The organism is Methylovulum sp. (assembly GCF_028687615.1).
Classification (GTDB): Bacteria; Pseudomonadota; Gammaproteobacteria; order Methylococcales; family Methylomonadaceae; genus Methylovulum.
This window is the reverse complement of record NZ_JAQTZU010000006.1, coordinates 115,343-166,763: the sequence shown is the minus strand read 5'-3', so window position 1 is coordinate 166,763 and position 51,421 is coordinate 115,343. Positions and strand designations below refer to the sequence as shown.

Sequence of the window (51,421 nt, the reverse complement as noted above, 5' to 3'; positions counted from 1 at the left end):
TCGGAGCTAACGGCATCCCAGAGCATTTGCGCGTTATCGGGCATTTCACCTTCGCCATAAGTGCTGGTGATGATAAGCAAATATTCCATTGTCGCCAGCGCTCCGGCTTCAATTTCATCCATGCTTTTTACAATGGGTTTCAAGCCATGTGTTTTGGCAAGATTTGCAGCGTCAGTGGCGACAGATTCAGCATTGCCGGTTTGGCTGCCGTAAAGGATGTTGACGATACGGACATCGGTTTGATTAACGGCACTGGCACTTTGTACCATCTGGGTGTGCATGCCGGCAAAAAAACCGTTTAACCAGGCACGTTGGTTTGAGCTGTAAGGCGCGTCTAATGGAATGTGGGGTGTTTTCATCATGTCACTGCAAAAATCAGTTGAATCAGCCTCCCCATGTCAAACATGGGGAGGCATGGGGTAAATGGTGGGGGGAAGCGATAGGTCAAGCGACTTGTTCACTTAACATATTTTGAACAATACCCAGGCCGACCAATCCAGCCAAGTATTCTTCGATGGAAGGGATGTCGGTTAGTGCCTGGGCATTAATCCTTTGTTGTCCAATAATCCAGGCCGTTGAACCCATCGAATAAATGCTTTGTACCGAACGGTTCACCAGCGCCGTTTTGTAATCATTAAGACGTTTTGCTGCGAGCAGCCACGATAATTGATCGTCGCTGTAATTGCTATACGCTTCACGGGTACTTTTCACCAAGGCTTCCTGTAACTTACGCGGGCGTTCCAAAATAATTTTTCGGGCGGCTTGTTCGATCAAATTTTGGCTGCGCTGGTTTTCGGGTAAGTGTTTCAAGCTGTCCAGTGCAACTTGTTGGGCTTTATCGAGCACGGCAAAACTATTGATCAGCTTGAACGTCAGGTCGCTATCGGCAGTGCCGTAATCAGGAATAACGCCACCAAATAACGGTTGGGTATTTTGGTAAGCGTGTTTGACTTGTTCAATTTGCTGTTGTGCCAATTCCAGCGCCAGTTCTTCAAGCATTTCTTTACGGTCTAGTGCTTGCCGCAAGAACGGCGCGGATTGGGTTTTGTACAACCATAAAGGTAGCGCAAATTTAAAGTGTACGCGCTCCGCCTGCCAATTATTGAGCAAGTTTCTGGCTTTGCTGGAATTGGCGTTTTCGGCGTGTTGCTCCAGCATGTCGATGATGAACTGCTCATGGGCACGGGCGGTGTCGGTGTCTTCGGTCAAATTGTGCAGTTCCACCGAGGATTTGTCGTAAAGTTTTTCCAGACGGTTGTCGGGATCATATTGGTAAGCATTGCCGCCGGACATGCCGTTGCAGAAACCCTTGCCAAAACCGCCGATGTTCAGCACCGCACCATTGGTCATGTATTCACAGCCAAAATCGCCCACACCTTCAACGACCGCCATTGCACCGGAATTGCGGACCGCAAAACGGTCGCCCGCTTCACCGTTGATGAAAGCCTTGCCGCCGGTTGCGCCGAATAGCGCGAAGTTGCCGATCAAGACATTATTGCCGGGGGTTTTGATGCCGCCACCCGGGGATTCGATGACGATGATGCCACCGCAAGCCGATTTGCCGACGCCGTCGTTACAAGTGCCGAGATGTTCCATGCGCATCCCGTCATTGAGGAAAGCCGCATAGCTTTGCCCGGCAGAACCGTGGGTGCGGATGATGACGCTATCGGGAGCCAAATAACGGCGGCCACGGTCGGTTTGGTAAATAGCTTTTGAACCCGCCACTTCGTCAGCCGACAATTCATAGGCCAGCCATCTTTCAATGTCAATCGCCGCTTGGCCACCAACCGATTTATTGCAGTTATTGAGCTTGAAACTGTCGCCTTCGATGATGACTTGTTCTTGTTTGTCATGAATCAAGGCCGTTTTGACGTGCTCGATAATACGGTTGTCAACACTGAAATTGGCTTCCAGATAAATCGGTTTGGCGATTTTGACTTCTTCGACTTGCACCAGCATTTTGCGCAAATCGATTTGCCCGACCATAGATGGATGGTCGATTAAATGCAGCAAGTCAGTTTTACCGCGTATTTCCCGCAAGTTTGCATAGCCCAGTATGGCTAGGATTTCGCGGACTTCGTGTGCCAAGTTCATGAAATATTGCGCCAGCACCCTGGGGTCGCCTTTAAACTCTTCATGGGCGGTCGTCAGTCCTGCCGGGCATTTGATATTGCAGTTTTTCGCCATCACGCAACGCAGCATCATCAGCGCGGTGGTGCCAAATTCAAATGAATCTGCACCCAGGATAGCTGATTTGACGACATCCACGCCGCTTTGGTGCGCGCCGCTGCAACGCAGGATAACTTTGTCACGCAAACCGTTGACTGCCAGTGCCTGATGCACTTCGGCGATACCGATTTCTGGCGAACGCCCGCTGTTTTTCAGGCTGGTGACGGCTGCCGCGCCCGTACCGCCGGTGTTGCCGGCAACGTTGATGACATCGGCCCCGGCTTTGGCGACACCGACCGCAATCGTGCCTATGCCTTCTGATGAAACCAATTTAACGCCGACTTTGACGCGGGCGGCTTTGGCATCGTGGATCAACTGGCCCAGGTCTTCAATCGAGTAAGTGTCATGGTGCGGCGGTGGGCTGACCAATTCAACCCTCGGTGTGCCGCCGCGTAACGCGGCAATTTCGACCGAGACTTTCGCGGCGGGCAATTGTCCGCCTTCGCCTGGTTTCGCGCCTTGGGCGATTTTGATTTCAATTTCTTCGATGGTCGGATCAGCCAAATAACCTGCCCAGACCCCAAACCGACCGGAGGCGAACTGTTTTATTTTGCAAGAGCGCAAGGTGTTGAAACGGCTGAAATGCTCGCCGCCTTCACCAGAATTGCTCATACCTCCGACAATGTTCGTGCCTAATGCCACCGACTCATGGGCTTCCGCCAATAAGGCGCCGTGGCTCATGGCGCCAGAGGCCAAGGTGGTGGTGATTTCATGCGCGGGTTGCACAGCACTCAAGGCCAATGGGTCGCGTGCCGGTTTGATGGCGGACAGATAGGCGGCCATAAGGCTAGTTGCATCTGCCACATGCACAAGCAATGTGTCCGTTTGGATCGCCACGGTAAAGGACGTATCGGCAAAACGGGTTTGCAGATGCGCCATCAAGGCTTGCAAACGTTCGGCACCGGGGTTTTCAGCCAAGCGGATGGTAAAGGTTTGCGCGTCCGTCGCCGTGACTTGCAAACCACGGATCAGGAAATTGACGTTGCCGTGCAAGTTTTGCCGACCAAGGATGCGGTCAAAATCGGCACTGGTCACCGCTGTCGTCACGTCCACCGGAAAGTCCATGATGTCGCGCAAGGCGGCAGGTCTGGCTTCGCGCTCAAGATAGAGGTTTTTGGTGAAGCTGCGGTAGGCGGGGGTGATGCCGAAATTGTCCAACTGTTCGTCGGTGCGTTTTTCATAACCGAAATCAACATAAGCCATGTCACTGGCCGCTGGTGATTTTTGTTCGGGAATGTACAGGATCGACTCGTCGGTCATGTTGATGTATTCACGCACGGCGGTGTTGCCATAGGAATGTCCGGCACCGTCTTGGCGTTCTTTGAACAGCCCCAAAAAGGGAATATCTTTTTCTTCATGCACATTCAAGGCTTTGTGATGCCATTCGGTGGCACTGGCGGCAATATCGGCATAACGGACACCGCCTACGGAGGCGTGGATGTTCGGGAAATAGGGGCTGAGTTTGGGTTCGTCGGTATCCAGGTAATTGGACTCAAAAAACTCGCCGCCGATATAACTTTCAACGGTGCACAAACCGAATTTGCCCATTGTTTTCATCAAAGATTTTTCTGTGCCTTTGACGAATTTATTGAGGATTTTTTGTTGCTCTTCGGGTGCATCATGGCTGATGACGCGGTTGTAAACGCTGAGCGGGCAAATCGCCGACGCGCCGAAGCCAAGAATAGTGGCGATGTCATGCGGGCTGGCGGCTTGTCCGGTTTCGGCAATCAGTGAAGAATTGAAGCGCAAGCCTTGTTTGACCAAACGCTGGTTGGCGGCGGCGATCATCAGCAAGGCCGGAATTGCGGCTTGGTCCTGGCTGATTTGGCGGTCGCTTAAGATGATGATGCCGGTATTGTTTTGGGCCGCGGTTTCAACCTGATCACAAACCGCCAGCAAGGCTTGTTCGAGATTGTCTTCGTTTTGCCGGGCATTGTGGTAATCCGGCGTGTACAACATCGCCAGCGTGACCGTGCTGACAGCGGTTTGGCGGCGGATTTGTTCCAATTGCGTACGTTGCAATATCGGTGTGTTAATGACCAGTTGCTGGGTATGCGCATCAGAAAAATTCGGTTTTGCGCCTAAGGCCACTCGCAAAGTCATGCCATCGCTTTCGCGTATGGAATCCAGGGGCGGGTTGGTGACTTGGGCAAAACGTTGGCTAAAATAACGCGACATGCCGCCTTCGGCACTGGACAGGGCATTAGGGGCGATACCGTAACCCATTGCCGAGACTTTTTCCATGCCGGTCGCCAGCATCGGATCCAGCAAGAATTTAAAACTTTCTTGGTTCAGCGAGTATGCCGTATGTTGCTGGTCAATGTTGAGGGCATGTTGGTTGTCCAGCTCCTCCAGTCCAACTTTGGGCAATTCGGCAAGGTGGATGCAGCGTTGTGTCAACAAAGCTTGGTAATCTTTTTCTGCCGCCAGACGTTCCATGACTTGGTGGCTGTTGTAGGCTTCGCCTGTGCCGTGGTCAAAATACAGCATGCCGCCCGCTTCGATGCGTCCGCGTTTGATGACTTCTTTGGGCGGGAAGTCAATTTGTCCGGCTTCGGACATGACGCAAAGATATTCGCCCGTTTCAACAGAACGCAAGGGGCGTAGGCCTAAACGGTCCAGACGCGCACCGACACGGATGCCGTCGTAAAAAATCAACGCCGCAGGGCCGTCGTTTTTCTCTTCGTAGAGGCTGAAATATTCCAGCATGGCTCGGACGGGGGGAGACAGGGTAGTGTCGTTTTCCCACGCGGGCGGCATCATCGCCAGTACGGCGGTGACTATGTCCATCTTGTCTTCGTTGATACGGCGTGACAAGGTCTGGTCCAGGCGTCCTGAATCGGACTGCCCACAAGGAAATATGATGTTTTTGTTGTTTTGACGGGCAATCGCGCATTCACTTAGGCGATTTTTTTTGTCCGTGTTCAATTCGCCGTTATGCGCCATATAACGGAAGGGTTGCGCCATTGTTGTGGCGGGGGCGGTATTGGTCGAAAAACGGGTGTGGAAAAATAAGGTGCTGATTTCATGGTCAGCATCGTACAAATCCATAAAATAAGGGATGACTTCAAATGAATTGAGCCGGCCTTTATAAACCTGGGTGCGCGAACTCATGGACAAGGGGTAGAAGCCCGCTAATTCGTCGCGGTTATAGGCTTCAACTTCAATATCCAGTAATGTCGCTTGAATATGGCTTTCAAAGACATCATGTGCGGCGTCTTTGAGTTGTCCAGGGCGGCCAAAAATACATTGTTTGATCGGAAGCTGGGCTTTTAAGGAGGCTTCGTTCAAGACGCTTCTATCGACAGGGACAGTGCGCCATAACATGATCGGCAAGTCGGCAGTTTTAAAATGTCGCTCTACCAGCTCTTGTGCGGCGGAATCGTAATGGTCATGATCTTCAGGGAAGAAGAAATTGGCGACGCCAAATTCGCCTAATTCAAGCGTGGTGTTGCCAGTGATTTTGCGGAAAAACTTGCTTGATAAATCAATATTGACACCGGCACCGTCACCTATGCCTTCTGCACTCATGCCCCCGCGATGGGGGATTGTGCATAAGGCTTCGTGCGATTTAACCAGTAAATCGTGGCTTTGTTTGCTTTGTTTGTGGGTAATAAAACCTACGCCGCAACTATCTTGTGATTGCTCTGGGTTGTAAAGCATGGGTTCTTTATTAATCAGTCGGGAATTTGTATTCATGATCCAGCCCGTTGTCTATTCATGCTGTAAATATGCAGCGTTTAATGTCGTTTTTTCTTGCGAGGCGTGATAGAGTCGGTGTGTACAAAACTCATGCGCGGCAAGACCACAAACCTTTCAGGTAAATTTCATGTAGTGAAACCTGATAATTATAATATAGTCAGGCCTATCTGTACATTACGCCAGTTTTTAATTGTAGAAAATTAGATTACTTGATAGTTGATTAATATGGAAGAAATTTTTGATGTAGTCATTGTAGGCGGCGGCATGGTTGGCTCGGCGGTAGCGTGTGGACTAGGTGGCAGTGCCTTGAAGGTGGCTGTTATAGAGGCTTCGCTGCCCATGCCATTCGAAAATGACCAGCCACATGATTTACGGGTTTCCGCGCTGGGTATCGCGTCAAAAAATATCCTTGAAACAGTGGGGGCATGGGATGGGGTTGTTGGTCGCCGTTTATGCCCTTTTCGGCGTATGCGGGTCTGGGAAACCGCCGGTGACACCGAGTTTTGCAGCGATGACATTAATTATCCAGAGCTAGGCTATATTGTGGAAAACAGGGTCACCCAGTTGTCTTTGCTGGAGCGTTTGCAAGTTTTTGATAATGTTGAGCTCATCTGTCCTGCGCTTATTGATAAGATTGATTATTATCCTGGCAAGCCCAGTGAAATCAAATTGGGCGATGGCCGTATGTTATCGGCTAGGCTGTTGGTTGCTGCAGATGGCGCCCAGTCCAGGGTCAGGCAAGCGGTTGGTTTGGGCGTGACCAGTTGGGACTACGGGCAGCACGCGCTGGTGATCTACATCGAAACCGCCTATGGGCAGCAGGATATTACTTGGCAACGCTTTGTCCCTAGTGGTCCCCAAGCCTTTTTGCCACTGACCGGACATTATGGTTCTATAGTTTGGTATAACTCACCCGATGAAGTAAGCCGATTAAAATCCTTGTCGGATGAGGCTCTTAAGCTTGAATTGGTCGCGGCGTTTCCTGATTGTCTGGGGCAAGTTGTCCGGGTATTGGGAACTGCGAATTTTCCGCTTAAACGCCAGCATGCCCAGCGTTATGTTAAGTCTGGAGTGGTTTTGGTGGGCGATGCGGCCCACACCATCAATCCATTAGCGGGGCAGGGGGTTAATATTGGCTTGTTAGATGCGGCGGCATTGGCGGAAGTGCTGGTGGATGCGGTCAAAAAAGGCCGGGATATAAGCGATCTGGCAATATTAAAGCGTTATGAGCAGTTGCGCCGCACTGAAAATTTAAAAATGATGACGGTTATGGATGCGTTTTATCAAGTGTTTAGCAATAACCTCTTGCCAGTAAAATTATTGCGTAATTTCGGCCTGGGATTGGCTGAACGTATTTTGCCGGCAAAAAATAAACTTATGCGCAACGCCATGGGCCTGGAAGGAAATTTGCCTAAGCTTGCCAGAGGGCAGCCTATCCTTTGATTGGTTAGCTTTTAATTGTAAGGATTTTTGCATACAAAATGTGTTTAACAGTTGCTTAAAGCATTTGTGTTGATATAATAGTCGGCCTTGAAGTTACAACTTCAGGCGCGTAGCTCAGTTGGTTAGAGCACCACCTTGACATGGTGGGGGTCGTTGGTTCGAGTCCAATCGCGCCTACCAGAATTTATAAGCACTGCACGGCAGTGCTTTTTTTATTGTAGAAACCAATTTCTTGACAAATGCCGGTAATTACTCTTCCTGATGGCTCCCAGCGCGAATTTGCACAAGCTGTAACAGTGATGGATGTTGCTAAATCCATCGGTTCCGGTCTGGCGAAAGCGACCTTGGCAGGAAAAGTCAACGGGCAGTTGCTTGATGCCAGTTTCGTGATTGACGAAGATGCGGGTCTGCAAATCATCACATCCAAAGACGAAGACGGGCTTGAAATCATCCGTCATTCAACCGCGCATTTGTTGGCTCATGCCGTTAAAACCTTATTCCCTGAAGCGCAAGTCACCATTGGCCCGGTCATAGAAAACGGTTTTTACTATGATTTTGCCTATCAGCGGGCTTTCACACCTGATGATTTGGAGGCGATTGAAGCTAAAATGCAGCAATTGGTGTCCGAGGACTTTCCTGTTAAGCGTTTTGTGTTGCCTAGAGATGAGGCGGTCAGTTTTTTTCGTGGGCAGGGAGAGCAATACAAAGCTGAAATTATTGAGGCGATTCCGGCGGATCAAGATTTATCCTTGTATGAACAAGCCGGTTTCACCGATTTGTGCCGCGGCCCGCACGTGCCTAGCACCGGTAAATTAGGCGCTTTCAAATTGATGAAAGTTGCCGGTGCGTACTGGCGGGGCGATTCCAATAACGCCATGTTGCAGCGTATTTATGGCACGGCTTGGGCTGATAAAAAAGATTTGCAAGCCTATTTGCATCGTTTGGAAGAAGCGGAAAAACGCGATCACCGTAAAATTGCAAAAACCTTGGATTTGTTCCATAGCCAGGAAGAGGCGCCTGGTATGGTGTTTTGGCATGAAAAAGGTTGGGCGATATACCAGCAGGTTGAGCAGTACATCCGCGCCAAATTGCGTGTGAGTGGTTATGCCGAAGTCAAGACCCCGCAAGTGGTTGACCGTTCCTTATGGGAAAAATCAGGCCACTGGGACAAATTCGGCAGCATGATCTTCACCACCCATTCGGAAAACCGCGACTACGCGATCAAGCCGATGAACTGCCCTTGCCATGTGCAGATTTACAACCAAGGCATAAAAAGCTACCGCGATTTGCCTATCCGACTGGCGGAATTCGGATCTTGCCACCGTAACGAGCCTTCCGGCACTTTGCATGGCTTGATGCGGGTGCGTAATTTCGTCCAGGATGATGCCCATATTTTCTGCACAGAATCGCAAATCCAAGATGAAGTCTCAACCTTTATTGATTTGTTGTTCGATGTCTACCAAGATTTTGGCTTTAACGAAGTCATCATTAAATTATCGACCCGTCCTGAAAACCGCGTTGGTGATGATGCCGTATGGGACAAAGCCGAAAACGCCTTGCAATTGGCACTGGATAACAAAAAGTTGCCTTGGGAATTGCAGCCAGGTGAAGGCGCGTTTTATGGCCCTAAAATTGAGTTTTCTTTAAAAGATTGCATAGGCCGGGTCTGGCAATGCGGCACCATCCAAGTCGATTTTTCCATGCCTAACCGTTTGGATGCGGTTTATATTGCAGAAGATGGTTCCAAACAAGTTCCAGTGATGTTGCACAGGGCGATACTGGGCTCATTGGAGCGGTTTATCGGTATTCTGATCGAACAACACGCCGGCATGTTTCCGGTTTGGCTTGCTCCTGTGCAATTGGTGGTGTTGACTATCGCAGACCGCCATCATGACTACGCGGGACAGGTAATGCAAGGTCTCGAACGGCAGGGCTTTAGAGCCAAAATAGATTTGAGGAATGAAAAAATAGGATTTAAAATCCGCGAACACTCTATGCAACGCATCCCGTATCTTGTCATTATTGGTGATAAAGAATTAGAACAACAAACTATCACGGTGCGGACACAAAAAGGTGATGATCTAGGTAGTCTGTCAGTCAATGATTTTACCGAACGGTTAAAAAACGACATTGCAGATAGAAAATAACAACATTTTGGAGGATTAAGGTATCGCTGCTAAAAAAGATGAAACTCGTCTGAACGACATGATAACCGCTAGACGAGTGCGGGTAACCGGCGCAGATGGGGAGGCACTGGGTATTATCTCTTTGGATGAAGCCAAACAACTTGCCTACGCGGCAGACTTGGATTTAGTGGAAATATCGCCAAATGCGGATCCTCCGGTTTGCAAGATAATGAATTATGGCAAATACCAGTTTGAGCAAAATAAAAAACTCGCTATTGCCAAAAAGAAACAAAAGCAAATACAAATCAAAGAAATAAAATTCAGGCCGGGTACGGATGAAGGCGATTATCAGGTTAAGCTGAAGAGTCTGGTCAAATTCCTGAATGATGGCGATAAGACCAAAATTACCGTCAGGTATCGCGGTCGTGAAATGGCGCATCGTGAGATCGGTATGGATCAGCTCAAGCGTATCGAAAAAGATTTGGAAGAAATCGCCATAGTCGAGCAGTTCCCTAAATTGGAAGGGCGGCAAATGATTATGGTGATGGCTCCCAAAAAGAAAAAGTAAAGGCTCTTGCCTTTATCCAGCAGTGCCGGATGCACTGTTTTAAGCATCATTTTATGGTGTGGTTAATCTTTCAGGGCCATGCATTTTGCCTTGCTGGGTTATTTCTCAGGGACTTTTTTTAATTATTGGAGCAAACAAATGCCAAAAATAAAAACAAACCGTGGTGCCGCCAAGCGTTTAAGACGCACGGGCAATGGTGGTTTTAAGTGTGGGCAATCGCACCGCCGTCATATTTTGACCAAAAAAACCACTAAAAGAAAAAGACAGTTGCGTAAACCAGCGGCAGTCCATCCATCTGATGTGCGTATGGCTATACGCATGATGCCTTACAGTTGAGGAGTGGCTCATGCCTAGAGTAAAACGCGGCGTAACTGCCAGAGCCAGACACAAGAAGATTTTAAAACAAGCGAAAGGTTACTACGGTGCCCGTAGTCGAGTTTTTCGCGTTGCCAAACAAGCCGTTATCAAAGCCGGTCAGTATGCGTACCGTGACCGCAAACAGAAAAAACGCCAATTCCGCGCATTGTGGATCGTCCGTATCAACGCCGCAGCGCGTATGTACGGTATATCCTATAGCCGTTTGATCAATGGCTTGACGAAAGCCAATGTGGCTATAGACCGTAAAGTCTTGGCTGATATTGCTGTGCGTGATATTGAAGCGTTCGGTGAAATAGCAAAAATTGCTATTGCCAACCAAAGCAAGCCTTAATTGATCTCAATTGATTGAAAATATCCGTCCGTGTTATTAACCCGGACGGAATTATTTATAGCCAAACTAAAAATCCCCTCTCCACTCACACAGCGAGCTAATCCGTGTCCGCCACTCCAGACGACATCCTCGCGCAAGGCTTAAAAGAGCTTGTTCGAGTCACCGACCTCAACCAACTCGATCAGGTCCGCGTCCAGTATTTTGGCAAAAAAGGCCTGTTTACTGAACAAATGAAGCAGTTGGGTGCGCTTGATCCTGAACAAAGACGGGCGGTCGGGCAAGTCATCAACCAAGCCAAAGACCAATTGCAAAGCCAGTTGGAGTACAAAAAAGCCGCGTTGGAAAATGCCGCTTTGTCAGCGCGTTTGGCAAGCGAGCGGGTGGATATTACCTTGCCTGGAAGAGGGCAAGCCGTCGCTGGACTGCATCCTGTGACCACGACGCTTAGACGCATCTCCAAGATTTTTACCAGCGTCGGTTTTACCGTCGTTGAAGGGCCGGAAATTGAAGACGATTATCACAACTTCGAAGCCCTGAACATTCCCGCCCATCATCCGGCGCGAGCCATGCACGATACTTTCTATGTTGATGCACACACGGTGTTAAGGACGCACACCTCACCTGTCCAAATCAGGGTGATGGAATCCGAAACGCCGCCGTTGAAAGTCATTGCCCCAGGCCGTGTCTACCGTTGTGATTCCGATATAACCCACACGCCGATGTTCCATCAAGTCGAAGGTTTTCTGGTCGATACCGATGTGAGCTTCGCCGATTTAAAGGGCGTGGTGTACCAATTTTTACGCGCCTTTTTTGAAAAAGACATCCAGGTGCGCTTTCGTCCCTCGTATTTCCCGTTCACCGAACCGTCCGCCGAAGTCGATATTGAATGCGTCATGTGCAACGGCGAAGGTTGCCGTGTCTGTAGCCACACCGGCTGGCTGGAAGTGATGGGTTGCGGCATGATCCATCCCGAAGTGTTCAAATCCGTCAATATCGACAGTGAACGTTACACCGGTTTTGCTTTCGGCATGGGCGTGGAACGCTTGGCGATGTTGCGTTATGGCATTAATGACTTGCGTTTGTTTTTTGAAAATGATCTCAAGTTTTTAGAACAATTCAATTAGGCAAGGGCCGATAAGTCATGCAAATTAGTGAAGCCTGGTTAAGGGAATACGTCAATCCACCCATCAGCACCGACGAACTGGTCGCGCAACTGACGATGGCGGGCTTGGAAGTCGATTCCGTGACGCCTGCCGCCGCCCAATTCAGCGGTGTGGTCATCGGCGAAGTGTTGGCTATGGAACAGCATCCTGACGCTGACCGTCTGCGCGTTTGCCAAGTTGCAGTCGGTGCAGCCGAACCTTTGCAAATCGTCTGTGGCGCGGCAAATGTCCGTGTCGGCCTGAAAATCCCGGCCGCCCTATGCGGCGCGGTGTTGCCCGGCGATTTCAAAATTAAAAAATCCAAACTGCGCGGCGTTGAATCGCTGGGCATGTTGTGTTCCGAAAAAGAACTGGGTTTGGTTGCCGAAGCGCACGGCCTGATGGAATTACCTGCCGATGCACCCGTTGGCACTGACATCCGCGATTATTTGCAGCTAAATGACATGCTGATCGAAGTTGACCTGACACCCAACCGCGCCGATTGTTTAAGCGTCCAAGGCATTGCGCGTGAAGTGGCGGTGCTGAACCAAATCAACTGGCAAGCCGAAGCTGTTTCGCCGCCTACAGTGCGGCATGACCAAACCTTAGCGGTTAATGTCCTAGCACCTGATGCTTGCCCGCGGTATTTAGGCCGTCTGATTACTGGCGTGAATGTCTCCGCTGAAACGCCGTTATGGATGCAAGAACGCTTGCGCCGTAGTGGTGTGCGTAGCTTGGGGCCGGTGGTGGATGTCACCAATTATGTTTTGTTGGAGCTAGGCCAGCCCTTACATGCGTTTGATGCCGACAAACTCCAAGGTGGAATTTCCGTGCGCTGGGCAGTTGCCGATGAAGAACTGGCTTTGTTGAACGGGCAAACCATCAAACTGGATGCTGAAGCCTTGGTGATTGCCGATGACCAACAAGCCTTGGCTTTGGCGGGTGTGATGGGCGGCAGCGGCTCTGCCGTTAGTGATGCCACACAAAATATTTTCTTGGAGTGCGCGTTTTTTGCGCCGTACAGCATCGCTGGCAAAGCCCGCCGTTTTGGTTTGCACACCGATTCTTCACATCGTTTTGAACGGGGCGTGGACGCGACTTTGCAGGAACGCGCCATTGCCCGCGCCACCCGATTGATTATTGATATTGCTGGCGGCAGCGTTGGCGAAATTACCGAAGCGACAGCAAGCCAATTTCTGCCGCAACGTCCGGCGATTTGGGTCAGACGCCAGCGCGTAGCAAAAATCTTAGGGATGGTGCCCGATGATGCCACCGTCAACGGTATTTTCCAACGCTTAGGCATGGTGGTTGAAAATGTACCGGATGGTTGGCAAGTCACGCCGCCAGGATGCCGTTTCGATATTGCCATTGAAGTTGACCTGATTGAAGAAATCGCCCGCATCTACGGCTATAACCAATTGCCTAGCACCAGTTTGCTGATGCGGGCAGAATTGGGCAAAGCCACCGAAAGCGTGTTGGACATCAGCCGCGTTGCCGATTTGTTGGTGGACAGAGGTTATCAGGAAGCCATCACTTACAGTTTTGTCGATGAAGAAATTCAAGCTACCGTCGCACCTGATGATGAAGTCATCCGCCTGAAAAACCCTATTTCGTCGGAATTGGCGATCATGCGCACCAGCTTATGGTGTGGTTTGCTCAAAGCAGCCTTATACAACACCAATCGCCAACAAAACCGCGTCCGCTTCTTTGAAACTGGCTTGCGTTTTGTAAAAAAAGACGGTGTCACTCATCAAGAAAGCCGCTTGGCAGGTTTGGCCTTAGGCAGCGTCTTACCGGAACAATGGGGCGAAAAATCCCGTAAGGCCGATTTTTTCGACATGAAAGCGGATGTTGAGGCGATATTCGCCTTAACGGAGCGGGATGTGCGTTTCACCGTTGCTGAGCACACCGCCCTGCATCCTGGCCAATCCGCCAAGATCGAATCGTTGGCTGGCGAAACCATAGGCTGGCTAGGCATGTTGCACCCAAGCTTAGAAAAACAGCTTGGTTTTGATACGCAAGTTTTTCTGTTCGATCTCGATCAACAATTATTATTGGACAAACGGGTATCTTCATTCAAACCTTTATCCAAATTTCCCTCCATGCGTCGGGATTTGGCCTTAATTGTCAAAGAAGAAATTTCTGCTGATGATGTCGTTGACTGCATCAAAGACAGTGATGAGCCGACTTTACAACATGTCGTGATTTTTGACATATATCGCGGCAAAGGCGTTGACGATGGTAGCAAAAGCATTGCTTTAAGCTTATATTTACAAAACGATTTACAAACGCTGACCGATTCTGAAGTTGACGCGGTAGTGGCCAGGATCTTGGCAAAATTGACCAACCAAACCAATGCAAAATTGAGGGATTAAGAACATGGCATTAACAAAAGCTGACTTTGCGGAAAAATTGTTTGACGAGCTGGGCATGAACAAGCGCGAAGCAAAAGAAATGGTGGAATTGTTTTTTGAAGAAATCAAAAGTTCTTTGGAACAAGGCCAGCAGGTCAAAATTTCCGGTTTCGGTAAATTTGAGCTACGGGATAAAAGCAGCCGTCCGGGCAGAAACCCTAAAACTGGCGAAGAAATACCCATCACCGCCAGAAGGGTTGTTACCTTCCGGTCCGGGCAAAAACTTAAAGCCCGTGTAGAGGTTTATGCAGGAACCGGGCAATAACAATCGATTGCCCAAGATTACCTTAATAAACCGATGATCTTGGGCGAGCAGCCCATTTAGCATGACCAATGGTCATTTGATATAGTATAATGACCGACTTTTAGCCATTTAAAGGTTTTAAATATATTTCGGGGCGTAGCGCAGCTTGGTAGCGTACTTGTCTGGGGGACAAGTGGTCGCAGGTTCAAATCCTGTCGTCCCGACCAATAAATTCAATGAGTTAAAAATAGCAGTTTTTGCTAAAGTTCAAAAATAGCGGTTTCGGGTACTCATACGGGTACACTTTAGCGGGTTATTGCGTTAAAACTGATAAACCGAAAGTCCTTTGATGTTTCGGGTCACGCTTAAGCTCAATTCAAACTAATAAAAAGCTATCCGCAACAACTGCGGTATTTTTGCCATAAAAAAATGCTAAAGCTAATATCAGTTTTTTCATCACACACCTATCAGTCGGCTATAAAAGCCTTGAGGGTATAATCAGTTAGTTTGTTAGTCAATTACTTTTAATCTCAATCTGTCACTGTTCATGGCAAACGCGGTCATATCTTCTGGTTTCATTAGTCGCGCTCACAATACGGTTATCATGCACGCAGAGATGCGTCATTCGCTATAAATATTTAGCCAAATAGTCAATAGTTAACAGATTTTCCCCGTCAGGTGTGCCTATAATCTCGTTTGGCAATTGTGCCGTAACTGACTTTGGGGATTAACATGACTATTTTAAAACTGGCTTTACTGGGTATTTTTTTCTTGGCTTCGTTCCGTGTTGGTGCGCTGGATAATGACCTGTCCTATGGCTCTATTGCCGAAAGAGATGCCGTTATGGTTAAGCAACTAAAGGATTATGCAAAACAACTTAGTGAGCAGCTCCCCATGATGGTTGATGCTGAAACCCAAGCGTTTGGCGTTATTGCGCTCGACAAAGTAATGAGCTTTTCTTTCCGGTTCATCAATGCGGTTTATAATGAGGTCGATGTTGCCACACTTAAAAAAACATCCCTTGAAAATCTTAACGCAATTGCCTGTCAAGATAGCAAGGTCAAGATATGGATGGACTTTGGCATGTCTTACAACTACATCTATTATGACAAGAATAACCGGATCATCGCCAGAATACCATTCACCCAATACCATTGCTGATTATTAAATCTCAATCCGCCACTGCTTATGGCAATCGCGGGTTTCATTAACCGCGTTCACAATGCGGTCATCATGCCCCGTTAGCCCTTGATAATCCTTGACTCCAACGGTCACGACGAGCTCGATCAGCCGCCTATTTAGTATGACTTTCGGGCGTACATGTGCGCTACGTACATTCGGAACAGTAGTTAAATGTTAATTTCGACCCGTGCTGTGCTTAGGTTTCTCTGTTGATTTTTGTGCCGCAAGCCCTGCCATGCTTGGGTTTCCCTGTTGAATTTTGTTGAGAAATGTTACGCGGTTTTTTTTGTAAAGCAGACCGATTAATTCTCAAGGGTCACCTGATTCTTTTATTCTTGGCTACCATCTTAGTTAGCATCACCTTGGCTTCTGGGCGGGTTGCTCACAATGCGCTCATCATGACTCGCCAACCCCTTGGAAACACTTAACTCCCGCGCTCACGACGCGCTCACGATCAACACCTTACGGCGTGGAATTTTGACGGCGTTTTTGTGAGTACTTTTTTGCGTACATGATATGCGCTGTGGAATTTTTGTTAGTTAAGTTTATAAGTTGTTTTGTAAGATTGTCATAGAAGGCTGTGGAAAATCATCATTAAAATTGCCAGCTTCTAATGTCCCGCGCATCATCAATTCAATCGAGGAACTGAAAAATGAACTCCAAAATAATCGACAAGGCTTGCGACAAACTGCTGTCACTGTTGAGCAAGCTATCGCCAACGAGACAGGAACAGGAGATGGAGGAAATGTACTGGGAAATAAATCAAACCAATTTGATGTTCAGCCAGATAACGACGGACAGTCCGATGGCCTTTTGCCTGGATTTGTCGGAAGCACTAAAAGCAACGGAGGAAAGCCAAAAGGTGATGCTAATGCCGAAATACATCGCAATGCAAAAAGAACCAATGCAACTGTTGGTGTCGATGCTCCCGTAGAGAACAAATACAGATAGTGGAAGAGCGGTTATTTCATCTTGGTGGATTTATGTTGCAGTTTCGGTAATCTTGATCTGACATTACTGTCTTATATTCACAATTTCTAAAATCAAATGTTTTTGCCTCTTGGCTATTGTTGTTATCAGTAGCGTTTTCTTTTACGCTCTCAGCAACAGCCTTTTTAAAATGATCCAGCATTTTGATAACTTCGTCAGCCGTGCCTTTTTTTATAATCCTTTGGTAGTTGTTTTTTGTTTTTTGGGGGAGTGAGGCAATCCATTGACCAAACCTTATATCATTCATTATTTCTTCAAAATAAGGATGTGCGGCTATTATCTTTGCAAAATGAGCTTCTTTAACGGCGGCATTGATATTTTCAACACAATGGCTAGGATAATCATTTAATTTTTCTTGTAATTGCGTTGTGACTTGTTGGTAATAAAAGAGCCCAACCTCTTCTTGTGTTAATTTAGGATAAGTAGAATTAGCAGAACATTTACAAAATTCGTTTAGTTGAGCGTCCGAATACATTGAGTTTCCAGAATTTGCCCGACTGTTTTTAAAGCAAGATTCTGTATAGCGGTTTAAAAAATTTTCGTATGACACTTTTTGTGCTGGCTGGGCTGTTTTCGTTGTATGCAAGGGACTTGTCGCCATTACAGGGGCATTGGGTATTTGGTTGGGTTTTCCTGGACTATTATCCTTGCCAGATATTGCCGTAATAATGATAACTGCGCCAACAATAATTACCCCTATCCCTATATAGTTTGTACTTTTCTCTTCTGTCTGTTTTTTTTGTGCCGGTTCTACATTAACCGCACTGCTTACTTTTGGCGAGTAGGGCGAATTTATTTGGGCATTGCATTTCGGGCAGTGCCATTTAGTATCATAGGACGCCAGAAGCTCTTTTTTGCGCTCAAATCTTATGGTATGTTTGCAATTTATACAGGTGGTTTCGCGTGACCTGATGTCAGCAAGGTCATATTCCATTTTGTAGCCTAATGCCAAATATGGCGCGGATTTCCTTTGTTTTTCTTCGGCACTTTCTTTCCAAAAATGTCCGACAATAAAAGCCGAAATTATTGAAAGCATTACAGCACCACCAAGCTTGTTCTCATCAAATAACAGTGCAAATAAGAAAAATGCAATGGCTAAGCTCCACCACCAATAAAACCAAAAAGAAGGGGTAGGGAATTCTTGCTCAAATCTTTTCCCATACGCTTCCCTAAGCTTTGTTTCTTCGGAAAGTAGTTGGGCTTCTACAGAAGCCTCCCTCTTTTGCTGCTCAAGCAATCGTTGTTTTTGGACTTGTAATCGCTCTTGTTCGGCTATTTTTTCTTGTTGGAATGCTTCCGCTTTGGCTCGGTCGGCACTTTTAAATTCTTCGTATTTTATTTTTATGTCAGTGTCGGAAGCGGCTTGTTTAACTGCCACAATAGCTTCTTCAGGGCTACACCGAAAAAATTCATTGCCCTTGTCCCAAGCGTTGCCTACCCGTAAGTCTTTAAGAGACCTGTGGGTTGCTTGCTCAAGTTGGTAGGGCTTTTCAGTATATGCTTGATAATCGACAACATAGCCAGGTATTGCACCAGCATGTTCGAGTTCTTTTAAGCGTTTTTCTGGTTGTTTTGTTGTATGGCCAATTTTCACAATGTTTGGCGCATGGGGATTGCTAAGCACATAAACCCATCCATCTCCGGTTTCACTCATCCCTCGCCCCCCAAGTTCAAAAAGGTTTAAGCGTAGCCACCTTCAACCTATCAGTCAATGTAACAAATTGGCAAGAGCTTAAAAGATAAGTACTATAGCTAATTTTACTTAGCGGGTTTGGGCATGAAAGTATTTTTCACCGTGTTACTGTTGCTGTCATCAAGCTATTGCTATTCCGGCGAGTATAGCGATTGCATCCTTGAGAATATGAAAGGCGTTGTTACACGGTATGCCGCCTATCAGGTAAGACTGGCATGTAAGGAAAAAGTACTACCTTACGTACCAGCTAAATGTTTGCTTAAGGATGACAAAAACAATACGATGCCAGCTACAGAAAATCCTTTTGATACGTTTGACCGAATGGATGCTCTTGATATACTTTTATCAAAAGGAAGGGAAGACTGCATAAATAGCTGCCTAAATGCTTCATATTGGTCAAAACACTACGGCGATTGTAAGCAATAGATTTACCTATATCTTTGTTAATTTGTTCCCTGCAAAAATTCTATTTGGTTGAACCAAAAAACTTTTTTAGAAAAGGTTCTGTGTAATAGTGCAGAAGTGCAGGAAACGTCTGTAAGCCACGCCGTTATAAGGATGTGGTTATGGAATTTACACTTGGCCTGACGGAAGTCGCTATCAAGGCCAATGGCAAGATAACAATAAAAATGGCGAGGGCGCAATATTTGCCTCTGATGGAACTATCCAAAGGGCTGGTTTTTGGCGAGATGGTGAAATCACTGAAATTTCTAACTCATAACCGCCAAGCATTCATTAGATGTTTCTTTGTTCGGACAGCCCATCATTGCGGCTCTAGCCCTTACTCGCCGCTCGCCATTCGCTACTCGCCCCATCACATCTGGAAACTCCAAAAACCAATGGAAAAAGCGTTTTTTCAAGCCGATAGCAAACGCTTCCGCGACCGCTTGACCTTGCGGTGTTTGTTGTCCCTTCAGGAAACGGCGGTATTCGGCATCGGTAATCAGCTTGTGTTTATTGGCGTTGGTTTTTTCGATATAAAACTGGGCAATCGGCATCGCGGCGATTTCGGTTAACGTCCAGGCATCTTGGCTTTGGCTGAATTCCTGAAAGCGGTGTTTTTTGCTGTCGATTTGGTCTGGGGTGTGTTCCGGCAACAGCGACAATTCCCGCCAACGGTTAAGGATGCTCTCGAGTTGCTGCTCTATCACCGGATCGAACACCAGCAATTGCCCTGGTTTGCCGCGTTCGGCTTTATTTTTCTTTCTGAACAGGGCGGCAATGTCTTTTTCATCGCCGGGTTGGGTTTTAAAGGCTTCATCGGGTATGCCGCGTTCCAATTCCTCGCGTCTGGCGAAACCGACGATGGCGTTGCCGCATTTGATATGGTGGTCGAGAAAATTCAGCGGTTCGCCGGGGTTGTGCGCTTCCAGCCACAGCGCGACTTTGCAAAGCTCCACCGCCAAGGGATTTAAGTCCACGCCGTAAATGCACTGGCGGATAACATTGCGGATGGCGGCACGGAAGGCGGGCGGCGAGGGTTGTTCTTCTCCCGTGCGCACGATAGCCAGTTCGGTGGCTATGCGCCGTGCGGCGGCCAGCAGGATATGACCGGAACCGCAGGCAATATCGGCGACGCGCAGGCTCAATAACGCTTGCGCGGCGAGTAGGGAGTAGCGAGTGGCGAGCGGTAATGCGTCCCACAATTCAGCTAATTGGTTTTGCGTAAAAGTGAGCGGTGTAGGGCCAGCATCTGTTTGCCTAAAATCGTCGCTTCCGTTAGTAGTGGCTGCACTGCTTCTGTCGTGCAAAGACCTACCCGCTGGCTGAGCAACAAATGGGTTTCCAATTCCCGGAGACTGCCGTTCGCTATCCGCAGAAACTGTTGAAATTCCTTTGTCGAACGCCTTGCCCACCCCTCGGCTATGTTTGCCGGAATGGACGCTGCCGCGCGGCGAATCTGGCTGGTCATGCCAAACAATTCGTCCTTTGGATAACATTTCGTCAATGTGTAAGCGGATTCGGCCAAATTCATCGCCCGCTGCCAAATTTCCAGATCCTGATAAGATTCCATAAATCTCCTTTGCAAAAAAACCGCGTTGTTCAATGTCGAGGTTTTGCCAATCACCAACAGATACTTTTCGTGCTGACTCTAATTTGTCGGCAATTAAATAATCCAGAGAATGCTTGATGAGAGGTTGAACCAGTTCGTCCGGCGTGTAATGAGAACCCGTAGCTGAACGCTGGTCGCCTTGTTTAAAACCAAACTCTATGTTGGCGAGCGGCGAATGGCGAGTAGCGAGTGGAAGCTCTTCTCCATTTACCACTCGCCGCTCGCTGCTCGCCACTCGCCATATCATCGGTTGATATTCCAATAAGCCTTCATAGACTGAGCCGAATTCTTCGACATTCAGCGCGGCGTAATTGACGCGCAAGATTTGTTTGTTGTCAGGGTGTTGATAAAGGCTTAAGGCGCGTAAGCAACCCAGCAAGACATCATTACCCAAATTGCTTTGCCCAAGGATGGCTATGGCTTGCGGACTGAACAAATCGCCCGCTAACGGTGCTAAACCCAATTTGTGGGCGGTGGTTTCCGATTCAAAGAGTTCAAAGGTGGTGAGCAGTGATAGCCAAAGATCGTGGTGACGCGGGTCTGCCAGATGGCGTTTTTCGGCCAGGCGGCGCAAGCGTTGCAGGCTGTAGTAGTTTTGGAAAATGTCGCGGTGCTGAGATTTTGCGTTGCTGGGAAAGACCAGGCCGCGTTCTTCGATGACCATTAAGAACAACAGGCGGTAGATCAAATGCAGCAAATAGCTGTAGTAGGTTTCGGCGGTCAGTTGTCCTGTGTTGATTTGGTTACGGAGCGCGTCGTTATGGGGATGTTGCAGGAAACCGTTGGCGAAATCTTTAATGGCCTGTTCGACGGCTTTGCTGAGTCCTTCGCGTATGCCGCTTGAGGCATCGCGCCAAGCCAGAACGCGACACGTCCGGGTTGATGTATGTTTTAGTGACATAAAGCAAGTCATCCAGAGGCAGATACAAGGTTTCACGCAAACCGGCCACAATCGCCCCGGCAACCGCTCTGTCCATAGACCCCCTTGAGGGGCGTTGCCCTGCCTCTGTCCATAGACCCCCCTTGTGGTGGCATCCTTGCAGTCGTCTTCCAGCTCCGTTAGGGTGGTGTTTAAGGTATGGGCGCGATGTGAACGGTCTTCGGTGTCCTCGCGCTGTTGCCATTTCCTCGCCGTGCTACGGCTAATGTTGTACCGCCCGGCCAACTTCCGGCCTGACAGTGCCGAATCCTTGATTTCTTGGCGGATTATGGGCGTTGTCCTTGCTTGGGAATGGATGTGGTGGCCCATGTGCTTGTTTCCTGTTTAGCAGTCTGATAATGCTCTTGTAAATACGCTTTTGCCCGGAACAACGGTCAGCTACGGATGGGTATATGATCGTGCGGAACTATACACCTACAGTGTGAGCGAAGCACAAAAGCGCGTAGGCTGTTGTCGGGGCAAAGCGCATGAAGCATTCAAGGAGCTAGAAGCGCACGGGTTCATCAAGTTGATGCTGGAAGGTCACTTTAGCAAGCAATTAGCCCGAAAGTGGCGGCTTACTTTCAGAGAGTATCACGACCAGAAAGCCACGGACGAATGGCGAAACTGGAAACCAGAAAATTAAATTGCTTGTTCATAATATGAACAACTCATGCCGTATAGTGAACAGGTGTTCATAATATGAACGTATTTTTAAATGAATCAATAGGTTACGATTATTAATTTTAGCATTCAGTGTTCACTATGCGGGATGTACCTATTATTTACCATACACACCTGTTTTAAAAAGCAGCGACAAAGGCTTTGAGGGCTATTTAAACTTGGATAATCGACAGGCGCATGATTATTGAGTCGCTTGGCTAGGGTTACTGGCGAAACCAAGCGCGGGATGAATGTAACCGTGTCGGATTGCCTGAGTGCCTACCAGATTAAGAAACGGCGTGACGGCGGGGATTGATGCGATTGGTAGTTGTGCAAGTTGTTGATTTTGTTGGACGGGATTATTTATCCCGTCTATATCAATCAATGACTTAGCTTTTTTGCAATACGAACTCCAGTGCGCTTTTGATGACCGCACACAAGCCGTAAGTTACTGAAAAATAGTGCCTTATTGGCAGCGTGGACGCTTTCAAATCCCTCCCCGGAGGAGACATTTCAGCAGCGGGAAAAGTGGTCAAATGATAATTCGGAATTATCATTTGACCGTCTGAGCGTTTACCGGATAAAGAAACGGCGTGACACTGTTTGATAGTCGTTTCATAAACAAAGAGGAGTGTTTTGACGTGGGTAAAAGCGAACTCGGAGTTCGCTTTTGATGACCGCGAACAAGACATAAGTTACTGAAAAATAGTGCATTTTTTGCTGAGGGGACGCTTTCAAATCACTCCCCGGAGGAGTGATTTCAGCAGCGGGAAAAGTGGCTAAATGATAACTCGGAGTTATCATTTGACCGCCTGAGCGTTTACCGGATAAAGAAACGGCGGGAAGCCATTTAAGATGTTAAACGTGTTACCCTGTAACCTGTATTTAATATATTAAACAGGTGAATCATGGCATACGACGGCACGGGCAGCATTAGCGAGGCGGTGGCGGCCTTATATGGACTATCCCCAAAGAGTTCGGCACAGATTGCCGGGTTAATCAAACTGGCAAAAGACGGCCTAGGCATAACCAGCAAATCCAAACGATTGCCTGATAATGGCAAGCTGGCGATTTACCGCTGGCATTACGAACACTTAAGTTCTGTTCAAAATGTTAAACAGCGTGAGTCTAGCGAATCTGGCGCGTTGCAATCGGTGGCTGATGGCGTTATTGGCAATAGCCAACCGATAGGCGAATCCCAAGCACTACCCGCCGCCAATGCTGTTCAAAATGTTAAACAGAACGTACCCGCCACGTTTGCCAATGATGACCGCGACAACTTAAGGCCAGATGATTATGGGCAAGTTCATTTTGCCGTCACCTTTAGCCACCAAGGGCAACCTAAGCGTACCACAGTGATGCTAGAAGGTTACTTTGTGAAAGCGTTACAGCGTAAACATGGCATGGACAACAACGCGGCAATCAGGGCATGGATAGAACAGGCTATTAAAGCCGATGGCGTAAGGTTTGATAGTGCCATGCCGCTAACAAAACAAGTTAAGCGCATGATGATTGAATCGTTTGTTTAACATGTTAAATGGTTTGCCCCAAACCAAACCCACACGGCTTAGGGGGCATGAACCACAAGCACAGGCCGCCTCATGTGATAACGTAACAATCACAAGATGATTCATATCTGAATGATAAACAAATTCAAGGCATTACCACAACCAAACCCAAGCACAGCACGGGATTGGAAGACATTTACCACAGGCAGAAACTAGGCGTAACGCCGTGTTAAGGCGGCATGATGTAATTACCGCATCTTTAGATTCAGAATACAACGACAGGGAAAATAATCCCGTTCCTATTCAACCCCCTGCCAGTATGATGTGAATTAAATAACGCAACAGGAAACCCAAGCACGGCGCGGCTTGTAGAGGATTTGAGCCAATAATAATTCACAATTTAGTACGCGATTGCTGAACACAAAACCCACCAGACGGAAGCAACCCCATGAATAACAGAACGATGGAAAAAGCCCGCAATGCCCCACGGTGCGGCGCAAAGGCCAGAACCACTGGCAAGCCCTGCCAATGCCCCGCCATGCCTAACGGGCGATGCAGGATTCACGGCGGCAAGTCCACGGGCGCACCGAGTGGCAAAGGGAACGGCAATTACAAAAATGGCAAGTACACAAAGCGGCATAAGGAACTTAAAAAGGCCACCCAAGCAATAAAGGCCGCGATACGGCAAAACGACCACGACAAGGCGGACAGACTGATAGACGGGCTAGAAACGATGCTGGAGTGACCAAGCGGTTAAGACTGGCACAAAGGATGATAAAGAACGCCTTAACTGGATGCCTGAAATCCGGCAACGGTTGCGGTAATTGATGGTGTTTTATTGTAGTTATTTCTAATACAATAGTGTCCAGTCATTTATTAATCAAAGGTGTATATTCTGTGGCAATCAAATCAAGCACATTTGGCAGGGTTGAACTCAGCGGCAAAGATGCGGCGCGGTTTGTCCAGCATATCAACGAAGACAAGCCGAACCCGTTGGCATTGGCGGCTCTGGCGCGTGGTCGTGCCATCAGCGAAAAAATCAACAAAGGCGAAGCGTTTAAATTAAAGCGCAATGCCTGATTCCGGTTACACCATCCGCAAACTTGAAGCATCCGATACCGTCCAAAACTTCAAGACTGGCAACCCGTCATTCTTGCCGCTAAAAACCTTCCTGCAAAAACAAGCCAAGCAATTCCAGCAATCCAGTGTTGCACAAGTGATGCACGAAAAATGGCACAATCTGCACTAACTGGATTGGCGCAAGGTATCAACCCCACCGAAAAAAAGCGTACTGATAGGATCAAGAAGATGACCTTATCAGAATTGATGACTAAGTACATCGAACAAAAAGGCTTAAAATTAAACTCAGGTACAGCAGCCGACTATCAGAAAAAACTTAACGAGGGTTTTCCCGACTGGCTGGATAAGCCCGTTAATACAATCACCCGAGAAATGGTGGCTGCACGTCACAAGAATTTACCCGGCAACAGCATAACCAAAGATAACAAAATGCGCATACTTCGTCTTTTGATGCGTTATGCACTGGCATTAAAGATTATCGAGGAAAGCCCGACCGATATACTTAAAAAATCAGAGTTGGCTTTATGGAGCAAGCCTACCCGCAAGAGTCGAATTATTCCCGTTGACCGTTTAAAAGATTGGTATGAAGCAGTGTTACAACTCACCAACCCTAAAGCAAAAACTTACCTGTTGCTGTTGCTTTATACAGGATTGAGGGCCAATGAAGCACTGCACCTGGAATGGAAAAATGTAGATTTCAAGAACGACAATCTAACCGTCATGGACACAAAAAATCACAGCAACTTCACAACCTACATTCCCATCCAATTAAAACCCTACTTGCGAAATCTGTTTGAAGTGACTGGAGGCAACTTATATGTATTTCCTGGCGACAATGCCGATGGCGTGATGGCAATTCCACGCTGGCCTTTAGATCAGGTTACTTTAAAAACAGGTGTGGAATTCAGCAGTCACGATCTTAGGCGAACCTTTGCCACTATTGCCGAAGCATCATTATTGCCTGAAACAATTATTAAGCGACTCTTGAATCACACTACCGACAACTGTGTAACAGGTGGCTACATTCGCACCGAAGCCAACACCATGAAACAGGCCATTGATCGTATTGCCGGTTTTATTCAAGATCACGTCAAACCTGATAATCAGAATGTTGTTGCCTTAAAAACAGCCCACCAATAGCGAACGCAGCTATCTGATTTTTGTAACACTGCTTAATCAAGTCTAACCTGACGGGGCGAAAATCGGACACCTTCAACTGGTTGGTTTTGAAGGCCACATTTGAATGAATGTAATGTATATGCCCAGGAAACCGATTGTGGAAATTTGCAAGAAAACGGGCATTGAATTTTCAAACCACGACCTAAAACGAACCTTTTTAACCATTGGCGAAGCGGCAATGATACCGTTCTCTTTATTAAAAGCGCTGGCAAACCACAAAACGGATAATGACGTGACTGGCGTGTTCGGCGGCTATTTCAACCCTGAATCCAAAACTCTTAAGGCGGCAATGTGGAAAATTGCCGACTATATTCAGTCTCATGCGGTGGCAACTGGAGACAATGTTCATTTTTTGTAAAAGCGAGTGGGGAATAAGCAGCAATACCAGATCAAAAAATCCATCGCATCGGTAGCTCAGGCACATTGAAAGTGTGGGTGAAATTGAATCGCCGATGCCCTTTGATTGGTAAAATGTATGGTGCATAGCTAAATCGCAAATACCCCACGATTTTCTTGAAAAATACCCAGCTTTACTTTGTTATGAGTTTTTCGTGGTTATGCCTAATATTGAAATCACTCTGACTTTAACCTGCAAAAGCTGTAATACCTTCAATAGAACCAAACCAATCCTGCCCAATAGAAATTTGATCGGCTGGTTAATTCAACAAAGCTGACGACCATCAAACCAAAGAGAATGAAAACATAAAGCCTCTAGGTACGTGCTTTAAAAATTTTACCCATCAAGTCTTTGTAGTATCAAATTGATCATGGCGATATAGATGAACGCCTCTCTGGATTCGGCAGGAATGAAACCCAAAAAGCTCAAAGAAATTATCTGAAAATAATTTTTTCAAGCCTGCCCCTAATAAAACTTGACAAAACTTGACTCCAAAATATACTTGGCTCATGCAAAAAAGACTCAATACAAAAAATACTCAGAAAGCCATTGAATCGGCGGGGCTTACTCAAACCGCAGTTGCAGATAGGCTTGGTGTTTCTAAAGAAGCTGTTTCTCAGTGGCTGAATGACAAGTCATTTCCGCGACCAAATAAATTACTTCAACTAGGTAAGCTGCTAAATCTCTCCATCCACGAATTAGTAATCAAAGAAGAGCCAAACACTCCCAAAATCGCCTTTCGCAAAATGAAAGGTACTAAAACCAAGGATCATCATATCGAGAAAGCCCAGGAAATAGGGCGATTCTTACGACAATTGGTTCCTTTTTTACCATTCGATACATTGGAAATGCCGCCTGTGTTCAAGTCACCGAGTTGTGACTATGAATTTCTGCGAAAGGCCGCTGCGAAAGTTCGGGAAGACATTAACTTGGGCTCGACCGATACCGTTGACTTTAATCATCTGATTCGTCGTTTTCGCGAACTCCAGTCGGTCGTTGTACCTGTATTGTGGGGTAGTAAGCAGCGCCATGAGAACGCTATCCATATTTATTTGCCAGACTCTCAGAGTACCTGGGTATACCTCAATCTCGATACTAATATCCATGATTTCAAATTTTGGATGGCGCACGAGCTGGGTCATTGCCTGTCACCTAACTTAGAAGGTGATGAAGCCGAAGATTTTGCCGATGCCTTTGCAGCAAACTTGTTGTACCCCCATGAATTGGCAGAGAAGGCCTATACCAGCGTCATGCGGCAAACTTCTAGCGCAGCAAAAATTGCCCATGTAGTTGCCCTTGCTGATGCGCAAACCATTTCGCCGTATACCGTGATTGGACAAATCAATAATTATGCGGCTCATGCGCTTCAACCGGAAATTAGACTAAGCAACGCTTTTCACGGTGCAGTAACCAACTTCAACAAGAAATATCTTAATCTAAGCGACGCACTATTTGGCGATATAGAGCTGGACGATGACGGCAAGCCCTGCGCACGGGATTATATTTCCAAAGTCGAGCACGCATTCGAAACACCATTTTTTGACCTGTTGCGCCACTATTTAAAGCAACACAATAAAGGCCCTGGCTTCGTTCAGACTGTATTGGATATGCCACTCCTAGATGCACGGAGTATCCACACAGAGTTGAGCTGATGCCGCAGTCAAAAATACTTGTTGATACCAATGCTTATCTTAGGCTGGCCAAAACCATTCGCCCCTTGTTGTTCATGCCCTTTGGCGATAACGAGTACTGCTTATACATCCTCCCTGAGCTCAATGAAGAGCTAAAAAGCCACAAACTACAAAACGCCTTCTATTGGGTGACAGAAGATGAATTCGCAGAGAATCGCCAGCACTTTCCAAACATTGGTCAAAAGCAGAAGAAAGCCATCGCTCAAACGTTCGATTACCTGTGGGACTATGTGCAAACTGATCTGCCGGGCCCCTCTCGAGTGGATGCTCTATATTTAGCCTATGCAATTGAGCTGGACATCCCGGTAGTCACCGATGACCAGGATATGACCGCTCTGGCCGGTGCGTTTGATGCCAAGGTTATGCCCACCTTAGAACTGCTGAAAATGATGCAGGACTGCGGTCACACCGATTTGAAGACCATCAAAGGGCTTTGCGATTATTGGCGGCACATCGGAGACCGACCCGCCAACTTGGAAGCGGACTTTAAACGCCTCTTCTCTGGTCAGTAATTGACCTATAAATAATCAGCTTAACAAATGGATAATTGAGACGTTTTATAAATAAAACGTGTTGAATTCTTTGTGTTTTTTCGTAATCTGAGCACTTGCCATTTAATATTAAGAAAACTACTAAACCATGAATCGAGCCAATGCCGAACAACTCTTAAAAACCGCCTTAGCCAACCCTTCTGTCCAGTTCCGTGAAGGTCAATGGGAAGCGATTGATGCCTTGGTTAACCAACGGCAAAAATTGTTGGTGGTGCAGCGCACCGGTTGGGGCAAAAGCTCAGTGTATTTTATCAGTACCAAAATTTTTCGTGATCGAGGCATGGGCCCTACCATTATCGTGTCGCCTTTACTTGCACTAATGCGCAATCAGATTGAATCGGCGCAGCGTTTAGGCATTGATGCGGAAACCATGAATTCGACTAATCGAGATGATTGGCAGTCCGTCACTCAGCGTATTTTGAACAATCAGGTAGACTGTCTTCTAATTTCCCCCGAACGTTTGGCGAATGATCAATTCGTAGAAACAGTGTTGCAACCAATTGCTGATCGTATTGCTTTAATGGTGATTGATGAGGCGCACTGTATTTCCGCTGGGGTCATGACTTTAGGCCCGACTACCGTCGTATCGTGAATATTCTGCGCCAGTTACCGGCCAATACCCCGGTTCTGGGTACCACAGCTACAGCCAACAACCGAGTTATTCTGGATATTCAAACTCAGCTGGGCGATATTCAAATCCAAAGAGGGCCGCTGATTCGTGAAAGCTTGAAGCTGCAAAATATTGTGTTGCCCGATCAGGCATCGCGTTTAGCCTGGTTGGCGCAAACTATTCCACAATTACCCGGCACAGGCATTATTTATACACTTACCACGCGTGATGCCGAGCAAGTAGCTGAATGGTTAGTGAAAAATGGAATTGATGCCAAGGCCTATCACGGCAGTATTGAGGCGGTAGGCTTCGACAACAGCAATGTTTACCGCCAGCATCTGGAGGATTTGTTGCTGAATAACCAGATGAAGGTGTTGGTTGCCACTACCGCTTTAGGCATGGGTTATGACAAGCCAGATTTAGGTTTTGTGATTCACTATCAGGCACCTGGCTCGATTGTGGCTTATTATCAGCAAGTGGGACGTGCAGGTCGTGGGATTGAAAATGCTGTGGGTATTCTAATGTCTGGCAAGGAAGATCATGATATTCATGAGTTTTTCCGCCATTCCGCCTTTCCTTCCGAAGAACAAGTAAATGAAATTCTTGATATCCTAGAACAGGCCGATGGCCTAAGCATTAGTGGAATCGAAGAACGAACTAATCTGCGCCAAGGACAAATCGAAAAAGTGCTTAAACTGCTGAGTGTTGAGAGTCCCGCACCGATCATCAAACTAGGCAGCCAGTGGCGTAGAACGTCCGTGACTTTCGTGATGGATCAGCAACGCATTACCCACCTTACCCAACAGCGAGAGCAGGAATGGGATGAAATCCAGCAGTACCTTACGCATAAAAGTTGTTTGATGAGCTACTTACGCCAAGCATTGGACGATACGAATGTCAGCGATTGTGGCAAATGCGTGTCATGTTTGGGTCAGCCTGTCTTAGAAATCGTTATTGATCACATGCGTACGCACAATGCGGCCAGTTTTTTAAAACATGCGGAAATTCCTATAGAGCCCCGTAAGCAAATTTCACAATCGAAAGCATTTACGATATATAAGTTTCCATACAGATTAGGTAATTTAGCTACTCAAGAAGGGCGTGTGCTATCTCGCTGGCGTGATGCTGGCTGGGGTAACCTAGTTGCCGATGATAAGAGCAACAACCATTTTCGTAATGAATTGGTAGATGCCGTAGCCGAGATGATCAGACAGCGCTGGAAACCTGATCCTTATCCTACCTGGATATGTTGTGTGCCGTCTATGAATCATACGCGGTTAGTACCAGATTTCGCTCAGCGATTAGCTACCAAGCTCGGCATTCCGTTTCTTAACGCAGTGACCAAAGCCAAAGCGAATCAACCACAAAAGACCCAGCAAAACAGTTTTCACCAATGTCACAATTTGGATGGCGTCTTTGCTATTCATCAACCTGTCCCGAATGGAGCTGTATTGCTGGTTGATGATATTGTCGATTCAGGTTGGACATTGACAGTAATCGGGGCATTGTTACAACAAGCAGGCAGCGGTATGGTGTTTCCTGTTGCCCTGGCTTCCACTTCAATAAAAAACTAAAGATAGATGAATTTATCACCAACCGCACAAGCCACATTGTTGCTGACCAGTTACTTCACTAAGCCACAATTTGACGCAGAAAAGCCATTAACGAACACTGAATGGGGACGATTTGCACTGTGGCTAAAGAACAAAGGCGCTACTCCGGCTGATTTGTTATCGGGGCAGCCAGACGAGCTGTTGAGGGGCTGGTGCGACAATAAAGTCACCATTGAGCGCCTTTTGGCGTTGCTAGAGCGGGGTCATAGTTTAGCACTTGCTGTAGAAAAGTGGCAACGTGCTGGTTTATGGGTGGTAACTCGCTCCGATGCCGTATACCCGAGGCGCTTGAAGTCACGCTTGAAGACCGATGCACCTCCTGTGTTATTCGGATGTGGCAACAAAGAATTGTTAAATACAGGCGGAATTGCCGTTGTTGGTTCTAGAAATGCTTGTGATGAGGATTTGAAATTCACGCATGAGCTTGGAGCCAAAGCTGCTACTTGCGGGACTGGTATTATTTCTGGTGGTGCGAGAGGCGTGGATGAAACAGCTATGCTGGCTGCGATGAATGCCGGAGGTAATGTGATTGGCGTGATGGCAGATAGCCTGCTGAAAGCGGCGACGGCCTCAAAATGGCGCAAAGGGTTAATGGATGGCAACTTGGTATTGGTATCACCGTTTTACCCAGAAGCAGGCTTTAATGCTGGTAATGCCATGGCACGAAACAAATATATTTATTGCTTGGCAAATGTTTCGCTAGTCGTTCATTCTGGCGCAAAGGGGGGAACCATTAATGGTGCGGAAGAGAACCTGAAAAAAAAATGGGTACCGCTATGGGTAAAGCCGACCAAGGACACCTCTGCGGCTAATAGTTTGTTAGTTAATAAAGGTGGCTATTGGTGCGCTGAAAATATTGAACAACTTGAACTATCTTCGCTTACTGAAGTAACTTCATTAAATACAGTGAATACTTCAGAAAACCAAAATGACTTGTTTTCGCAGACTGACGACCAACCGGATATCTTCTCAGATGTTATTGGTGAAGCGGAGCCCCTGACTTTAAAAATCACAAGTACGGAATCGCAGTATGTTTTGGACATTGAGCCAGAACCCAAGTTAACTAATTCCGATAGTGATTCAGAGGTCATGCAACAAGTTTATGAAGTAGTAGATTTTTATCAGTTATTTCTCAAAGAGTTACTTCGACTTACAAAAGACCCTTTAACAGCAGTAGAAATTATTGCGCAAACCCAATTGCATAAGTCACAGGTTGCTGAGTGGCTTAAGCGGGCTACTGACGATGAGCATGTTAAGAAGCTCAATCATCCGGTGCGTTATCAACGACAATTGACTCTAACTAGAAATCTACTGTCTTAAATGATCAATGACCGATAAAAATATACCGTGTTGAGGATACCCTGATGAGATTCGTAGCTACCTGCAGATAATAGTAGTTTGCACACAACCAACCAAGACTAACCCCATTCCGCACTCAAACTCTCCGCCTGCTCCAACACCAGTTGTACGGCTTCTTCCTGTTTCCCTGGCGGGTATTTGTATTTGCGTAGTATCCGCTTCACCATCAGCCGTAAGCTGGCCCTTACGCTTTCGCGCACCGACCAATCGACGCTGACGTTTTTGCGTAAATTCTCAGCCAGTTCATGGGCGATTTTTTTCAGGGTCTCGTCACCGAGTTCACGGACGGATTCTTCGTTGTTCGCCAGGGCATCGTAAAAGGCCAGCTCATCATTGTTAAGCCCCAAGTCAGCGCCGCGCTCCGCCGCTTCCTTGAATTTTTTCGCCATCTGGATCAGCTCTTCAATCACCTGTGCGGTTTCAATAGAGCGGTTCTGGTAACGGAGGATGACATTGCTGAGCAATTCCGAGAATTTATGTTGCTGGACGATATTGCTGGCGAAACGGGCTTTTATTTCGCCTTCCAGCAAGCGTTCCAACAGCTCCACGGCAAGGTTGCGTTCCGGCAGGTTGCGGACGTCGTTGAGAAAATCCCGGTCAAGAATGCCGATATTGGGTTTATCCAAGCCAACGGCGTTAAAAATGTCCACGACTTCTTCTGAGACGACCGCCGAGCCGATGATCTGGCGGATAGCCAGTTCGCGTTCTTCATTGGTTTTCTTTTTGCCGCTGATCTCTTTCTTGGTCAGCAACACTTTAACAGCTTGGAAAAAAGCCACTTCTTCCCGCTCAGCCTTGGCTTCATCCAAGGTGCAACATAACGTGAAGGCTTTGGACATCGCCAGGGCGGTATCGCAGAAACGCTTCTTACCTTCTTTGATGCCCAGCACATGGTTGGCGGTTTTCGCCAATATGCCATGACCACCCGTTAAGAAACCGCTGTAATCAAAGCCATGCAACATGGCTCGAAGAATATCCAATTTTTCTTCCAGTACCGCGTAGGCTTCATGGGCATCAACGGTGGGGCGGCCTCGGCCTTTGCTGGCGGTGTATTCTTTTAAGGCTTCTTTCAAACTGTTGGCGATGCCAATGTAATCGACCACCAAACCGCCTTGTTTGTCGCGGAACACGCGGTTGACACGGGCGATGGCCTGCATCAGGTTATGGCCTTTCATCGGTTTGTCGATGTACATGGTATGCACACAGGGTGCATCAAAGCCCGTCAGCCACATATCGCGGACAATCACCAACCGTAACGGGTCGTCTGGATTTTTAAAACGTTTCTCCAAGCGTTTTTTGGTTTGCTTGGAATAGATATGCGGACGCAACAAGGGTTTGTCGCTGGCGGAACCCGTCATAATGATTTTGATGGCGCCATGTTCTGGATCGTCATCGTGCCAATCTGGGCGGAGGGCGATAATGGCATTGTACAAATGCACACAAATTTCCCGGCTCATCGCCACGATCATGGCCTTGCCGGATTGCGCCTGGCTACGCTCCTCAAAGTGTGCTATTAGGTCAGCGGCAACTTGCTGGATGCGCGGTTCAGCGCCAACCACTTGCTCTAGTGCCGTCCATTTGCTTTTCAGGCGGGCTTGTTGGTCGTCTTCCTCATCTTCCGCCAATTCATCAACTTCTGCGTCAATGTCCGCCAATGCGTCTTGTTTCAAACCGAGCTTGGCTAGGCGAGATTCAAAGTAAATCGCCACCGTCGCGCCATCCTCACGGGCTTGCTGCATGTCGTAAATGTCGATGTAATCGCCGAACACGGCGCGGGTGTCGCGGTCTTCGGAGGACACGGGCGTGCCGGTAAAGGCGACAAAAGTGGCATTGGGCAGTGCATCGCGTAAATGCTGGGCATAGCCGACTTGATACACCATACGTGGTTCGGCTGCCATTGCTGCCGATGGGGTTTGCGTCGCGCTTGTGCCCGAAAGGGTATACCCCGACACCTCATCGTCTTGTCGGGTCACGCTGGCGCTAACCCGACCTACAGTAGAGACAGTCTTAATTTTCGCGGCAAAACCGTATTGGGTGCGGTGCGCCTCATCGGCAATCACCACAATATTTTGGCGGTCAGACAACATGGGGAAACTGTCTTCATCTTCGCCTGGCATGAATTTTTGGATGGTGGCAAAGACAATGCCGCCGGAAGGCCGATTGGCTAACACGCGCCGTAAATCTTGGCGGGTTTCGACTTGCACTGGTTGCTCGCGCAGTAAATCCTGCGCCAAGGAAAATACCCCGAACAATTGCCCGTCCAAATCGTTGCGGTCGGTAATCACCACAATCGTCGGGTTTTCCATCTCCGGTTCGCGCATCACACGGGCGGCGAAACAGGTCATGGTGATACTTTTGCCCGAACCTTGGGTATGCCAGACCACGCCGCCTTTGTGCGAACCGCCCGGACGCGAGGCCGCAATCACTTGGACAATGGCAGTCCGCACCGCGTGGAACTGATGATACCCCGCGATTTTCTTGACCAACGTGCCGTCATCTTCAAACAACACAAAAAAGCGCAGGAAATCCAACAAATAAACCGGAGCCAAAACCCCACGCACCAGCGTTTCCAATTCATTAAACTGCCCCAACGGATCAAGCGCAACACCGTCTATGGTGCGCCATGCCATAAAACGCTCGGTATCCGCCGACAGCGAACCCATCCGCGCTTCCGTACCGTCCGAAATTACCAGCACTTCGTTATACTGGAAGACATCGGGGATTTGCTCTTTATAAGTTTGCAGTTGGTCAAACGCTTTCCAAATATCGGCGTTCTCATCAGCCGGATTTTTCAGCTCCAGCAACACCAGCGGCAAGCCGTTGATGAATAGAATAATGTCAGGGCGGCGGGAATATTTTGCCCCCTTGATGGCAAACTGGTTGATTGCCAGCCATTCGTTTTTCCCTTCTCCCTCTGGGAGAAGGTGGCCCGAAGGGACGGATGAGGGTGTATCCCAATCCACCAGCCGGACAAAATCGCCGCGTGTTTCGCCGTCTTGTTGATATTCAACAGGCACACCGTTGACCAATAAGCGGTGAAAATGCCGATTGGCGGATAACAACACAGGCGTGTCCAGATTCAACACCTGTTGCAGCGCATCTTCACGCGCGACCAATGGCACCAAGGGATTCAGGCGATTGATTGCCCTGCGTAAACGTTCGACCAATACCACCTGAGCATAATGGCTACGTTCAGGTGCGACACCATCAACGGCAATGTCCGGGCCATAAATAGCGGTATAGCCAACATCCGCCAGCCAGCTTAGGGTTTCTTGTTCGAGTTGGTCTTCGGTCATTTCGAATTTTCCATCTGCATTTAATTGATTAAAACCCAATATACGTTTTGCTTTAAAACACTTAACTATTTGAATTATTATGTTTTTTATGTAAAAACAATAGGTGTCGCGATTTGCATTAAAACACTCTTTATGCCCAAAAAGGCAAATAGCGGGCATAGCGGGTTGAAGTGCTATCAGACTCGTCGGCTTTGATTAAACCCGCATCTTTGGTTGCTCCAATCACCAATGAAACGGTCGCCGCTTTCGACTCCAGCAGCTTGAACCGTTCCCTTAGGCTCTGGTTGGACATACGATGGTTGCTCACATACTGTAAGCAGCAATGTTGATAACAAGCCCGTATACGATCCGGCTTGCTCATGTCGGCAAAATCCTGATGGGCAAAAAGTATTGCAGTTGTCCGTGTTTCACCGACACGAAAATCTGGGGCCGGCAGTTGAAAAACCTCGGCAGCATCAATGACCTTATCGATCCCGCTACCTTTTTCTTCACAAATCCCCATCCGCCGCATCAAATCAGCCAACCGCTCATTACGGGATCGATACTCGTCGATAAAACGCTCCACTTTAATCGATGGCAAACCGGGGTTGGATATTTCCAGGCGGTCGGCATACATTTCTATCATCACCGACGTGCCTGAGGTTTGGAAATCCTGGTGGATCAGGGCATTGGCAATTAATTCACGAATGGCCTGGCGAGGGAACATCTTCACTTCTTCGCGTACCACCTGTTCTATGTAACGGTTTTGCGGCGCAGCGGAATGCACAAAATCAACCAAACTCTCGAAACCGACCGCGTAGCCTTTAACCCCTGGTTTATCCTCACGGGTAACCAGTTTGTTGATTCCTTCGTAAATCACTACACGCGGCGACTTGCGTGCCAATTCTGGCGAGAAGCTGTCCAGACGTTTAGCCAGCATAATCGCCGCCAGATGGGTTACCAGCCAACCCTCTGAACCCTCAACGATCAAGCGTTCTTTAGCCAAACGTGCCAGCACACCTTCACGGGAAGTGGGATAAGGTAGCCCGATTAATTCAAAGAAGGATTGCGTATCCAAAAGCGCAACCACCTCGTCAGCCGTCACATTTTGCTTTGCCGGTTGCTCAAACCAGTCCGGTGCGCCTTCCGCTAAAATTCGGCGCAATTGATCAGAACTCATAGGGACCAAGTCTTCGCCAGCCCTCATCAGATAAGCACCTTCCAAGTGAAGCGGTGTTCCTACAGGGCGGGGAGGAATTTCAAACACCAACACCCTGCCATCTGGGTGCTGCAATTCAGTTATTTCAACCCGAAAACCCAGGGTTTCCAGAATCCTGGCTTTTATGTCCCCCAGATTTTGAAACGCTTGAGTGCCAACGATTTTGCGGGGCGGCTTGTCCGTGACACCCAACACGAGATGCCCGCCGCTTTCATTCGCCAAGGCCACGCAATAACGCAACAATTTAGCCTTGTCGAATTGCTGCTTGGCTTCCTTGAATTCGAGATGTTCATTTTCCCGAGGCGTGCTTAACCAATATGTCAACGTATCCAATGTAATCATGTGGTTTCCTCAAGCATGGCCTCGGCATCGGGCAAGCGTAATTGACCGGAGATTAGGCGGGGGAGTAGGGTGTCGCGGAGGGTGGTTAGGGTTCTGATTTGTTTTTCGTTTTCTATGATTTTGGAGTCTAATGGTGACGCAATTTCATCAAAGATTTGCATAACATCAGGTGTTGGTTTTATTACTGGCAATCCTTGAAAGTCCTTTTTGTTGATTGATCCAAATACTGTTCCTTCAGAATTAAACAAGTGAAATCTTGTCTGTAAACCTCGCGCGGTATAAAAAGCAAAGCTTTTATAATTTTTCGAGTGTCGCAGCCCTGCAACTCCACGACCTAAACAACATTTTTCCATAGCCATGTTTACGTCACCAACAGGCGCACGGACGCTAACTAAAACATCGCCAAATTCGGCTAGTCTTGTGGGTGCAGTACAAAAAATTCGTTGTGTGGGGAATCGAAAACCGAAATCTGTTCGGCCTTGATAAAATGGAATTCCTTCGCCTGATTCATTATAAGTATGACCTGGTGGTGATTGCCCCATAGTCAAAATAAAGGATTCTTGAACTGTTGATAGTTTCCAGCCATCCGGCATTAAGCCCAATTCAGATTCCTCAAAACTATCTGGAAACAGCGCGGCGGTGGCTGCATCCATGCCTTCCGGTTCGCGACCTTGCTGTTTTGCGTGTACGGGGTCAAAATCCACAAACCACGATTTGAACAGGGCTTGGGCAATGGCTTCTAGGGTAGTGTTGGTTTCGCGTAGTAGGGTGATGCGGTCGTCTAATGCTCCCAGTATCGTAGCAATTTCCTTTTGATGCACTAACGGAGGAATAAGCAATTCATATTGCGGAATTTCTCTACACTTCAAACTATCGAAGACAGCACCAACATTAATGTATTTTTTAACTTGTTCCCACCAACCTGGCCCACGAATTAGCCAGCGCAAGAATTTGGGATTGACTGTTGTTCCATCAGCACGAAGAATTACCAAGTTTTGGCCTATAGCACATTCAAGCCCTCGCGGTACAACGGCACTATCACCTGAGTTGCAACGACGCACAACAATTACGTCGTCTTCTTGTGGCTTAAGTTTTTTTGTCCAATCCAAATAGTCTGATTTAGAAATCAGACGAACACCTTCAAGTGTTATGTGTCCATTTTTTAATTGAGGAATTGCTATATACGGGTAACCTTCATCTGCATGAGACGGTGTTCTATGGTCGCAATCAATTAGAGAAACCCCTGCATTTTTTAGTGTCATTTTCTGCCATATTAATTCAGGCGCGTAGGTCGTGTTTGTAAAGCCTAACATGACATTTTCCGCCACATCCGCCTCTGTTTCATTCTTATTCTTTACCATCAGAATCCCCCATTTCTCCGCCCAGTTCCGCTTCTATTTCGGCAATGCTGGGTAAGTTGCTTGCAAGCGTTTCCGGCAGTTCACGCATAAGCTGGTATTCAGCCACGCCGATGGGTTTGTCGATGCCGCGCAGGGCGTACTCGGCGATAGCACGGTTTTTGTCCTGACAAAGTAACAAACCTATGGTGGGTTGGTCTTGCTCATGTTTGAGTTTGTCGTCCACCAAATTACAGTAAAAATTGATCTTGCCCGCATATTCTGGCTTGAATGCACCGCGTTTGAGTTCAATCACCACGAAACAGCGCAATTTCAGATGGTAAAACAGGAGGTCGATATAAAAATCGTCTTCACCAACCGAAACCAGATATTGCCGACCGACGAATGCGAAGCCTTGACCGAGCTGAAGCAGGAATTTTTCCACATGCCGTACCAGTCCAGTTTCGAGTTCACGCTCGTGAAAATCGTGTTCCAGGGTGAGGAAATCAAACAAATAGGGGTCTTTCAGGGTTTGCTGCACAAGATCAGATTGTGGTGCCAGCAGTTGGGTGCTGAAATTGGTCACTGCTTGGCCTTGCCGCAAGTGGGCACGGGTCTCAATTTGCATCGCCAAAATGTTACGGCTCCAGCCGTGCATTAGGCTGTACATCATGTACCAGCAACGCTCCGATGGAGCTTTGACTTTTTCTAGCAACAAGGCGTGATGCCCCCAAGGAATTTGCCAGAGTAGGTTTTCGCCATCCATTAATGCCACAGGCTGTGGCATTTTTAGCCCGTGTGTTTGTGCCACAGCCTGTGGCACAAAGTCTTCAGGCTTTGTATAAGCGCGGTAAAAAGCCAACATGCGTTTGAGGTTACGTTCGGAAAAGCCTTTAAGTTCGGGCAATTCGTTATGCAGATCAGCAGCCAGTTTGGGGATTATCCCGGCTCCCCAGCCTTCTTGCTGTTGGCGTAAGTCCAGTATTTGACCGATTTCCCAATACAGGTGGATGAGTTCCGCGTTGACCGCCAACATGGCGCGAACTTGAGCCGCCTGAATTCGGGTCTTAATGTCAGCTAGCAGATGGCTATAGACAGACAGGTCAGAACTCATAACCTAAGCCCCCTAATTTCTGGCGTATCAGTTGATCCAGTTCTGCACCCTTCGCCATTTGCTCGCCCAGCTTTTCGGTGAGCTTTTGCATTTTGTCGGCAAAAGCTTCGTCATCGTCTTCAACGGCTTCTGCGCCGACGTAACGGCCTGGGGTCAGCACATGCCCGTGTTCGGCGATTTCTGCCAGGGATACGCTGCGGCAAAATCCGGCAATATCGGTGTAAGCTTCACCTGTGGTGCTGTCGCCACGCCATGTGGCGACGGTGTTGGCGATGCGTTCGATGACTTCGTCGGTAAATTCGCATTGGACGCGGCTAATCATGCTGCCTAGTTTGCGGGCATCGATAAACAGTACTTCACCTTGGCGGGTGCGTTTTTCTTTGACCAGAAACCACAAGCAAGCGGGGATTTGGGTGTTGAAGAACAGTTGTCCGGGCAAGGCGATCATAACTTCGACTTTATCGGCATCGACCATGGCGCGGCGGATGTCGCCTTCGCTGTTTTGGCTGGAACTCATCGAACCGTTGGCAAGGACAATACCGGCGCGGCCTGTGGGTTTGAGGTGGTGGAGCATGTGTTGCAGCCAGGCGTAGTTGGCGTTGCCTTGCGGTGGTGTGCCGTAAACCCAGCGCGGGTCGCCTTCCAAGCTGCCGTGCCACCAGTCGGAAATATTGAAGGGTGGCCCAGCCAGAATGAAGTCGGCTTGTAAATTTGGATGCTGATTATGTGTGAAGGTATCGGCGGGTTCTTTGCCTAAATTAAAGTCAATTCCATGAATTGATAAATTCATTGCTGCCAATCGCCACGTCGTTGGATTAGCGTCTTGTCCGTATATTGATAAGTCCCCCTTCTTACCGTTGTGAGAATTTGAATAAATATTCGATAACACGAGAGTGCTGCCTACACCACAACAGGGGTCATAGACCTTGCCTTGAACGGGCGCGAGTACCGATACAAGCAACCAATCGACACTTCTCGGTGTGTGATCGTCTCCGCCGCGTTTGCCTTCGGCACTGGCGAACTGGCCTAGAAAGTATTCGTACACTTGCCCCAGTAGATCACGGGCGTGGTTTTTGGCGGTGTCGGCGGATTCACCAAAGCCGATTTGCGAGATCAGATCGACCAATTCGCCGAGTTTGCCATCGGGCAATTGCACCCGCGCATAGCGTTTGTCGAGGATGCCTTTCAGTTTGGGGTTTTCGCTTTCAATCAGCGACAGCGCATTATCAATGCGTTTGCCGATGTCAGCCTGTTTGGCTTGGGCGCGTAGACTTTCCCAGCGGGCGGCTTCAGGCACCCAGAACACGTTGACTTCTTTGTAATAGTCACGGTCTTCGAGTTCGGCGTTGATTAAGTCAGGGTCGGCATCGTCCAGATAATAATCGTCCTGGCTGTCGGCAAATTTGCGCGTGAGTTCGGCGCGGCGGGTTTGGAAAGTGTCGGAGATGTATTTGACGAAGATCAGGCCAAGGATGATGTGTTTGTATTCGGCAGCGTCCATATTGGCGCGGAGTTTGTCGGCGGTCGCCCACAGGGTTTTCTTGATGTCTTCGATCATGCGTTATGTGCTAGCAATGTTGGATTTCTCTAAAGCCGCATAATATATCACTTCGTTGGGTTCGGCTGGGAAAACGGATTTTGGAGGCTATTTATGCGATTTAGGGCGGCGGATAAATACGATACGGGAAAGGTTAAAGCGGGTTTTCGGTATTGGTTGCGATAGGGGTTTTACTAAACGGCCTAGGTGGCTTGCCAGGCTTGCCCATTAACTTCCACAACACACACAATGCCAGCCAATAATCATAGCGGGTCTTATCGGTAAGGCTACGGTGGGCTTGCCAAAAATTAATGATATGCCGCTTGCCGAGCCGCGCCAAATCCCCAACGGGTTCCTGGGTTTCCACCCATTTCACAAATCGGCCTGCCCCGTAAAGTGTTGCACTTCCAATAACTAAACTGGTGTGTACGCAACGCTTGCTGGCGACAGTAGCCTGCTTTGGATAACCCAGCTTGCCATTGCGCGATGTGTTGCCGCCGTCCTAGCTTAGGAATGATGCTAAAAATTGAGCGATTACCCTTACCCTCTAATGAATAGAAAAAATCAACCCTTTTCCTAGGCCTATCTCCAGAGAACATGCTTCTTTTCCACAAAGGCTATTGGCGTAGTTGAATTGCCTACGCGACGGGCTACGTTCACTAGCAAAAACCACCACAATGCTTTTATAGTACCCGCCATATCCATTTTCACTAAAATGGCGGTTAAAATTGTCAGCCAGCGCCTTGGCCGCTTTATCGTATACAGCATTTATTTGGGATTTACCTTTAATAGCCAGTTTGGCAGTGACTTCTCTCCTGAGTTGATCAAGAAGTATTTTATGATCTGGCGCAAACAAAAATTCTCTCCAGCTTTCCCGTACTGTTGAAAAATCAAAAGCGACAGGGACTGATAAATCCAACTTCGGCACATGGATAACCACCGTATCATTTTCAATATCCAGTTTTAGCCCGCTAAGGTTTACGAAATACTTGTAATTCGCAACCAATGAGAGCGTCACTGAACTGTCACCGATAGGAAACCCCATTAGGTTAGTGTATTTTTCAATTGTAAATTCTTCATTGGTTATCAGTTTAGCGACAACAAATTCATCCTCACCGCTGATGGCAACAAACTGGCTAAAGCTTTTAGTCACTTCTTGGGTGTTGATAAGGGACAGCTTGCCATTAACAAATAGCCAAATAATGAAACCACCTGCTAATAATAGGAGAGAAGCGATGAAGGACATGCTTAAAATGGGGCGCATTTACTTATCCTGGGTATTAAAATAGGAGGAAAGCTAAGCTGCCTCCTTATTGGTATGTCGAATTAAAAATCAATGCGCTATTGCTAACCCTGATTAGCCAATTTAAGTCACTTTGGTTTTCCAGAAGCCTAGGAACGAGCAGGAAATAACTTGAGCAACTTAATAAAATTGTCGCTTCAGGAATGGCACTATAATTCCATTGTCTCAGATGCTTATCAAATACAATCCGCATGGATTCTTTAAATCCCTGAGCCAATTTTCTGCCCGTTTCATAAGCCTTGTTGAAAATAAAGACAAAGGTTTTTAATCCCACTGTTGTTGTTTTTTTAGGATGGCATCCTGAAAACCGCTACACGGTTTAAGAAATCGTGGGTGGTCTGGAGATTGAAATCAAGGACAGCCATCAAAACCGTCGGTTGTCGAAACAAGATAATGATAGCAAGTTAAATCAATTCCAAGATGATGTCCATTTCCCACGACCAGATGAAAATCCAGTTATTGCCGCACTCAAGGCATCAGGGCGCTATAAGTAACCATTATGTCCTTGCCGATATAACCCCCGCCTTAATAGTCCAGTACCGTGATGAATTGGCAAGTGGTACAACCTACCGTCATACGCAACGCACCCCCGCCACCGTAGTTCGATACATGGCGGCCCTATCCCATGCCTTTTCAATTGCCGTTACCGAATGGCAATGGATAGATGATTCACCCGTGCGTAAAGTCAAAAAACCAAGCGAGCCACGCGGTAGGGTGCGCTATCTGGACGATGACGAACGCGCCAGATTTTTACAGGCTTGTAAAGAATCAACGCACGAATGGCTTTATCTATGCGTGATACTGGCCTTGTCTACAGGTATGCGGCACGGTGAATTGATGGGCTTGAAATGGCAGGACGTAAACCCTAAAGACGGTTTTCTAATCCTGCATGAAACCAAAAACGGCGAACGGCGGCGCGTTCCTTTATCCGGTCATGGTTTGGAATTGTTACGCGCCCATGCAAAAGTAAGGCGCATAGGTAGCCAGTTAGTGTTCCCTAGCGACAGAAACCCGCAAAAGCCAATAGATTTACGCTGGCACTTTGAAAAAGCCATAGAAGCCGCAGAAATCGAGGATTTTAAATGGCATGACTTAAGGCATTGCACCGCGTCTTATCTAGCCATGAATGGAGCAAGTTTGGCTGAAATAGCCGAAATTCTAGGGCATAAAACCTTGGCAATGGTCAAGCGTTACGCGCACTTATCAGACGGGCATGTTTCCAACGTGGTTGCCAGTATGAACGCTAAGATATTTGGGGGTGTGTGATGGCTATCAGTATGTTACCGCCTAGGCTAACACTTGAACAAAAAGCAAGACTTAAAAAATTGGATGAGAGATTGCCTATTATGGATATTGCCCGCTTGCGCTACTCAGAACAAGATTCTGACTCAATTAAATCTTATGCCTTTGATATTGCCGAAGCGTGTCTGGCAGGGGAAATAAACTATTTTCATGAGCGGCGGCAATCAGACTGGCGGTGGCTCTGTGAAAACCCTAACGCCATACCTGATTTGCGATACCCGCTGATTGGTTGCGATGAAATAATAAGGGTCGGTTTTTTTGAATCTGATGGTACTGTTGAATCTGTTGGTACTGTTTTAGATGAATTGGAAAGTGAATGGGACGGAAAATCTGAACCACCCGCCTTCAAAAACAATGACCCTAAATCACGGTATGACCGATTTTATAGAAACAATCGGTATAAGGATGGCTTTCGGGATTCAGATGCTTTTGTTGGGTATCGGTGGGATTATGCCGAAGGCGGACGGTGCAAGGTCGATGCCAAAGAGTTTAAACAATGGCTGATTAATAAAAAGGATTACCCATTGCCTGACGGTTGCTTGTTGACAAATTGGTTAAATCAAATGGAAGCGATAAATAATCTTGAACCGAATGATGGCGTCCAAAGCCAAGCCCCCACAAATCAAACCACCACGGAAACGGACAATGTTAAAGGTGGTGAAAAAAAAACGCGCACAAGAACAACGAATTTAAGGCGAGCAATAGTAGCCGCCGTTAATCGTTTTGGCAGAAAACCAAGCTTTGATGAGTTATGGCAATATTTTCAGGATGATAAAGACGACACCGGATATATTGAAGACTATACCGACACTCGCATAACTTGGAAAGATACCAAAGGGAAGCTTCACGATACGAATAAAACAACCATTGCCAACCAATTATCACAAATAAAAAGTCTATAATCACGCCTATCGTCACGGGTAAACGCATGAAGCAATACCCGTGATTCCACTCAGGATAATCGCCGCAGGCTACCGCAAAACGCGGTGGCACTTTCCAATATAAGGCGATTATCTATGTTAGAAAAACAAATAAACGAAGCCATGCAAACAGCGTGGATTTACTCTTCAGTGCAACAATTCGCTAAACGCCATCCCGCTTTTACGGTTGGCGGGTTGCGTCATCAAATTTTTCATGAACACACCAACGGATTAGCCAAATCTGGCGCGGTAATCCGCAACGGGCGCAAGGTTTTGATTAAGGAATCAGCTTATTTTGCATGGCTGGAAGACCAAAACCGGAGAGCAAAATGATGCCCTCCTTTCCAAAAACGAACACATTAACGGGCCGCGCACTGATGCGCCTACTAACAGGCCAGCGGTTCACCCATCGTGACTTTCAAAAAGCAACTTCGAGCTATAGGCTTTCTGGTTACATTGAACAGCTACGTCACCGCCACGGCTGGCCTATCGAAACCCAAGAGGAAACCGCCCCGACAAATGACCCTATAGGCAGAGCCGCAACTTATGGGCGTTACGCGATTGAACCTGAAACATTGAAAAGGTTAAAGGCGGAAATGGGCGGGCGTGTGGTGGGCTTCATTGAAGCCGTTCGAGAATTTGAAGCCAAAGCGGCGGCAACCGCTAAAGCTTCGGGAGGCAAGAAGCAATGAACACTTTGAACAGGAAGCCCAAAAAGCTCGATGCTGATTTTATCAAAAACTCGGTTAGTCCGTTAGATTATTACCACCACGAACTGTCCAAGGCAAAGCTAAAAAAGCATGGCTGGAATGACGGCGGTCTATGCCCGTTCCATGCCGACAATCACGCGGGTTCGTTCCATGTCAATGTAGTGACTGGCGCGTTTAAATGCTTTGCCTGTGGTGCGGCTGGCAGTGACATTATCGCCTTCACGATGGCTTTATATGGCCTCAAGTTTGTGGAAGCCTTGGAACAATTGGCGAACGATTGGGGGCTTGTATGAACGGAATCCCCCAAAGCCACCACGGCAAGCCATTAATTCACGTTTGGACTTACCGCGCGAAGGACGGCGCGGCCTTCGGGCAAGTCGGGCGGTATCAGGACGGCGACGGCAAGAAGGACATTATCCCGTTTTTCAAGCCGAACGGCACGGGCTGGACAGCGGGCGCACCCGATGAACCACGCCCTTTGTTTGGTTTGGATTGGCTGGCGCGTCAACCTAATGACGAAGCGGTTTATATTGTCGAAGGTGAAAAATCAGCAGCGGCACTGCATGGCCTAGGCTTATGCGCGGTCACGTCATTAGGCGGCGCAAATGCGGCAAGCAAAGCCAACTGGACACCCTTGGACGGTTTCAAGACGGCCTATCTATTGCCTGATTATGACCACGCGGGCGGAACAGTACGCCCAAGCCGTTTACGCGGCGTTAATGGCCTTGGCATCGCCCCCAACGCTTAAGGCTTTACAGTTGGACGGTTTGCCCGAAGGCGGCGACGTGGTGGACTGGCTACAGAACCACGCGCCAGAGTGGGACGGTTACGCGGCGTTTCCTGATGACTCCAGAGCGTGGGCGGTGGCTGAATTGAAAAAACTGGCAAAATCCGCCGAACTCACACCTGCTAAAACAGCCAAACCTACTTTAGCGGGTTTAGCGGGTGCAGACTCCAGCGTTTTTGATTGGGAAAAACCCAATGCCTTGGAAACCCAAACGCCCCCCGTGCAAGCTTTGCCACTGCAAATCATACCCGAACCGTTCAGGGCATGGCTGGCGGACGTGTCGCACCGGATGCAAACACCGCCGGATTTCGCCACCGTGTCGGCCTTGGTCATAACCAGTTCAGTGATTGGCGCGGGGTGCGCTATGCGTCCTAAACGCTTTGATGATTGGGAAGTGATACCGAATTTATGGGGGGCCTGTATCGGGCGGCCTTCGGTAGTCCTTAAATCGCCATCCATGAAAGAGCCAGTAAGCTTGTTGGAACGCCTGCAAGCCGACTATGGCGACAAGTTCGAGCGGGATAAAGCGGCGGCTGAATTCGATAAAATTGCCAACGATGCCATGCTGGACGATGTGAAAGGCAAGATAAAATCAGCCGCTAAAGGCAATGGCAAGGATGGCGTGGTTGAAACGGGAAAGATTGCAAAGCTGAAAGCCGACTATCTGGAATTGTCCGCCCATGCCGAACCGGAAGCCAGCCGCCGACTGTTCAAAACCAACGAAACCAGCATCCAAAGCATGACCAAGCTGAACAATGAAAACCCGCGCGGTTTGCTGGTGTTCCGTGATGAACTGATGGGTTTATTAGCTGGTTGGGACAGGGAGGACAAAGCCGACGAACGCGCCTATTTTCTCGAAGGCTGGAACGGCAACGGCTCTTATACCGATGTCAAAATCGGGCGCGGCCTGACCGATGCCAAAAATATCTGCATCAGCCTGTTAGGCGGCATCCAACCGGACAAGCTAAAGCGGTATCTGTACCAAGCCCTGCAAGGCGACAATGACGGCCTGATGCAACGCTTGCAGCTTGCCGTCTGGCCTGACGAGCCGACAGAATGGGCATTAATCGACACCGTACCCGACAAGGCCGAAAAGCAACGGGCATACAGCATCATCAAAACCTTGGCGGAACTGGATTTTATCCAATACGGTGCAACGCAAGGGGAATATGACGCGCGGCCTTATTTCCGCTTTGATGACGACGGGCAAGCGGTTTTCAATGAATGGTTGACCGAATGGCAGACCGTCAAACTGACCCGTGAAGAAAACCCGCTGATGGTGGAGCATTTGGGCAAATTCCGTTCATTGATGCCTAGCCTAGCCCTGATATTCCATTGCATCGACATTGCCGACGGCAAGGCACATGGTGCGGTATCGGCAACGGCGGCATGGTTGGCGGTGGATTGGTGTGACTACCTCGAAAGCCACGCACGGCGCATTTATGCGATGGCGGAAAGCCCCGAACACGAGGCGGCGGTAAAACTTGCCAGTAAGATTAAGGCCAAAGCCCTGCCCAACCCGTTCACTGGCAAGACGGTCTATGATAAAGGCTGGCACGGCTTGAAGGATAGGCAGGACGTGGAAGCCGCCTGTAACATCCTGATAGATGAAAACTGGCTGATAATGACCCGCAAACGCACCACCGGAAACCGTGGACGACCACCCTTGCCGAAATACCACATTAACCCCGTTTTTCTGTAAAACGGGCTGACCTACAACCCGCTAAAATGGCTAAAATGATTTAGCGGTTTTAGCGGGTTCGAAATATAGGCATTTTCAGACAAATAGCAGTATCGTGCTTGACCTATCATTTGATGACATAGGTTCGATAATTACCTATGATTACAACCGCATAGGGTTATGGAAACTGACCGGAACTAATCGCCGTCTGAATATGTGGAAAACTTCATTAAAGCAAAAGGGTAAATGAATGGCTATAAAAACGCGCCAGAGCAAAGAAGAACTATTTCAGAAAGCCGATAATGGCAATGCTGATGCCATGTATTCTATAGGCTACAGGTATTTAAAGGGCGTAGGCGGCTTACCTAAAGACCAAAATAAAGCCGTTGAATGGTTTACCAAATCGGCAAACGCGGGTTCTAGCAATGCGGCAGGGATGATAAGCAAACTACCTTCCATAAACCAAACAGTGAACACAACAGTAAACACGGCTGCAACTGTGTCGTATCCTTTAAGTCAACCAATCGCTCAACAAGATAATTCCCCATCGGGGTGGATTATTCTCTTGGCATCATCAATTTTTGTCTGGGTTATATTTGGAAGGAATAAGAAAATACGACAATCTAATTATGTAGAAAAGCGAACTATTGCAGACATTTTATTTGCTGGTTTATTCAGCATTTTTTATGTCGGTTTAGGCATCTTAACCCTATCCGCAATAGGCTTTGATAAGTTTGGAATAGGAGCGTCTTTAGTCATTCTAGTAGTTCTTTTTTTATTCATTGCGCACAAGAAAAAAGCTTACAAAATTGCAAACATAAAAAGAACTATCGAGCTTATTGATACGGTCATTAATGAACATATCGCCACCTTGTCATTAAAACGCAAACAAATGATTATGCGTGATGATTATGGGAATGTTTTTGATGATAAGTGGCAGCGTGAAATCGACTATTTCATTGATAAGGTTTTAAAAAAAGACCAAAGGCTCAAAGATTTATTAGGTTCACAAAAAAAACGTAATGGCGATAATGATTTAAGTTATCCGACCCGTTCCGACATTCAGGGAATGATAATACGGGCAGTCGCCATACATGATGAATTAAGAAGGCAAGACGGCGCGGAACATTACGGCAACATTGATATTGAACCGTTGTCGCCCATAGAATTTGAGCATTTTTGCGCGGACATTTTGGAGGCCAATGGCTGGCAAGCCAGAGTGACGCAAGCATCAGGCGACCAAGGCATAGACGTTATTGCCGAATACGGCGGCAAAAAGGCCGTTTTTCAGTGTAAAAAATACTCGTCCCCCATAGGCAACAAAGCCGTGCAAGAAGCCATTGCAGGTAAACAATTTGCAGGGGCAAGCATAGCCGCCGTGGTCTCTAACGCAACCTATACGCCGTCGGCAAAACAACTGGCAAATACAACCGATGTGTATTTATTGCATTATTCGGAGCTTGCACAATTTAAAGAACAGATAGGCATTGATAGCAATGCCCTGTAAGTTTAATCACCGTATGCCCGCCCCACGCTATAAATCGCTTTAACGGGTGGAGTTTTAGGCACTTTCAAGAAAAATCGCGCTGAAAAAGGCAAAAAATCATGACCCAAGAAACGATACCCGCAACCATACCCACCGACTTGCTCCAAAAAGCCGAGATGCTCATTAACCCGACAGTGCGGGCGGCAATGACGATGAACACTTGGAAGGGTAACCCAGAAGTGTCGGCATACGACATTGCCCAAGCCCTAATCCCGCAAATCGAAGCGGTTAACAACGGCGACAGGGAACGCACCGAAGCCATGCTGGTGGCGCAAGCATACACCCTTGATGAACTGTTCAACCAGTTGGCACGGCGGGCGAGTAACATGAAATCGTTAAAGCAGTTCGAACTGGATTTACGCTTGGCACTGAAAGCCCAAAGCCAATGCAGGGCAACGCTGGAGACCTTGGCTGCGATAAAAAACCCGCCTGTCATCTATGCCAAGCAAGCCAACATTTCAAACGGACACCAGCAAATCAACAACGGCACGCCCGCCACGCACGCGGGAAATTGTAAAATACCACCAAACGAACTATTAGAGGCACACTATGGCAGCGAGGCACTGGACACAGGAACAACGGGAGCGGCAAGCGGAGAAAATCCGGCAATGGCAGCCGTGGAACAGTTCGACAGGGGCGCGGACACCCGAAGGCAAGGCGATAACGTCACGGAACGCCTATAAGGGCGGTGTCCGCTTGTTGATTAAGGATATAGCGAAGCTGTTACGGGAACAAAACGACTGCCTGAAACAGATTAGGCGTGAGGGAATTTAACAAACGAGCCGCGTAACAGCGGTTTTTTTGTGCCTGACATTTCGGCAACAGTTGCGGTAATTGATGGTGTTTTATTGTAGTTATTTCTAATACAATAGTGTCCAGTCATTTATTAATCAAAGGCGTATATTCTGTGGCAATCAAATCAAGCACATTTGGCAGGGTTGAACTCAGCGGCAAAGATGCGGCGCGGTTTGTCCAGCAAGTCAGCGAAGCGCAGCCAAACCCGTTGGCATTGGCGGCTCTGGCGCGTGGTCGTGCCATCAGTGAGAAAGTCAATAAAGGTGAAACGTTTAAATTAAAGCGTAATGCCTGATTCCGATTACACCATCCGTAAACTTGAAGCATCCGATACCGTCCAAAACTTCAAGACTGGCAACCCGTCATTCTTGCCGCTAAAAACCTTCCTGCAAAAACAAGCCAAGCAATTCCAGCAGTCCAGTGTTGCACAAACTTATGTTGCCGTGATGGGCGATAAAAACATCGTGGGTTATGTCACGCTGACCTGTAGCGAGATTGACTTGCAAAACGGTTATGAACTGGCTGACTGTAACCAAGCCAACCATTACGAGTTTTTACCCGCTGTTAAAATTGCACGTCTGGCGGTCGATAGCCGTTACCGAAGCTTTGGCATTGGTTCAACATTGGTGGATTATGCAATCGCCTTGATACGGGACAGGATAGCCGAAAATGTCGGTTGCCGCTTTGTGGTGACCGATGCCAAAAGCGATGCCGTCAGTTTTTACGAAAAGCAGTGGTTTGTGTTGCTGGATTCAGAGGACAACCAATCAGCTGAACACCGTATGATGTTTTTGGATTTAATCATCGTTTAATTCATGACGGCAACATTTAAAAACTTACGAGCCGCCTTAATTGGCGGTTTTTTTGTGCCTAAAATATCGGCAATTGTTGCGGCGTTTTGTGGTGAATTATTTTTTAGTGTCACGTGAGTGTCACGTAGAAACCTACAGGCATAAAAAAAGGACTTGGTTAAAAACCTAAGTCCTTGATTTTTTTGGTGCCTCGAGCCGGAGTCGAACCGGCACGGTGTTACCACCGAGGGATTTTAAGTCCCTTGCGTCTACCAATTTCGCCACCGAGGCATTAACAACTTTTGGTGAAGCCGCGCATTATATAGCAAGAACGAAAATAAACCAGCACTAATGAGGGTTTATCAATAAAATTGCTAAAAAAATTGGGCGTAATTGTTTGTTCCAATCTTTTATTTTAGTTATTTTAAACTTTATAAAACATATAGTTAAGTTATGTATCGTTTTGCTTGTAACCGTCGGCAAACTATTGTTAGGGATTCAGGCCAACTTGATAGGGAAGCCAGCCCGTATAAACTTAATTCTGACAAGTCCGGCTTTATTTAATCGCTTAGCAGTGCTAAAGTTATAGCTTATTAAATTACTGGGTATTTATCGTAGCCAGTGGTTTATTAACAATCCCTTTTAACTTTCATTTAGGATAATCAAATGGCTTTCGAACTTCCTGCTTTGCCTTATG

48 protein-coding genes, 3 tRNA genes and 1 pseudogene (1 of these 52 only partly in view) are annotated in these 51,421 nt (G+C 47.6%); 39 read left to right on the top strand and 13 right to left on the bottom strand.

Annotation, left to right across the window (positions count from 1 at the left end; all coding sequences use genetic code 11):
* Both PHH59_RS05450 and PHH59_RS05445 read right to left on the bottom strand, forming a co-directional pair.
* Positions 1 to 359, bottom strand: a 359-nt coding sequence (locus tag PHH59_RS05450; protein WP_300012385.1) for a flavodoxin domain-containing protein, incomplete at its 3' end; no start/stop codon positions are given.
* An 85-nt stretch (positions 360 to 444) separates the two neighbouring features.
* Complete coding sequence (locus PHH59_RS05445; protein ID WP_300012382.1) at positions 445 to 5,928, bottom strand: glutamate synthase-related protein; 5,484 nt, start codon at positions 5,926 to 5,928, stop codon at positions 445 to 447.
* 228 nt (positions 5,929 to 6,156) lie between these two features.
* Here PHH59_RS05445 and PHH59_RS05440 point away from each other — a divergent pair, with 228 nt between their 5' ends.
* From PHH59_RS05440 to PHH59_RS05385, 12 genes are all read left to right on the top strand, one after another.
* Positions 6,157 to 7,374: an FAD-dependent monooxygenase gene (locus PHH59_RS05440; protein WP_300012379.1), complete on the top strand. Its 1,218-nt coding sequence runs from the start codon at positions 6,157 to 6,159 to the stop codon at positions 7,372 to 7,374.
* Positions 7,375 to 7,477: 103 nt separating this feature from the next.
* A tRNA-Val gene (locus PHH59_RS05435) sits at positions 7,478 to 7,554 on the top strand.
* Positions 7,555 to 7,613: 59 nt separating this feature from the next.
* Complete coding sequence (gene thrS, locus PHH59_RS05430; RefSeq protein WP_300012376.1) at positions 7,614 to 9,521, top strand: threonine--tRNA ligase; 1,908 nt, start codon at positions 7,614 to 7,616, stop codon at positions 9,519 to 9,521.
* Between the two features lie 22 nt (positions 9,522 to 9,543).
* Positions 9,544 to 10,068, top strand: coding sequence for a translation initiation factor IF-3 (infC, locus tag PHH59_RS05425; RefSeq protein WP_300012403.1), 525 nt, complete (start codon positions 9,544 to 9,546; stop codon positions 10,066 to 10,068).
* Positions 10,069 to 10,206: 138 nt separating this feature from the next.
* Complete coding sequence (rpmI, locus tag PHH59_RS05420) at positions 10,207 to 10,404, top strand: 50S ribosomal protein L35 (protein WP_300012373.1); 198 nt, start codon at positions 10,207 to 10,209, stop codon at positions 10,402 to 10,404.
* 10 nt (positions 10,405 to 10,414) lie between these two features.
* Entirely contained in the window at positions 10,415 to 10,777 is a 363-nt protein-coding gene (rplT, locus tag PHH59_RS05415) for a 50S ribosomal protein L20 (RefSeq protein WP_019864336.1), read from the top strand.
* 125 nt (positions 10,778 to 10,902) lie between these two features.
* Positions 10,903 to 11,901 (top strand): phenylalanine--tRNA ligase subunit alpha, encoded by a 999-nt coding sequence (gene pheS, locus PHH59_RS05410; RefSeq protein WP_300012400.1) that lies wholly within the window; start codon positions 10,903 to 10,905, stop codon positions 11,899 to 11,901.
* Positions 11,902 to 11,918: 17 nt separating this feature from the next.
* Entirely contained in the window at positions 11,919 to 14,294 is a 2,376-nt protein-coding gene (gene pheT, locus PHH59_RS05405) for a phenylalanine--tRNA ligase subunit beta (RefSeq protein WP_300012368.1), read from the top strand.
* A 4-nt stretch (positions 14,295 to 14,298) separates the two neighbouring features.
* A complete protein-coding gene (gene ihfA, locus PHH59_RS05400) occupies positions 14,299 to 14,598 on the top strand; it encodes an integration host factor subunit alpha (RefSeq protein WP_300012365.1) in 300 nt (99 codons plus the stop codon).
* Positions 14,599 to 14,727: 129 nt separating this feature from the next.
* Positions 14,728 to 14,804 (top strand) — tRNA-Pro (locus PHH59_RS05395).
* A 505-nt stretch (positions 14,805 to 15,309) separates the two neighbouring features.
* Positions 15,310 to 15,738, top strand: a complete 429-nt coding sequence (locus PHH59_RS05390) for a hypothetical protein (protein ID WP_300012362.1) — start codon at positions 15,310 to 15,312, stop codon at positions 15,736 to 15,738.
* A 621-nt stretch (positions 15,739 to 16,359) separates the two neighbouring features.
* On the top strand, positions 16,360 to 16,710 hold the full coding sequence (locus PHH59_RS05385) for a hypothetical protein (protein WP_300012359.1): 351 nt from the start codon (positions 16,360 to 16,362) through the stop codon (positions 16,708 to 16,710).
* A gap of 16 nt (positions 16,711 to 16,726) precedes the next feature.
* On the opposite strand, the gene PHH59_RS05380 is transcribed toward PHH59_RS05385, so the two are convergent.
* On the bottom strand, positions 16,727 to 18,403 hold the full coding sequence (locus tag PHH59_RS05380; protein ID WP_300012356.1) for a GIY-YIG nuclease family protein: 1,677 nt from the start codon (positions 18,401 to 18,403) through the stop codon (positions 16,727 to 16,729).
* A gap of 123 nt (positions 18,404 to 18,526) precedes the next feature.
* On the opposite strand from PHH59_RS05380, the gene PHH59_RS05375 reads away from it, so the two are divergent.
* Both PHH59_RS05375 and PHH59_RS16910 read left to right on the top strand, forming a co-directional pair.
* Entirely contained in the window at positions 18,527 to 18,868 is a 342-nt protein-coding gene (locus PHH59_RS05375; protein WP_300012353.1) for a hypothetical protein, read from the top strand.
* Between the two features lie 133 nt (positions 18,869 to 19,001).
* Positions 19,002 to 19,163 (top strand): annotated as a pseudogene (locus tag PHH59_RS16910) (hypothetical protein); the annotation flags it as partial.
* Here the strand turns inward: PHH59_RS16910 and PHH59_RS05370 are convergent.
* Together PHH59_RS05370 and PHH59_RS05365 are read right to left on the bottom strand one after the other, a co-directional pair.
* Entirely contained in the window at positions 19,153 to 20,088 is a 936-nt protein-coding gene (locus PHH59_RS05370; RefSeq protein WP_300012350.1) for a hypothetical protein, read from the bottom strand. The pseudogene PHH59_RS16910 and the gene PHH59_RS05370 overlap by 11 nt on opposite strands.
* Before the next feature lie 5 nt (positions 20,089 to 20,093).
* Positions 20,094 to 20,417: a four helix bundle protein gene (locus PHH59_RS05365; protein WP_300012397.1), complete on the bottom strand. Its 324-nt coding sequence runs from the start codon at positions 20,415 to 20,417 to the stop codon at positions 20,094 to 20,096.
* A 766-nt stretch (positions 20,418 to 21,183) separates the two neighbouring features.
* On the opposite strand from PHH59_RS05365, the gene PHH59_RS05360 reads away from it, so the two are divergent.
* From PHH59_RS05360 to PHH59_RS05300, 13 genes are all read left to right on the top strand, one after another.
* The gene (locus PHH59_RS05360; protein ID WP_300012347.1) at positions 21,184 to 21,339 is read left to right on the top strand and encodes a hypothetical protein; all 156 of its coding nucleotides are present in this window, start codon (positions 21,184 to 21,186) and stop codon (positions 21,337 to 21,339) included.
* 193 nt (positions 21,340 to 21,532) lie between these two features.
* A complete protein-coding gene (locus PHH59_RS05355; protein ID WP_300012344.1) occupies positions 21,533 to 21,763 on the top strand; it encodes a hypothetical protein in 231 nt (76 codons plus the stop codon).
* Positions 21,764 to 22,985: 1,222 nt separating this feature from the next.
* Positions 22,986 to 23,606, top strand: a complete 621-nt coding sequence (locus PHH59_RS05350; RefSeq protein WP_300012341.1) for a hypothetical protein — start codon at positions 22,986 to 22,988, stop codon at positions 23,604 to 23,606.
* A 427-nt stretch (positions 23,607 to 24,033) separates the two neighbouring features.
* Entirely contained in the window at positions 24,034 to 24,330 is a 297-nt protein-coding gene (locus PHH59_RS05345) for an HGGxSTG domain-containing protein (protein WP_300012338.1), read from the top strand.
* A 152-nt stretch (positions 24,331 to 24,482) separates the two neighbouring features.
* A complete protein-coding gene (locus PHH59_RS05340) occupies positions 24,483 to 24,665 on the top strand; it encodes a hypothetical protein (RefSeq protein ID WP_300012335.1) in 183 nt (60 codons plus the stop codon).
* A complete protein-coding gene (locus tag PHH59_RS05335) occupies positions 24,658 to 24,834 on the top strand; it encodes a hypothetical protein (RefSeq protein WP_300012330.1) in 177 nt (58 codons plus the stop codon). The genes PHH59_RS05340 and PHH59_RS05335 overlap by 8 nt, the downstream gene beginning before the upstream one ends.
* A complete protein-coding gene (locus tag PHH59_RS05330; RefSeq protein ID WP_300012327.1) occupies positions 24,816 to 25,805 on the top strand; it encodes a tyrosine-type recombinase/integrase in 990 nt (329 codons plus the stop codon). Before PHH59_RS05335 ends, PHH59_RS05330 begins: the two co-directional genes overlap by 19 nt.
* A gap of 136 nt (positions 25,806 to 25,941) precedes the next feature.
* The gene (locus tag PHH59_RS05325; protein ID WP_300012324.1) at positions 25,942 to 26,202 is read left to right on the top strand and encodes a hypothetical protein; all 261 of its coding nucleotides are present in this window, start codon (positions 25,942 to 25,944) and stop codon (positions 26,200 to 26,202) included.
* A 548-nt stretch (positions 26,203 to 26,750) separates the two neighbouring features.
* A complete protein-coding gene (locus PHH59_RS05320) occupies positions 26,751 to 27,893 on the top strand; it encodes a helix-turn-helix transcriptional regulator (protein ID WP_300012321.1) in 1,143 nt (380 codons plus the stop codon).
* Positions 27,893 to 28,444 (top strand): DNA-binding protein, encoded by a 552-nt coding sequence (locus PHH59_RS05315; protein ID WP_300012318.1) that lies wholly within the window; start codon positions 27,893 to 27,895, stop codon positions 28,442 to 28,444. Before PHH59_RS05320 ends, PHH59_RS05315 begins: the two co-directional genes overlap by 1 nt.
* Before the next feature lie 127 nt (positions 28,445 to 28,571).
* Complete coding sequence (locus PHH59_RS05310) at positions 28,572 to 29,075, top strand: DEAD/DEAH box helicase (protein ID WP_300012315.1); 504 nt, start codon at positions 28,572 to 28,574, stop codon at positions 29,073 to 29,075.
* Positions 29,072 to 30,667 carry a helicase-related protein gene (locus PHH59_RS05305; RefSeq protein ID WP_300012312.1) on the top strand — a complete coding sequence of 532 codons (1,596 nt, stop codon included), beginning with the start codon at positions 29,072 to 29,074 and terminating at the stop codon, positions 30,665 to 30,667. The genes PHH59_RS05310 and PHH59_RS05305 overlap by 4 nt, the downstream gene beginning before the upstream one ends.
* A 6-nt stretch (positions 30,668 to 30,673) precedes the next feature.
* Positions 30,674 to 32,026: a DNA-processing protein DprA gene (locus PHH59_RS05300; protein ID WP_300012309.1), complete on the top strand. Its 1,353-nt coding sequence runs from the start codon at positions 30,674 to 30,676 to the stop codon at positions 32,024 to 32,026.
* A gap of 98 nt (positions 32,027 to 32,124) precedes the next feature.
* On the opposite strand, the gene PHH59_RS05295 is transcribed toward PHH59_RS05300, so the two are convergent.
* The 7 genes from PHH59_RS05295 to PHH59_RS05265 all read right to left on the bottom strand — a co-directional run bounded on the left by PHH59_RS05295 (position 32,125) and on the right by PHH59_RS05265 (position 42,153).
* Entirely contained in the window at positions 32,125 to 35,361 is a 3,237-nt protein-coding gene (locus PHH59_RS05295) for a type I restriction endonuclease subunit R (protein WP_300012306.1), read from the bottom strand.
* Between the two features lie 130 nt (positions 35,362 to 35,491).
* Positions 35,492 to 36,901 carry an ATP-binding protein gene (locus tag PHH59_RS05290; RefSeq protein WP_019864240.1) on the bottom strand — a complete coding sequence of 470 codons (1,410 nt, stop codon included), beginning with the start codon at positions 36,899 to 36,901 and terminating at the stop codon, positions 35,492 to 35,494.
* Positions 36,898 to 38,262 carry a restriction endonuclease subunit S gene (locus PHH59_RS05285; protein WP_300012301.1) on the bottom strand — a complete coding sequence of 455 codons (1,365 nt, stop codon included), beginning with the start codon at positions 38,260 to 38,262 and terminating at the stop codon, positions 36,898 to 36,900. The genes PHH59_RS05290 and PHH59_RS05285 overlap by 4 nt, the downstream gene beginning before the upstream one ends.
* Positions 38,249 to 39,352, bottom strand: a complete 1,104-nt coding sequence (locus PHH59_RS05280) for a PDDEXK nuclease domain-containing protein (RefSeq protein ID WP_300012298.1) — start codon at positions 39,350 to 39,352, stop codon at positions 38,249 to 38,251. Before PHH59_RS05280 ends, PHH59_RS05285 begins: the two co-directional genes overlap by 14 nt.
* The gene (locus tag PHH59_RS05275; protein ID WP_300012295.1) at positions 39,342 to 40,910 is read right to left on the bottom strand and encodes a class I SAM-dependent DNA methyltransferase; all 1,569 of its coding nucleotides are present in this window, start codon (positions 40,908 to 40,910) and stop codon (positions 39,342 to 39,344) included. The genes PHH59_RS05280 and PHH59_RS05275 overlap by 11 nt, the downstream gene beginning before the upstream one ends.
* Before the next feature lie 133 nt (positions 40,911 to 41,043).
* The gene (locus PHH59_RS05270) at positions 41,044 to 41,265 is read right to left on the bottom strand and encodes a hypothetical protein (RefSeq protein WP_300012292.1); all 222 of its coding nucleotides are present in this window, start codon (positions 41,263 to 41,265) and stop codon (positions 41,044 to 41,046) included.
* A gap of 171 nt (positions 41,266 to 41,436) precedes the next feature.
* Positions 41,437 to 42,153 (bottom strand): hypothetical protein, encoded by a 717-nt coding sequence (locus PHH59_RS05265; RefSeq protein ID WP_300012289.1) that lies wholly within the window; start codon positions 42,151 to 42,153, stop codon positions 41,437 to 41,439.
* Positions 42,154 to 42,615: 462 nt separating this feature from the next.
* Between PHH59_RS05265 and PHH59_RS05260 the strand changes: the two genes are divergently transcribed.
* From PHH59_RS05260 to PHH59_RS05210, 11 genes are all read left to right on the top strand, one after another.
* Entirely contained in the window at positions 42,616 to 43,458 is an 843-nt protein-coding gene (locus PHH59_RS05260; RefSeq protein ID WP_300012286.1) for a site-specific integrase, read from the top strand.
* Positions 43,458 to 44,396, top strand: a complete 939-nt coding sequence (locus PHH59_RS05255; RefSeq protein ID WP_300012283.1) for a hypothetical protein — start codon at positions 43,458 to 43,460, stop codon at positions 44,394 to 44,396. The genes PHH59_RS05260 and PHH59_RS05255 overlap by 1 nt, the downstream gene beginning before the upstream one ends.
* A gap of 114 nt (positions 44,397 to 44,510) precedes the next feature.
* Positions 44,511 to 44,747 carry a hypothetical protein gene (locus PHH59_RS05250; protein WP_300012280.1) on the top strand — a complete coding sequence of 79 codons (237 nt, stop codon included), beginning with the start codon at positions 44,511 to 44,513 and terminating at the stop codon, positions 44,745 to 44,747.
* Positions 44,748 to 44,791: 44 nt separating this feature from the next.
* On the top strand, positions 44,792 to 45,106 hold the full coding sequence (locus PHH59_RS05245) for a hypothetical protein (protein WP_300012278.1): 315 nt from the start codon (positions 44,792 to 44,794) through the stop codon (positions 45,104 to 45,106).
* Positions 45,103 to 45,417 carry a CHC2 zinc finger domain-containing protein gene (locus PHH59_RS05240; RefSeq protein WP_300012276.1) on the top strand — a complete coding sequence of 105 codons (315 nt, stop codon included), beginning with the start codon at positions 45,103 to 45,105 and terminating at the stop codon, positions 45,415 to 45,417. Before PHH59_RS05245 ends, PHH59_RS05240 begins: the two co-directional genes overlap by 4 nt.
* Entirely contained in the window at positions 45,414 to 45,872 is a 459-nt protein-coding gene (locus PHH59_RS05235) for a hypothetical protein (RefSeq protein ID WP_300012274.1), read from the top strand. The genes PHH59_RS05240 and PHH59_RS05235 overlap by 4 nt, the downstream gene beginning before the upstream one ends.
* A complete protein-coding gene (locus PHH59_RS05230) occupies positions 45,796 to 47,613 on the top strand; it encodes a YfjI family protein (RefSeq protein WP_300012272.1) in 1,818 nt (605 codons plus the stop codon). The genes PHH59_RS05235 and PHH59_RS05230 overlap by 77 nt, the downstream gene beginning before the upstream one ends.
* Before the next feature lie 229 nt (positions 47,614 to 47,842).
* Positions 47,843 to 49,099 carry a restriction endonuclease gene (locus PHH59_RS05225; RefSeq protein WP_300012269.1) on the top strand — a complete coding sequence of 419 codons (1,257 nt, stop codon included), beginning with the start codon at positions 47,843 to 47,845 and terminating at the stop codon, positions 49,097 to 49,099.
* Between the two features lie 98 nt (positions 49,100 to 49,197).
* Positions 49,198 to 49,821: a hypothetical protein gene (locus PHH59_RS05220; RefSeq protein ID WP_300012267.1), complete on the top strand. Its 624-nt coding sequence runs from the start codon at positions 49,198 to 49,200 to the stop codon at positions 49,819 to 49,821.
* Between the two features lie 224 nt (positions 49,822 to 50,045).
* Positions 50,046 to 50,228, top strand: coding sequence for a hypothetical protein (locus tag PHH59_RS05215; RefSeq protein WP_300012265.1), 183 nt, complete (start codon positions 50,046 to 50,048; stop codon positions 50,226 to 50,228).
* Positions 50,221 to 50,745 (top strand): GNAT family N-acetyltransferase, encoded by a 525-nt coding sequence (locus PHH59_RS05210; protein ID WP_300012263.1) that lies wholly within the window; start codon positions 50,221 to 50,223, stop codon positions 50,743 to 50,745. The genes PHH59_RS05215 and PHH59_RS05210 overlap by 8 nt, the downstream gene beginning before the upstream one ends.
* Positions 50,746 to 50,928: 183 nt before the next feature.
* Here the strand turns inward: PHH59_RS05210 and PHH59_RS05205 are convergent.
* Positions 50,929 to 51,015, bottom strand: a tRNA-Leu gene (locus tag PHH59_RS05205).
* Between the two features lie 375 nt (positions 51,016 to 51,390).
* Between PHH59_RS05205 and sodB the strand changes: the two genes are divergently transcribed.
* Positions 51,391 to 51,421, top strand: partial view of a superoxide dismutase [Fe] gene (gene sodB / locus PHH59_RS05200; RefSeq protein WP_300012261.1) — the 5' portion only. 551 nt of this gene lie beyond the right edge of the window; 31 of the gene's 582 nt are visible here — the first part of the coding sequence; the start codon lies at positions 51,391 to 51,393; its stop codon lies off the right edge, out of view.

Coding starts and splice junctions, on each gene's coding strand:
- PHH59_RS05265 (WP_300012289.1), bottom strand. CDS start 42,153: ATGCGCCCCATTTTAAGCATGTCCTTCATCGCTTCTCTCCTATTATTA.
- PHH59_RS05320 (WP_300012321.1), top strand. CDS start 26,751: ATGCAAAAAAGACTCAATACAAAAAATACTCAGAAAGCCATTGAATCG.
- PHH59_RS05330 (WP_300012327.1), top strand. CDS start 24,816: ATGGCACAATCTGCACTAACTGGATTGGCGCAAGGTATCAACCCCACC.
- PHH59_RS05380 (WP_300012356.1), bottom strand. CDS start 18,403: ATGAGTGAAACCGGAGATGGATGGGTTTATGTGCTTAGCAATCCCCAT.
- PHH59_RS05350 (WP_300012341.1), top strand. CDS start 22,986: ATGGCATACGACGGCACGGGCAGCATTAGCGAGGCGGTGGCGGCCTTA.
- PHH59_RS05445 (WP_300012382.1), bottom strand. CDS start 5,928: ATGAATACAAATTCCCGACTGATTAATAAAGAACCCATGCTTTACAAC.
- rpmI (WP_300012373.1), top strand. CDS start 10,207: ATGCCAAAAATAAAAACAAACCGTGGTGCCGCCAAGCGTTTAAGACGC.
- PHH59_RS05260 (WP_300012286.1), top strand. CDS start 42,616: ATGTCCATTTCCCACGACCAGATGAAAATCCAGTTATTGCCGCACTCA.
- PHH59_RS05210 (WP_300012263.1), top strand. CDS start 50,221: ATGCCTGATTCCGATTACACCATCCGTAAACTTGAAGCATCCGATACC.
- PHH59_RS05290 (WP_019864240.1), bottom strand. CDS start 36,901: ATGATTACATTGGATACGTTGACATATTGGTTAAGCACGCCTCGGGAA.
- PHH59_RS05300 (WP_300012309.1), top strand. CDS start 30,674: ATGAATTTATCACCAACCGCACAAGCCACATTGTTGCTGACCAGTTAC.
- PHH59_RS05230 (WP_300012272.1), top strand. CDS start 45,796: ATGACCACGCGGGCGGAACAGTACGCCCAAGCCGTTTACGCGGCGTTA.
- PHH59_RS05275 (WP_300012295.1), bottom strand. CDS start 40,910: ATGATCGAAGACATCAAGAAAACCCTGTGGGCGACCGCCGACAAACTC.
- ihfA (WP_300012365.1), top strand. CDS start 14,299: ATGGCATTAACAAAAGCTGACTTTGCGGAAAAATTGTTTGACGAGCTG.
- PHH59_RS05345 (WP_300012338.1), top strand. CDS start 24,034: ATGAATAACAGAACGATGGAAAAAGCCCGCAATGCCCCACGGTGCGGC.
- PHH59_RS05240 (WP_300012276.1), top strand. CDS start 45,103: ATGAACACTTTGAACAGGAAGCCCAAAAAGCTCGATGCTGATTTTATC.
- PHH59_RS05225 (WP_300012269.1), top strand. CDS start 47,843: ATGGCTATAAAAACGCGCCAGAGCAAAGAAGAACTATTTCAGAAAGCC.
- PHH59_RS05365 (WP_300012397.1), bottom strand. CDS start 20,417: ATGAATTTGGCCGAATCCGCTTACACATTGACGAAATGTTATCCAAAG.
- PHH59_RS05235 (WP_300012274.1), top strand. CDS start 45,414: ATGAACGGAATCCCCCAAAGCCACCACGGCAAGCCATTAATTCACGTT.
- PHH59_RS05295 (WP_300012306.1), bottom strand. CDS start 35,361: ATGACCGAAGACCAACTCGAACAAGAAACCCTAAGCTGGCTGGCGGAT.
- PHH59_RS05255 (WP_300012283.1), top strand. CDS start 43,458: ATGGCTATCAGTATGTTACCGCCTAGGCTAACACTTGAACAAAAAGCA.
- PHH59_RS05375 (WP_300012353.1), top strand. CDS start 18,527: ATGAAAGTATTTTTCACCGTGTTACTGTTGCTGTCATCAAGCTATTGC.
- PHH59_RS05440 (WP_300012379.1), top strand. CDS start 6,157: ATGGAAGAAATTTTTGATGTAGTCATTGTAGGCGGCGGCATGGTTGGC.
- PHH59_RS05245 (WP_300012278.1), top strand. CDS start 44,792: ATGCGCCTACTAACAGGCCAGCGGTTCACCCATCGTGACTTTCAAAAA.
- PHH59_RS05310 (WP_300012315.1), top strand. CDS start 28,572: ATGAATCGAGCCAATGCCGAACAACTCTTAAAAACCGCCTTAGCCAAC.
- pheT (WP_300012368.1), top strand. CDS start 11,919: ATGCAAATTAGTGAAGCCTGGTTAAGGGAATACGTCAATCCACCCATC.
- PHH59_RS05335 (WP_300012330.1), top strand. CDS start 24,658: ATGCCTGATTCCGGTTACACCATCCGCAAACTTGAAGCATCCGATACC.
- PHH59_RS05250 (WP_300012280.1), top strand. CDS start 44,511: ATGTTAGAAAAACAAATAAACGAAGCCATGCAAACAGCGTGGATTTAC.
- PHH59_RS05220 (WP_300012267.1), top strand. CDS start 49,198: ATGACCCAAGAAACGATACCCGCAACCATACCCACCGACTTGCTCCAA.
- PHH59_RS05315 (WP_300012318.1), top strand. CDS start 27,893: ATGCCGCAGTCAAAAATACTTGTTGATACCAATGCTTATCTTAGGCTG.
- PHH59_RS05360 (WP_300012347.1), top strand. CDS start 21,184: ATGCAGCAAATAGCTGTAGTAGGTTTCGGCGGTCAGTTGTCCTGTGTT.
- thrS (WP_300012376.1), top strand. CDS start 7,614: ATGCCGGTAATTACTCTTCCTGATGGCTCCCAGCGCGAATTTGCACAA.
- PHH59_RS05285 (WP_300012301.1), bottom strand. CDS start 38,262: ATGGTAAAGAATAAGAATGAAACAGAGGCGGATGTGGCGGAAAATGTC.
- rplT (WP_019864336.1), top strand. CDS start 10,415: ATGCCTAGAGTAAAACGCGGCGTAACTGCCAGAGCCAGACACAAGAAG.
- PHH59_RS05390 (WP_300012362.1), top strand. CDS start 15,310: ATGACTATTTTAAAACTGGCTTTACTGGGTATTTTTTTCTTGGCTTCG.
- PHH59_RS05280 (WP_300012298.1), bottom strand. CDS start 39,352: ATGAGTTCTGACCTGTCTGTCTATAGCCATCTGCTAGCTGACATTAAG.